Annotated in this window: 38 protein-coding genes, 1 tRNA gene and 1 pseudogene; 19 read left to right on the top strand and 21 right to left on the bottom strand. The window is 45.9% G+C overall.

The genetic code is table 11. The features are described 5' to 3' along the window. A partial coding sequence (locus QUB77_RS23285; RefSeq protein ID WP_333178607.1) for a transposase occupies nucleotides 1-365 on the top strand: 365 nt, incomplete at its 5' end. A gap of 102 nt (nucleotides 366-467) precedes the next feature. Further along, entirely contained in the window at nucleotides 468-2,816 is a 2,349-nt protein-coding gene (locus QUB77_RS23280) for a hypothetical protein (RefSeq protein ID WP_333177615.1), read from the top strand. Between the two features lie 313 nt (nucleotides 2,817-3,129). Here the strand turns inward: QUB77_RS23280 and QUB77_RS23275 are convergent, their stop codons facing one another. Both QUB77_RS23275 and QUB77_RS23270 read right to left on the bottom strand, forming a co-directional pair. Then, complete coding sequence (locus QUB77_RS23275) at nucleotides 3,130-3,327, bottom strand: DUF5615 family PIN-like protein (RefSeq protein WP_333177618.1); 198 nt, start codon at nucleotides 3,325-3,327, stop codon at nucleotides 3,130-3,132. After that, complete coding sequence (locus tag QUB77_RS23270) at nucleotides 3,324-3,557, bottom strand: DUF433 domain-containing protein (RefSeq protein ID WP_006632006.1); 234 nt, start codon at nucleotides 3,555-3,557, stop codon at nucleotides 3,324-3,326. Before QUB77_RS23270 ends, QUB77_RS23275 begins: the two co-directional genes overlap by 4 nt. 146 nt (nucleotides 3,558-3,703) lie before the next feature. On the opposite strand from QUB77_RS23270, the gene QUB77_RS23265 reads away from it, so the two are divergent. The 4 genes from QUB77_RS23265 (at nucleotide 3,704) to QUB77_RS23250 (ending at nucleotide 6,175) form a co-directional block, all read left to right on the top strand. Beyond that, on the top strand, nucleotides 3,704-3,964 hold the full coding sequence (locus tag QUB77_RS23265; protein ID WP_333177806.1) for a sulfiredoxin: 261 nt from the start codon (nucleotides 3,704-3,706) through the stop codon (nucleotides 3,962-3,964). A gap of 68 nt (nucleotides 3,965-4,032) precedes the next feature. After that, nucleotides 4,033-4,584 carry a DNA starvation/stationary phase protection protein Dps gene (gene dps, locus QUB77_RS23260; RefSeq protein ID WP_333177621.1) on the top strand — a complete coding sequence of 184 codons (552 nt, stop codon included), beginning with the start codon at nucleotides 4,033-4,035 and terminating at the stop codon, nucleotides 4,582-4,584. Between the two features lie 391 nt (nucleotides 4,585-4,975). After that, a complete protein-coding gene (locus tag QUB77_RS23255) occupies nucleotides 4,976-5,608 on the top strand; it encodes a helix-turn-helix domain-containing protein (RefSeq protein WP_333177624.1) in 633 nt (210 codons plus the stop codon). 240 nt (nucleotides 5,609-5,848) lie between these two features. After that, on the top strand, nucleotides 5,849-6,175 hold the full coding sequence (locus QUB77_RS23250; RefSeq protein WP_333177627.1) for an STAS domain-containing protein: 327 nt from the start codon (nucleotides 5,849-5,851) through the stop codon (nucleotides 6,173-6,175). A 56-nt stretch (nucleotides 6,176-6,231) separates the two neighbouring features. On the opposite strand, the gene QUB77_RS23245 is transcribed toward QUB77_RS23250, so the two are convergent. Further along, nucleotides 6,232-7,368, bottom strand: coding sequence for a PP2C family protein-serine/threonine phosphatase (locus QUB77_RS23245; RefSeq protein ID WP_006632014.1), 1,137 nt, complete (start codon nucleotides 7,366-7,368; stop codon nucleotides 6,232-6,234). Between the two features lie 417 nt (nucleotides 7,369-7,785). On the opposite strand from QUB77_RS23245, the gene QUB77_RS23240 reads away from it, so the two are divergent. Beyond that, nucleotides 7,786-8,265, top strand: coding sequence for an anti-sigma regulatory factor (locus QUB77_RS23240; RefSeq protein WP_333177630.1), 480 nt, complete (start codon nucleotides 7,786-7,788; stop codon nucleotides 8,263-8,265). Between the two features lie 342 nt (nucleotides 8,266-8,607). Here QUB77_RS23240 and QUB77_RS23235 read toward each other — a convergent pair whose 3' ends face one another. The 8 genes from QUB77_RS23235 to QUB77_RS23200 all read right to left on the bottom strand — a co-directional run bounded on the left by QUB77_RS23235 (nucleotide 8,608) and on the right by QUB77_RS23200 (nucleotide 17,897). Then, the gene (locus QUB77_RS23235; RefSeq protein ID WP_333177631.1) at nucleotides 8,608-11,316 is read right to left on the bottom strand and encodes a hypothetical protein; all 2,709 of its coding nucleotides are present in this window, start codon (nucleotides 11,314-11,316) and stop codon (nucleotides 8,608-8,610) included. 369 nt (nucleotides 11,317-11,685) lie between these two features. Next, nucleotides 11,686-12,399 carry a calcium-binding protein gene (locus QUB77_RS23230; protein WP_333177634.1) on the bottom strand — a complete coding sequence of 238 codons (714 nt, stop codon included), beginning with the start codon at nucleotides 12,397-12,399 and terminating at the stop codon, nucleotides 11,686-11,688. A gap of 103 nt (nucleotides 12,400-12,502) precedes the next feature. Then, nucleotides 12,503-13,042, bottom strand: coding sequence for a DUF4347 domain-containing protein (locus QUB77_RS23225; protein WP_333177637.1), 540 nt, complete (start codon nucleotides 13,040-13,042; stop codon nucleotides 12,503-12,505). A gap of 184 nt (nucleotides 13,043-13,226) precedes the next feature. Continuing rightward, a complete protein-coding gene (locus QUB77_RS23220; protein ID WP_333177639.1) occupies nucleotides 13,227-13,649 on the bottom strand; it encodes a hypothetical protein in 423 nt (140 codons plus the stop codon). Between the two features lie 333 nt (nucleotides 13,650-13,982). Continuing rightward, nucleotides 13,983-15,230 (bottom strand): sigma-70 family RNA polymerase sigma factor, encoded by a 1,248-nt coding sequence (locus QUB77_RS23215; RefSeq protein WP_333177642.1) that lies wholly within the window; start codon nucleotides 15,228-15,230, stop codon nucleotides 13,983-13,985. Nucleotides 15,231-15,610: 380 nt separating this feature from the next. Further along, complete coding sequence (locus QUB77_RS23210; protein ID WP_333177644.1) at nucleotides 15,611-16,387, bottom strand: DUF1350 family protein; 777 nt, start codon at nucleotides 16,385-16,387, stop codon at nucleotides 15,611-15,613. Nucleotides 16,388-16,541: 154 nt separating this feature from the next. After that, complete coding sequence (locus QUB77_RS23205) at nucleotides 16,542-16,853, bottom strand: hypothetical protein (RefSeq protein WP_333177646.1); 312 nt, start codon at nucleotides 16,851-16,853, stop codon at nucleotides 16,542-16,544. A gap of 12 nt (nucleotides 16,854-16,865) precedes the next feature. Further along, nucleotides 16,866-17,897 (bottom strand): glycosyltransferase family 2 protein, encoded by a 1,032-nt coding sequence (locus QUB77_RS23200; RefSeq protein ID WP_333177648.1) that lies wholly within the window; start codon nucleotides 17,895-17,897, stop codon nucleotides 16,866-16,868. 1,144 nt (nucleotides 17,898-19,041) lie between these two features. Here QUB77_RS23200 and ggt point away from each other — a divergent pair. Continuing rightward, nucleotides 19,042-20,772 (top strand): gamma-glutamyltransferase, encoded by a 1,731-nt coding sequence (gene ggt, locus QUB77_RS23195; protein ID WP_333177650.1) that lies wholly within the window; start codon nucleotides 19,042-19,044, stop codon nucleotides 20,770-20,772. A 527-nt stretch (nucleotides 20,773-21,299) separates the two neighbouring features. Further along, nucleotides 21,300-22,181 (top strand): choice-of-anchor L family PEP-CTERM protein, encoded by an 882-nt coding sequence (locus QUB77_RS23190; RefSeq protein WP_333177652.1) that lies wholly within the window; start codon nucleotides 21,300-21,302, stop codon nucleotides 22,179-22,181. A gap of 460 nt (nucleotides 22,182-22,641) precedes the next feature. On the opposite strand, the gene QUB77_RS23185 is transcribed toward QUB77_RS23190, so the two are convergent. The 4 genes from QUB77_RS23185 to QUB77_RS23170 form a co-directional block, all read right to left on the bottom strand. After that, nucleotides 22,642-23,853, bottom strand: a complete 1,212-nt coding sequence (locus tag QUB77_RS23185; RefSeq protein ID WP_333177655.1) for a pentapeptide repeat-containing protein — start codon at nucleotides 23,851-23,853, stop codon at nucleotides 22,642-22,644. A gap of 108 nt (nucleotides 23,854-23,961) precedes the next feature. Continuing rightward, entirely contained in the window at nucleotides 23,962-24,810 is an 849-nt protein-coding gene (locus QUB77_RS23180; RefSeq protein WP_333177658.1) for an alpha/beta hydrolase, read from the bottom strand. 195 nt (nucleotides 24,811-25,005) lie between these two features. Continuing rightward, complete coding sequence (locus tag QUB77_RS23175) at nucleotides 25,006-25,731, bottom strand: DUF3120 domain-containing protein (protein WP_333082351.1); 726 nt, start codon at nucleotides 25,729-25,731, stop codon at nucleotides 25,006-25,008. Beyond that, nucleotides 25,724-26,308, bottom strand: a complete 585-nt coding sequence (locus tag QUB77_RS23170) for a hypothetical protein (protein ID WP_333177660.1) — start codon at nucleotides 26,306-26,308, stop codon at nucleotides 25,724-25,726. The genes QUB77_RS23175 and QUB77_RS23170 overlap by 8 nt, the downstream gene beginning before the upstream one ends. 712 nt (nucleotides 26,309-27,020) lie before the next feature. Between QUB77_RS23170 and QUB77_RS23165 the strand changes: the two genes are divergently transcribed. The 3 genes from QUB77_RS23165 (at nucleotide 27,021) to mazF (ending at nucleotide 29,048) form a co-directional block, all read left to right on the top strand. After that, the gene (locus QUB77_RS23165) at nucleotides 27,021-28,280 is read left to right on the top strand and encodes a ferrochelatase (RefSeq protein ID WP_333177662.1); all 1,260 of its coding nucleotides are present in this window, start codon (nucleotides 27,021-27,023) and stop codon (nucleotides 28,278-28,280) included. 184 nt (nucleotides 28,281-28,464) lie between these two features. Further along, entirely contained in the window at nucleotides 28,465-28,707 is a 243-nt protein-coding gene (locus QUB77_RS23160; RefSeq protein ID WP_333177665.1) for an AbrB/MazE/SpoVT family DNA-binding domain-containing protein, read from the top strand. After that, nucleotides 28,704-29,048: an endoribonuclease MazF gene (mazF, locus tag QUB77_RS23155; RefSeq protein ID WP_333177666.1), complete on the top strand. Its 345-nt coding sequence runs from the start codon at nucleotides 28,704-28,706 to the stop codon at nucleotides 29,046-29,048. The genes QUB77_RS23160 and mazF overlap by 4 nt, the downstream gene beginning before the upstream one ends. A gap of 66 nt (nucleotides 29,049-29,114) precedes the next feature. Here the strand turns inward: mazF and QUB77_RS23150 are convergent, their stop codons facing one another. Continuing rightward, complete coding sequence (locus tag QUB77_RS23150) at nucleotides 29,115-30,272, bottom strand: aminotransferase class V-fold PLP-dependent enzyme (protein WP_333177669.1); 1,158 nt, start codon at nucleotides 30,270-30,272, stop codon at nucleotides 29,115-29,117. Between the two features lie 95 nt (nucleotides 30,273-30,367). Here QUB77_RS23150 and QUB77_RS23145 point away from each other — a divergent pair, with 95 nt between their 5' ends. The 4 genes from QUB77_RS23145 (at nucleotide 30,368) to QUB77_RS23130 (ending at nucleotide 35,153) form a co-directional block, all read left to right on the top strand. Beyond that, nucleotides 30,368-32,218, top strand: coding sequence for a TM0106 family RecB-like putative nuclease (locus QUB77_RS23145; RefSeq protein ID WP_333177672.1), 1,851 nt, complete (start codon nucleotides 30,368-30,370; stop codon nucleotides 32,216-32,218). An 85-nt stretch (nucleotides 32,219-32,303) separates the two neighbouring features. Continuing rightward, nucleotides 32,304-33,431 (top strand): esterase-like activity of phytase family protein, encoded by a 1,128-nt coding sequence (locus QUB77_RS23140; protein WP_333323546.1) that lies wholly within the window; start codon nucleotides 32,304-32,306, stop codon nucleotides 33,429-33,431. Between the two features lie 56 nt (nucleotides 33,432-33,487). After that, a tRNA-Asp gene (locus QUB77_RS23135) sits at nucleotides 33,488-33,561 on the top strand. Between the two features lie 446 nt (nucleotides 33,562-34,007). Further along, on the top strand, nucleotides 34,008-35,153 hold the full coding sequence (locus QUB77_RS23130) for a GTPase (RefSeq protein WP_333323544.1): 1,146 nt from the start codon (nucleotides 34,008-34,010) through the stop codon (nucleotides 35,151-35,153). A 148-nt stretch (nucleotides 35,154-35,301) separates the two neighbouring features. On the opposite strand, the gene QUB77_RS23125 is transcribed toward QUB77_RS23130, so the two are convergent. Together QUB77_RS23125 and QUB77_RS23120 are read right to left on the bottom strand one after the other, a co-directional pair. Beyond that, a complete protein-coding gene (locus tag QUB77_RS23125) occupies nucleotides 35,302-35,511 on the bottom strand; it encodes a hypothetical protein (protein ID WP_006632034.1) in 210 nt (69 codons plus the stop codon). Nucleotides 35,512-35,608: 97 nt separating this feature from the next. Then, complete coding sequence (locus QUB77_RS23120; RefSeq protein WP_333323543.1) at nucleotides 35,609-36,157, bottom strand: DUF393 domain-containing protein; 549 nt, start codon at nucleotides 36,155-36,157, stop codon at nucleotides 35,609-35,611. A 299-nt stretch (nucleotides 36,158-36,456) separates the two neighbouring features. Here QUB77_RS23120 and gltX point away from each other — a divergent pair. Together gltX and QUB77_RS23110 are read left to right on the top strand one after the other, a co-directional pair. After that, a pseudogene (gene gltX / locus QUB77_RS23115) lies at nucleotides 36,457-37,899 on the top strand (glutamate--tRNA ligase); the annotation flags it as partial. A gap of 402 nt (nucleotides 37,900-38,301) precedes the next feature. After that, nucleotides 38,302-38,736 (top strand): CAAD domain-containing protein, encoded by a 435-nt coding sequence (locus QUB77_RS23110; protein WP_333177808.1) that lies wholly within the window; start codon nucleotides 38,302-38,304, stop codon nucleotides 38,734-38,736. A gap of 127 nt (nucleotides 38,737-38,863) precedes the next feature. On the opposite strand, the gene QUB77_RS23105 is transcribed toward QUB77_RS23110, so the two are convergent. The 3 genes from QUB77_RS23105 to QUB77_RS23095 all read right to left on the bottom strand — a co-directional run bounded on the left by QUB77_RS23105 (nucleotide 38,864) and on the right by QUB77_RS23095 (nucleotide 45,647). Then, a complete protein-coding gene (locus tag QUB77_RS23105) occupies nucleotides 38,864-42,544 on the bottom strand; it encodes a CHAT domain-containing tetratricopeptide repeat protein (protein ID WP_333177684.1) in 3,681 nt (1,226 codons plus the stop codon). Nucleotides 42,545-42,574: 30 nt separating this feature from the next. After that, a complete protein-coding gene (locus QUB77_RS23100) occupies nucleotides 42,575-43,801 on the bottom strand; it encodes a transposase (RefSeq protein WP_333177687.1) in 1,227 nt (408 codons plus the stop codon). A 574-nt stretch (nucleotides 43,802-44,375) separates the two neighbouring features. Beyond that, nucleotides 44,376-45,647: an aspartate aminotransferase family protein gene (locus tag QUB77_RS23095; RefSeq protein ID WP_333177690.1), complete on the bottom strand. Its 1,272-nt coding sequence runs from the start codon at nucleotides 45,645-45,647 to the stop codon at nucleotides 44,376-44,378. A 128-nt stretch (nucleotides 45,648-45,775) separates the two neighbouring features. Between QUB77_RS23095 and QUB77_RS23090 the strand changes: the two genes are divergently transcribed. Further along, complete coding sequence (locus QUB77_RS23090; protein WP_333177693.1) at nucleotides 45,776-47,053, top strand: ribulose bisphosphate carboxylase small subunit; 1,278 nt, start codon at nucleotides 45,776-45,778, stop codon at nucleotides 47,051-47,053. Nucleotides 47,054-47,556 lie beyond the last annotated feature (503 nt).

Raw genomic sequence — 47,556 nt, 5'->3', positions numbered from 1 at the left:
CATCAGTCAATTTAATAGGTACAACCGATGCAATTACATTTGAGGCTTTTATCATCCGAAAGTTAGTACCAAAATTATGGAAAGGTGCTTGTGTAGTAATGGATAATTGTACTATTCATACCGGAGAAGAAATAGAAAAAGCCATCAAAAAGAAAGGTGCAAAATTAATATATTTGTCGCCCTATTCGCCCGATTTCTCACCAATTGAAAATTTATGGTCAAAACTTAAAAATATTCTCCGTTCTATCAAGACGCCTAATTATCAAGAGTTAGCAAAAGCCATAGACTTTGCATTTAATGAAGTTACATCAGACGATATTTGGAATTGGTTTACTCACTGCTGTTATTGTACCTCATCTTTTTGATAAAGGCTATATCAAAGTTATCTATCCGAGTTGAGTATTTTAATAAAGTCCTGCTATCATTGGGATCGAGAACGAAGTATCATCGTTTAGGTGAGTTTTACAGTGACCAAGAAGAAACGGAAGAAAGAGAAAACATCTGCCCAAGCAAATAATAAAAACCAGTCGAGAGGTTTTGGTACTCGTCGCGTCGAAAAAGAATTTACTGGATTCACTTATCACAAGATGTCATCACCGTTTGAGGGAATGAGTGAAGACGAAGTATTTGAAATAATTAAGAAATTAGGTGAAAAATTCGGTCAACAATTTGATACCTCTTTTGAAACATTGGAACAACAAATTTTTCAGGTTGAGCCTTGTTCTTTACTATCGCTTTTTGCCTACTACGGTTTAACTACTTCACCCGGCATAAATCGTGAGTGGACTGAAAAAAATCCACTCCTTCAACATCATGTAGAATTTATACAAGGTCTTCTTCTTCAGCATTCACAAAATTCATTTGATTGCCGACCAGCTCTACCACAAGACTTTGTTGAGTTTCGCCAACTGGTTCAGGATGTCACACGTGGATTTCAAATGAAGCCTTTATCCATAGCCGATCCATCTACAACTATAGAGCAGCGTCAGAAGTTTATCACAGTAGAAACGATCAGGATAGATACTCAAGCTGTACGTAACTGGGGATATCCACAACAAGTTAAGCGGATTGTTTCGGATTTATTTTCTAGTCTGGATGATACGATTGAGCAAAGAATTGGAGTTCGAGTTGTTTGTTTAGTTGAAATGTGGTTCAAAATACTCGATGTTGTTGAAAGCAGAATCAACCAGCATTGGAATTTGGTTATGCCTGCGCTCCGAGCCAAAAACACCGAAACAGCTATCAAAGAATATTATCAAGCTTTTCCCGCTCTTACTTCATCTCCAGAAGACCTCTCAGCCTATGTTCAGGAGGAAGGTTTAACTCTTGACGGCTTAAGAGCTATTATTTTCAGTCACAGTGATTTACGACTAAAACATATTTACACATTAACACTTGATACGTTTGTAGATGCTTACCCAAAAGCTGTTAATCCAGAAGCATTAAAAAATGTGCTGGATGCCTGGTCGCTATCTTTCGGAGATTTATCAGACTGGAATCCAGAACATTTATTTCTTGGCAATCCTGTTTGGCAGAAACCTCTCATCAAGCTTGAGGTTGGAACTTATTTCTGCCCAGTCATAACACTCTTCTTAAATTATTTCATAGATATTATGGAAGCTATTATTAAACCTCATGCTGAAATTTATAAAAAATATGAAGAGCGTAGGGGAAAATTTTTGGAGCAAGAGATTTATCAGCTTTTCCAGAAAGCTTTTCCATCTGCCAAGCTCTATCAAGGTAGCGAATGGTTCGATCCTACAACCAAGAAGACTTTTGAAACTGACCTTCTGGTTTTACTCGATTCCTATTTGCTAGTTGTGGAGGCTAAATCAGGTAGAGTGACTGAAGCGACAAAGCGTGGGGCATTTGAGAGCCTAAAGAAGATTGTCAAAAAATTACTGGTGGAACCATCAATTCAATCCAAGAGATTTTCAGATTACCTAAAAAACAATTTAGGTTTGCATCAGTTTAAGAATCGCAAAGGCGAATTAAATGAAGTTGACTGTTCAAAAGTACGTGAGGTGGTTCGCTTGAGTATTACTTTAGAGTCATTGGGTACTCTTTTTTGTCGCTCAACCGATCTGAAACAAGCGGGTTTAATTGCATCTGATATTGAAATGTCTCCAACTATGTCTCTTGCAGATCTCGAAATTATCTTTGAAATTTTGGAAGGAAGTTGTGAGAAAATACACTATTTAGTGCGGGGAGCTGAATTTGAGAAAAATGCTGATTATAATGGCGATGAGATTGATTTGCTTGCGTTCTATCTTGATACAGGGTTTAACATTGGGAATGCTGAGTTTACTCAACAGCCTCTTTCCTTACGTGGTATGTCTAACATTTTTGATCCATTTTTTATGAAGGAATTACCTAAAAGTGAAACTCCTAAACCGAAGCGTAAATTAACACGTTGGTGGAGAAGCATTATCCAGCATATTGAATCACGGCAGCCTGAGCGTTGGAGTGAAGTTGGTTGTGTACTTCTCAATTTTACTCATGATGAGCAAACAAAGTTTGAAGAAGGGTTCAAACGAATTAAAAAAATTGTCCATAAGTTTTGGGAACTACCCGATCGCAATGATACTTGTACCTTAATTAATAAAACAGTTCCAGAGCGCGGAGCAGTCGCTGGCTTCGCCTATAAGCGTATTGATAGAGAAAAAAGAAATCGAAGAATGAAAAATGCCGTGGATGAAGCTAGGAGCATTTCTCATGTCAGCCGAGTTGTGGTTATTGGGGTAGATGTTGAGCAAAATGATTATCCATACAGTGTAGCTGCCTGGGATCTCAGTGAAGATGACAATGCTTTTTAGTAAATGGACAATTGACAAGGGAAAATATAGTTTGAAAGCTCGAAAATTGAAAAGTGTAGACCGCAATCGAAGAATTCCGTCGCAACGAACGGTTGAGCGATTTTGGTGTGGATGCAGAGTTTAGTAGTCGCTGAACGCAATCATTATTCCGTTATCAGCAATATTGGCTTCAAGGGTTGTTGCTGATTTCGACGATCGCCTCTCCTTGACGCAATCGTTCTATTGCATGAGGTAAAGTGGCAGTTAACAATTGTCGCAGGTTACGGTTTGTTAAATTGCCACAGGTCAACCACAAAATTTGAGGGGGTGCTCCTCATCGACATACCAAATCGATGAAGTCGCTGTCTTTAGTCATAATCACAGCTTTTTCGGCTTGTGCTGATTCAAAAATTTCGGTATCTTGGGCATCTCGAAGTTGAATATCTCGCAACGCAACCGCTTCTAAATTAAAGTTATCTGTCAGCCAATTTGCCAGAGTTGGTGGCAGTTGAGCATCGATCCATATCTTCATGCTGTCAGTCTTGGGAAATCGGTACGTCGTGCAGCAAACAGCAAGCAAGCTTGAATATCTGCAAGCTCCAAGTCAGGGAAATCTTCTAAAATCTCAGTAACGCTGACGTTCTCAGCCAGCATTTCTAAGATGTCGGTGACTCGAATTCGCATTCCTCGAATGCAGGGACGACCACCACACTGACCGGGGGTTTGGGTAATGCGAGTTAACAAGCCAGTCGTTGAGTTCATCAGGGGTTGCCTGTAAGTTGCTTTGTTCGTCTCCATCTTACTGAGTAATCATCTCGAAAGCAGGTTTTTGCGTATGTCATCATTTTTATTGCCAAGTCGAAGTCATTACGAGTATGATTAACCAAGAAGAAAAACATACCAACGCCATGAGGATCGAAGAAATACCCCTCAACCAGATTCGCCGCCCCCTGCCGCGAGTCAACGACCAAACCAAAGTAGCCGCCCTCATGGATTCCATCCGCGAGGTAGGTTTAAACGAACCCATCGATGTGCTAGAAGTAGATGGTCAGTATTACGGATTCTCCGGCTGCCACAGGTACGAAGCTTGCCAGCGCCTGGGTTTAGAAACTATCCGCTGTAATGTACGCCGAGCTCCTCGTGCCGTGTTGCAGATGCACCTAGCCTGAGCCTCTCAACAGCAATTCACGACAGGTAAATATTCGATCGACAATCACTAATAACAAGCTAAAAACCTATGACTACCAACAATCACAAACAACATCTTTACCCCACCCGCATCGATATGTCAGCCGCCACCCGCTCTCAAGTAGTCGGGCTGCTCAACGCCACGCTGGCAACGACTCTGGACTTAAAAACTCAAGTCAAGCAAGCTCACTGGAACGTCAAAGGCATGGACTTCTACCAGTTGCACTTGCTATTTGACGAAATGGCAACAGAACTCGAAGAATACATCGATTTAGTTGCCGAACGGGTCACAGCTTTGGGCGGTTTGGCTGTAGGAACAGCCCGCACAGCGGCTGCTGATTCGATTTTGCCAGAATTTCCTTTCGACATTTTAGATGGGAAAGAATATGTGACGGCTTTGGCCGATCGCTACGCACCCTACGCCCAACACCTGCGAGTCGCCATCGACAAAGCAGACGAACTCGGCGACGCCGACACCGCTGACTTGTATACCGAAATCTCGCGGACAATTGACAAGCGTTTGTGGTTCCTAGAAGCACATTTGCAAGGTTCTGCGACAACTGCAACAGCCGCCGCCCCGGAAAAAGTAGGCGTCAGATAGCCACAAAAACAGTTGTGGGGCGGGCCGAACAGCCCGCCCCAAAAATGTATTTCGTTAAGGCTCGTGACAGTTTAGGATCGAGAATATGTCCATTTAGTGAACAAACCTGACGGTCAACTGAGTACAGTGAGACCGCAGGCTTCTTTTTCCTTTTTTTCAAAGGCTTTTTATAGTGAGGTAGTTCCACCCCCACTTGCTAATATAGTATCAGAGTATTTCCCGAGCATCTTGGGGTATAAAAGAATAATTGTCGGTTTCCGTACCTACACCCGACGAGCCTTTCATCCCAAGGAGTCATTCCCAACGGGGTACGGGGCGCAGCGCTCTGATTAATCCCCTCTAAATATACGCCCGGGACTTCCCGGCTAATAGTTAATTTGGATGAGTTTTCGTGACTGCCAATATTCCTGATTATGCTCCTCAACTGCAACGGCTGATGCAACAAGCGGGGCTTTCGAGCGATCGAGAACTCAGCCAAAAAGCAGGAGTTCCCGAAATTCAGGTCATCCGCCTGCGTCGCGGCTTAGCTTTGAAAACCCGAACCGACATCCTGCTCAAAATTAGTCAAGCTTTGCAAATTTCCTTAAATGAACTGCTCGCAACCTTGACGCCAGATTATGTAGAGTTAGAACAGGCACCACCGACAGCCCTAGAACAAGAATATCAGCGCCTGCAAGCTTCGATGGAACAGCAGCGAGAATCTTTGATGCAGGAATTCCAGCTATCTAGCGTGCAAATTTTAGAATCTTGGATGTTGCAGTGGCCGACTGCTGCGAGCAAAGCTCAGGAAAATCACAACTTGCGGGCTCAGAAACTACTGCCCTTGCTGCGCCCAGTCGAGCAGTTATTGGAGCATTGGGGAGTGGAGTCGATCGCCCCAGTCGGAGCCCAGATTCCCTACAACCCCCAACAGCACCAGCTCATGGAAGGAACAGCCGAGCCAGGAGAACCCGTCAAAGTCCGCTACACAGGCTACAGACAAGGCGACAAACTGCTCTACCGCGCCAAAGTTAGCCCAGTTTGACTAATACCCAGAAGGCATTCGGCAGAACAAAGATTGTCCCTATCTCAAAATTCACTCCTGGCGAAGCCCTACGACTCGGATCAGCGTTACGATCCGCGAAGATCACCCTCTTTTGCACTCAAAACTATTCTCTCGCTCTCAGGCTCTGGCGCTTTCCCCCTCTCTTATTTGGATCGGAGTCCATCTCGCAGCTATACTAGCCTAGTCTGGCTAGAAATTCTGACATTCCCACCGCAAAATATGAGTCCTGTAGTTAAAATTATTCAGCCCTCTGGCATTTTAGACGGCACCAAGGCAAGTCAATTCCGCCAAGAGATTAGCGACCTAGTGGAAGCGGGAGCCGATGTGGTATTGATAGACTTCACTGATGTGACATTTATGGATAGTTCTGGTTTAGGCGCTTTAGTCTTGGCGCTCAAAACAGTCCGGGCCGCTGGGAGTCAATTAGTTGTCTGTTCTATCAACGAGCAAATCCGCATCTTATTTGAACTCACCAGCATGGATCGAGTTTTCGAGATCTTTGCGACCCGCGATGCTTTTAATAGCAAAATTCTCTCAACTAATTAAATCTTTGGTGTGCTGCCTTCTTGCTATTTGGTCGCAGATGCAATGCAAGAAGTCAGCTAGCCAAAGTTTACCTTGAGTAAAGACCAATCATCATCAAAAACTGCTTTAGCGTTCAACTTTTGAATGTAGTTCAAAACCAGCTCTAACTGGTCGGCACTTGCACCGTTGTAAGCTGCTAACAAATCTACGAAAGGGTCAAGCCCCCAGATATTGCCGTCAGGTTGGTGGATCTCGTATACCCCGTCGCTAAAGATGTAGAGAGTGCTCAAATCCTCGACATCGCAGCAATTATCGACATAGGGGGCATCGGGGAACATTCCGACCGGCATTCCGGGGGTTTTTAATCGCTGGATTTTAGCAGTGCTTGCAGGCGACTGGGAAATCAACACGGCCGGTGGATGGCCAGCGCTGGCATAAACTAGCTGCCGAGAAATGCGGTTGTAAACGCCATACCAGATGGTGAAATACTTGTCATTTTGGTAGCTCATCTGGAAGGTGGTGTTCAGGGCGCGCAAAACGTCGCTGGGTTTGTAGTAGTCTATGTTGGGGAGCGTGCGCGATCGCAACAAATTCAGCACGGCCACAGAAGGCAGGGCCGCCCGCAAACCGTGACCGGCTACGTCGAGCAAGTAAATCGCCAAATAATCGGCATCTAGCCAGTTGTAGTCGAAGCAATCTCCCCCCAACTGCCGCGAGGGAATGAATTTTGCTTCGATGCTAAAAGGTTCCGTCATCGGATCTGGCAGCAGCGATTGCACGTACTCGGCGGCCTCGGCTAACTCTGCTTCCAGACTTTGCTTGGCTATTTTCAAATCTCGGCTGAGTTGGTGCAGCCTCAATCCCGCGCGTACTCTCGCCTGTAATTCGTTGAGTTCGATCGGCTTCGAGATAAAATCGTCGGCACCGGCGTCGAGCCCTTTGACTCGATCGGCGATCGAACCCAAAGAAGTCAACAAAAAGAATTGTGTAGTTGACAGATCCGGATCTGCCTTGACTCGACGGCAGACATCGATGCCGGTCAAGCGCGGCATGATCCAATCGCAAATTATCAAGGCCGGACGCAATTTTTGCGCCTGGGCTACACCGTCTTCGCCATTGCTTGCTACTGTTACTTCGTAACCCTGTTTTTTCAGGGTTCTTCTCAGCAGTTCTTGAACAGCCGTATCGTCGTCTATAACCAGAATTTGAAACATGGGCACTTAGGTACTACAAGTTTTTCAAGGTCTGGGGGTCATTTAAAATATATCCTGTCAGCGCCCTTGTCTGAGATTGAGTATAGTTGATTGACATCGCTTTCGAGGTAATTGCTTTTGAGGGCGGGTCGTTGAGTTCAATTTACGTTAAAATTTGATAGAAATTTGGCGCGATCGAACTTCACTCAGTTTATACTCAGAATATAAATTTTTATAGACTTTTATTTGCTACCGCCGCTGGTTGACATGAAAATGCTATTTATGGTATAGTGGCTAACCGATTAGTGGATTAGACATCGATCGACGGCCCACCAAAGCTAGTATCCTCAAACAACCATTCAATTTTTCCGCCGTTATACTGTGTCTGGTTGTATTTTGTCTCGTTGTATTTTGCCCACCGGCCGATGAAGAACTTCTGTGGTGAGCGTGATTGAATTAAAGGGTTCCGAAAAGTTGCCGATGCTAAAAAAAGCGGATCTTCAAGTCAATACAGGTCTGAATGGATTAAGCTGGGTTTTGTCGTGGTTTGCACAATTGTACGACTCGCGAATTCCTACAAGTGTGTGGATACGGTGTCAGTTGGCTTTGGCTGAGGGCTTTACGAATGCGGTGCGTCACGCCCACAAGGGCAAACCACCGGATTTGCGTGTTGACATTCAGGTGGCGGTGTTCGTTGAATCTTTAGAGATTAAAATTTGGGACTCTGGCGATCCGTTTGATTTAGAGAAAAAAATCAAAGATATTTCGGAAACAGTCGATATTCACTCTCCGGGCGGGCGGGGGCTAAAATTAATCAAAGACATCGCAGACAGTATTAGTTACGAGAGAACGGCTGATGGACGGAACTGTTTGTCGATCGTGAAAAATTATTCGCCCTGTATCGACGATCGAAAATAACACTAATATTTTTAGCGGGTAAGGGTTGACGGTAGCCGTTCTTCCCTCTACCCTAAGAACCGTGCGCGACTCTTAAGCCGCTACGCAGCTTATGATATTTTGATTTGACTGTACCGCCCTAGATAATGGCAATTCCCATAGCATCGGTATTCCCGGTTCTTCCGTACTTAGTACCCTAAAATATTATGGCACTGCAGTCCGAAGCCGGTTAACTCGCAAAGGAGGTAATCTCGGTGAGAGTCCCTATTGGCTTAGATTTTCTCAAACCGTTCACAGGCTGGGATGAGCCAGAAGTCGGATTTTTTATTTGAGCAGATTAGTTGGCTTCTAATCTGAGTAAGATTAACGAGAGAGCGGATTAGCTGGAGAACCAATGCGAAAGAGGATTGTAAAAACATTATCATTCAATAATAAACGATTCCCAAAAACATCATCACCATAATCATATTGCTTATTTTGCCAATTGAGGGATAGGGTAGGACTGTTGTAGTTATTTTCCAGTTGCCAACTTACACTAGCACCGTAGAGAGAGCGAGTGGAGTTTTTATCGATGGGGGCGATATAACCAGACAGAGTGAGAGTGCTTAGAGGACGGATGGTTAACTCAGCGAGTAAGCGATTGTCGTAGGAATTGGGTAGGATATCACCAAAATAGTTGGTCAAACCCAGAGAAAAAATTCCCCAATTCAGGCGAGCGCTAACGGCTACTTCACTAGCGGGAGAAATACTAAGTACATCACCAATTTTTGTTTCTCGATCGAGAGCATAATTGAAGCCACTTGATAAGGTTAAATTGGCCCGCCTACTGAAGCGAAAGGTTTTGGCTACACTCCCCCAAAGTTGGCTGTAATAATCCCGATCGGGGTTGAGATAACCAATCGCACCGCCGCGAAAACTCCAATTGTTTAGCGTGTTTCTCGTGTAATCAGCACCGAGGTAGAGTTTGGGCTTTTCTGAAGCAATCACACCCGTATAGTATCGCAGGATATCTTCACCTCCCGTCCAGTTTCCGGTAAAGCTGAGATGAGGATAGTAACCGGTTTCTTCCCGATAGATACTTTCTCTCACAAAGTTGACATCTTGCTGTAAAAAGCTTAAATAAACTTGGGCATAAAAATTCTGCAAATTGGCAGTAGAATACTGATTTTGGTTAACCGCAGAGAATAACTGTACATTGGTATTTGCTCCACCTTCTGCACCAGCATCCACAAGGGTGACTTGTGGCCCTGTTGGATCGTAAAAGATTCGACCATCTTCAAGAGCGCGATCGATCACGGGAGAAAGACCGAGCCAAAGGCTGTTATAATTCGCTCTAGGAACTTGACTTAAGCTGGTGACATTAGGCGTTAAACTTTCTGCCCGTCCGAGTCCGGCGGAATATATCGTAAAACTACTGCTGGGTAAACGAGTATTATTAGCCGCTAAAAATAAGTTGCGGTTGATATTAGTATTGACGGGATTTTTACTGCCTTGTAGGTCAGGAATGACATCGGGTAAAATTTGCGCCCCCGCTTGAATTGCCGTATTTAGCCAGCGATTTTCATCATCAACAAAGAGAGTAAATCCTCGAATCGTCCGTCCTAAAACGGCTTCTCGATCATTGGCTTTTACAACTTGACGAACTCGGGAAACAGTACCTGCAATGGTATAGTCAACTTCTTCTTTTCTCTCAATTTTTGTTTTTTGGGATTGGCTGTTTCCCGGATAAGCACCAGAATTGGGAAAATAAAAATCGACGCCAATCGGTTGACTGCTGGTTCCGCCTTGAAAGCCTGGAAGCTGCATAAAAGCCAAAGTTTCTGGTTTGAGAACCTCCCCAACTTGAGACGTTTGAAAGACGCGGGTAGGTACGAAAAACTCTGGATCTATACTATTGCGATCGATAACTAAACCTGGGGTATAAGTACATTGTTGGTCACTGGGAGTGTTGGGAAAAATACAAGCCGCCGTTAAACTCATTTGAATTTCTAACCCCGTCATGGTTTGGGGTGCGGTAGTTGTGGTTGTAATTGTTCGTTCTAGGGGAACAGTCCGCAGTTGCAAATAAGTGCCTTTTTGGTCTACTCTATAAATATTATTTCGGCTTAAGCTTTCAATAACTCGACTGTTAAGTTTGAGAGTGCCATTAAAAAAAAGATCGCTGTCTGTGGTGTCAGCAAAAGTATGGAAACCACTAAACTCCCATTCAGTTAGATGGGTGATGGGAATGTCATTGAGAGGTAAAGTAGTCGTGAAGGGGCTAAGTTTTTCGTCGGGCGCGATTCGAGGTGGAATAATGTAATCGGGGTCAGTAGATGGCGCTGAAGGTTGGGGTAATCCGTTAAGATTATTAGGTGATGGCGGTTTTGTGGGTTCAGGTTCAGAGGCTAAATTTGGGGATGAGGGTTCCAGGTTTGTAGCAGAAGTAGACCAGTTTGGTGTTTCTGATAAAGGGGTGGCTTGTGGAAGGTCGGAAACGCTTGGAACGCTTCGAGGTGGAATAATGTAATCGGGGTCAGTAGATGGCGCAGAAGGTTGGGGCAATCCGTTAGGATTATTAGTTGATTGGGGTTTTGTGGGTTGAGGTTCAGAGGCTAAATTTGGGGATGACGGTTCCTGGTTTGTAGCAGAAGTAGACCTCTTGGGTGTTTCTGATAAAGGGGTGGCTTGTGGAAGGTCGGAAACACTTGGAACGCTTCGAGAGGGAATAATGTAATCGGGGTCAGTAGATGGCGCAGAAGGTTGGGGCAATCCGTTAGAATTATTAGTTGATTGGGGTTTTGTGGGTTGAGGTTCAGAGGCTAAATTTGGGGATGATGGTTCCTGGTTTGTAGCAGAAGTAAACCAGTTGGGTATTTCTGATAAAGGGCTCGTTTCTGGAAGGTCGGAAACACTCGCAGCAGAGGAATCCAGTTGATTGGATGTGTCGAGTAAATTGGAGCGATTTTCTGCTAGGGCTGGGGTTGAGTAAGCGATGCTAAGGAGCGTCAAACCGACGAGAATACTACCATTGTATGCTGTTGAAAGGATCGCAGTAGGGTTAGCGATAAATTTGTGGATTTTAATCATCATTAAAAGCGCGGCAATTAGGGATTCAATATATTAGTTAATACAGTGATTCAACCCTGATATCCTGATGATTTAATAACAATTAAATTTCTGGCTTTAATATTGTTATCTATAGCGCGTCTAAATCATTGGTACAAATATGTAGGGGTAGTGCCAAGAGTTCCTACCCCCACGGTTCGGGGCAACCACGGGGGGTTTGCCGCTACAAGAATGACACAATTTATTTAGACTCGCTATAGCTGCAATAAAAACATATTTATTGTGATGAATATTTAAGAATTATAAAATCCGAATCAATGGTGCGCTAACGGAAGTTAACGCACCTGATAATTTCAGAATTTAGACAATTAGACAGGCGCGATAGCGCTAAAATCATTCGTACCAGCCGGATTTTGGGATAAAATTCCTCTCCCCAATCCCGGCGGAATTTGTGTTAACTAAAGAAGCGAGGGTTTCTCCGGTTGATGCAATTTTAATTAAGGTGGAACTACCACTTTGGGCAATCTGTAAATCGCCGAAAGTTAAACCTCCATTTAATCGGATTATGTCTTCGCTACCTTGGAAGCCATAGATCAGATCCTGACCCATTCCTGGTGCAAGGACAAAGGTATCAAATCCTGCATCCCCGTAGAGCCGATCGCTCCCTGCACCGCCATTGAGGATATCGTCACCATCACCCCCATAGAGGATGTCATCACCGTCACCACCGAGGAGTTCGTCGTTACCGGCATCACCGTAAAGGCGATCGCTGCCATTGCCTCCCCGCAACCAATCGTTATCATTGCCACCATAGACAATATCGTTGCCGCCACCGCCATTGATGGTATCGTTTCCGGCATCACCGTAAAGGCGATCGCTCCCTGCTAAACCGTCGATTTGCTCACCAGCGGCTGTACCCCGAAGAATGTCGTTATTGCGTGTACCGTAGATCGTCTTGTTGATCGTCTCATCGATAGGATTAATATTAACCACCAAGTCCTTCGGGTCAGGCCACCCTCCCTGATAGGTAGTAGTGTCGGGGTTTGTGGTTGAGAGTTCCCAATTATTGATGATTTGGGATAGTGACTGGTCAGACTCGCTCGCCATGAAATACTTTCTCCTGAAAAATAGTGAATTTGCGTCAAAGTAGCGAAGAGATAATTTACCTCCATACACACCTGAAAACTTGGCGGTGAAATAGTTACAGAGGTCAGCGTGCAAAAAAGTCGCAGAAGTTGCCGCCGTGGCCGCCAATTGCCGAATTGTTACTGAAGCTAATACCGTTCGTCCTCACCACACCGCTATTGAGCAACAGCCCACCACCGAGTCCTGCGACACTGCCAATGGGTAGGGCAGAGGCAGCGATTTGAGCGCCTGTTAGTTTGTGGAGTCGTGCGATGAACTCTTGGCCAGCATCTCCGGCTGCAACGTTACAACCATAGAAGACGAGGTTGGCAAGATTCCACTGTTGCAGTTGAGTCGCATAGCCGTTGAGGGTATCTAAACTCAGTTGGCTATTTCCCAGATACAAGCAACCGGGGGAACCGTGGGAAATAATATGAACGGCATCAATATTCTGACGGTGTTGTAAAACCAGGCTAATTTGTTCGATGCCATCGGCCGTCCCATCTAAGACAAAAACTTCAGTAGTGCGAATGACCCCCTCAATGAGTAGATCGGCGTTTTCTACTCCAGCATCGAGAAAAACAATTGTGGTGGCTGGATTGATAGTTTTTGAAGTATTGAGCATGGGTTTTCTCTGGGGAATGTCCTGTTATTCATCCGAAGGTATTGCGGATAAAAACACCCTATTAATAAGGATCTCGGCTGACTGGTTGGTTCGAGGGAAGCGGAGATCCTGATCTGATATTTGAACGGAGATAAAATTGATTGACCGGTGAGGTTAGCTGGGTAGCTAACCTTTCACAACCGTTCTAGGGAGTCGGAGACTTAACAACAGCATTGCCAGTACCGGTACCAATCTGCACGGTGACAGTTCCAGCACTAAAGGTATTGTTTTGTCCGTTAGCTTTGTCGGCGTCAGCAACGGGCGTAACGTCGAAACCAGTCGGACTGCCGACAGTAGTAAAAGCCTGTATCCCTGCACTACCCAGAGCCCAAGCTGAGTTCTGTAAAGCATTGCCCCCTCCAGCAGCACTGTAGTTGAAAGCAGCAGCAGAAGCATTTTCTTTACCCACAGCAGCCGAGACAGCCACACCTGTAACCCCCCCATCGCCGTTAACCGTGAAAGCCGCGGAACCTGCTATACCACCTTCACCGGCACGGGCTACGGTAGCGAAACCAAAAGCATTGAGAATAACGAGACCACTAACGAAAGCAATACGACGAATCATCATTTTTCAACTCCAGGGTTGGTTTTTTGTGTTCTATTAGTTAGACGTTTCCCGAAGGCGATTTGTGAATAATTCAGTCTTTAGATAGATGACATATATAACCTTTGGAGGATGAAACGGTTCGAGGGAAGATTTGACAAACTCCTGCTACGCAGTCCATCTCTTCCTGAAAATCTAGATTGGCGAAACCAGGGATGCCGAATTTTTCCATGCCAAATTCCGCCTAGCGCCATATCGCGCCCAGCGCCAGTGATAGAGAAAGCGGGAATATGGGGGATTGCAGCGCGACAGCATTACTGTCGCCTGCACGCCAATAGATTTTGGCTTTCCCAAGACTCAGAAAGCAATCCGCTGTAAAAACTGATTTAAAGCGATTTTCTGCCTGCCTATTTTTCCGATGGAAGAAAGCCAGCCGCCGCCACTGTCTGCCCACATCCTCCTGTACAGTAGAAAAGGCGATACAGAAGACGCACCGTTGCGCGATATGCCTCCGGCACCCTGGCGCGATCGCATTTCTGGCGATCGAACATCGGTCAAGTATTGTTTTTCTCTGTGGAGAAACTGGGAATACAGCGGATTGCAGTCGCTGATGGTACAACCGCCCTGTGCGGGCTGGATTAATGCAGCCGGCACACCCAGAGCTTTTTGGCTTTCCCCAGACTCAGAAAGCACTCTGCTGTAGGCGTTAGGCGCGATCGCTTTTTCGCTGTCATCCCCCAGACTATTAGCCAATATCCGTAGGGGCGAATAATCGTTCGCGCCTCGATGCAAAACACACACCGCCGCTTCTTGAACTTCCCCACCGGCAACAATTTCTCTTTCTCCTATCTCCCCATCAGATTTAGCATTCACTAAAACCGATTCTTGAATTTCCCCACCGGCAACAATTTCTCTTTCTTCAATCTCCTCTGTAATCGTTTTTTTTTCAACAATGTTCTGAAACTTTTTCCCTTTTGCAGACTGAGGAGAAACCCTCGACTTAGGATTAGACAAATCAGAGTCCGTCCCATCTTCCCCGAAATTTTCATTGAACCGCTGACGCAAAATTGCCCGCGCCTGGGAAATCCGCTTGCGGACGTTAGCGTAAGATATACCAAGCTGTTCGGCAATATTTTGATAAGATAGCCCGGATTCAAAATGGAGAATAAAAGTCTCGCGCAATCTATCTGGCAACTCATCTATTGCGGCGCGAAAAAATAATTCGACTTCTCCCCGCATAGCAGCGCCAACTGGTGTTTCTTCTTGGCTGATTAATTCGGTTTCGTTTCCTAAAGCAATGGTGTCTAAACTGTCAACTCCTACTGCACTTCTGTTGCGAGCTCGATGGATATCGGCGCAGAGGTTATAAGTCAGTTTGGTTAACCAAGCCTTAAAGTTTTTGATATCATCCGTACCATCTCTTGCTTTCTCCCAAGCTTTCAGCATCGCGCGACTGAGGGCATCTTCAGCATCGGTTGGGTTGCCCATCCACTTGCGACAGCAACGGTAAAGGTAATCTTGATTATCTTGCCATAATTTCCAAAAAGCTGAATCTATATCTGGAGTGCATGAGGAAGGGACTGATGCAGAACTAGAAATTAACATCTGTGGGTGCCGAAACTCTAAGTGGACAAACAACTTGCGATTAATTTAGGCAGTAATTTACCTAGCCTCAGATGCACCTATCGCTATGTTGACTCACCACTCAGGCTCAAGTCAGTCGGAAAAGTCGGATCTTTAAAGTCGGAAAAGTCGGAAAAGTAGGATCATCACCACTAGGAGTGCATAGCTGAGACATCCCTTTGGCAGTTTTAGGACTTACGCAAACGGCTTTTTAACACTATTGGTAGCGTAAGGTGCGCCATAACCACCCTACAGATAGAGTTTATGCGTAATTCCTAAGTAGTGTGTGCGCCGTAAGCACGCTACAGATAGAGTTTATGCGTAATTTTTCAATTTAATGTCACCAAGCTAAAATCTGAACTTTAAGATTTAAAATCCTTGGACAGAGGATTGAGCCACAGCAGAATTGTCCGTTTTAATTGATTTAATTCCCGATACACTTCTTGTTTGACCCATTGCCCGATCGCATCGAAGGGTGTAAAAATTTGACCCACAGGCCAGCTAACATCTTGACCCAATGGTGTTTGATGGTTGCCGGCTAGAGTCTGAACTGTAATCATGTCGGGAAATCGTGCTTTTAGCAGTTTGGTCAAAAGCAGGGTTTGGTCGATGTTGTCGCCGTTAAATTTGACTAAAAGATTGCGCCGGATTTGATAGCTATCTTGGACGAGGCGATTAGTCTCTTGCGGGGAAGGGGTAAACTCGACGTTAAAGACGGGGGAAATTTGCTCGACGATCGGGATTGCTTCTGATGCGGCATAATTGTTGAAAGAAATCAGAATATTGCCGGCTCGTTCTACCTCAAACACAGAACCGATGAGGAGGTGGAGTTTGCATCCCATGCTGTGTCCCATACCGTAGATGGGGAGATAGGAAGATTTGAGCAATTTAGTGGCGCGCAGGCGATCGAGGGCATTTTCAAATTTGTTGAGGACATCGCGGGCGATCGCAATATGATCCAAAGTATTGACAAACGGCGTTGCGACTACAACATATCCTTGGTTCCCCAAAGCTTCTAACAGCCAGCGATAGGTGAGTTGCGGTGCTGTCGCCACAAATGCACCGCCGAGAAAATGTACGATCGCGATCGGTCTTGAAGGAATTAATACCCAGTTGCCCGAAATTTCTTGCCAGTCCATAAATTCAATCTAATTCAAAGTAAAAAGGCGATCGTCCTCTGAAGGTAAAAGGCAGAATGTTTTATAAATTTTTGCTTTTATTTTCTGCATCAAAAAGGGGTTTGCTACCCATTTTTTCATTCAAAAAACTTTGCTCTTTACTTATATATGATATTTAGTGTAACTGTTTTGGCAGCAAATAGCACTGCGGGCGAGCGCTGCTATTTGCGTCCTGTGTAGGGTTGAAGTTGGCGATCGAATAAATCAAGGTTGACATCGGCTGGGGGCTTTCAAAGATTTGTATATCGTGTCCCCTCGCACGGCTGCAAGCCGCTGTAGCTGGTATTGCGGGTAATTGACCCGACAGGATATTAACAGTCAAATACGGCTCAAAACCCCAATATCGCGTATTAACCAGTCTCTGGGCGATCGGCTTCGATTCGGCTTTATTGGCAGCACCTAATTTCTTGACTAAACCCGCATACAACTATAACATCCTTTAGGACAGTCCCCCGATTTCAGACGATCGCTGGGGGTTTAATTCTGCCGAAGGATCAATACCTTCTGCCGTTTGATGACTCAACTTTTCCTTAGCCTTCATCCATTTCCACTTGTGCACAGTAGCTTGAGGGTTGAGCACTGTGGTAGCGAGGCCGTAAACAATAGTAGGTAAAACCTCCCGATTTAAAAAACTTTGTCCCAGCTTTCTCATGTAGTGCAGTGCCAAAACTTCTCGGAATTTGTTGAGCCTTTTCAAAAGAGGCAAATTCTTAAAACATAACTCTTCGTACTCGTGGAGTGATAACTCTTTTTCTCCCCGCAAGCGCCGCAGTTGGTTTTCCTTGACACAATCAGAAGCTATGCGCTTTTTGAGCCAGTGCTTATCTGTGAGAGAGTTCCCTCTAATTCGATAATTTCCCAAAGGTTCTGTCGCCGCTAGCAAGCCATACTTTTGAGCAACTTTGGTAAATAACTCTGTATCTTCTCCTACCTGCCAATCTTCTGCAAACCCGCCTTCTTGCAGTAGAATAGAGCGATCGACTACAACAGAAGACGGGAAAACCCAAGGACTTTCACCTGTCTCCTTAATCGCCTGCATTTCTGCTTTAGTTGTAGGATAGGTGGGAATGTAACTCAACTTGTTGCCGCGCTTGTCTAAATACCGCAAAGCGTGAGCCACAGCTTTGACTTCGGGATTGTCTGCGAGCATCTTCAAACAAACTTCTAACTTATTGGGTTCCCAGGTATCGTCGCTGTCGATAAACGCTACATACTCACATGTGGCGCGATATATCATTAAATTTCTCGACTTAGAAACCCCGTAATTTTGGGAATTCCTGAAGTATTGAATTCTCGAATCTTGCTCGACCAGCTTAGCAGCAACTTTGTCAGTAGCGTCAGTAGAGCAGTCATCAACAATTAAAATTTCTAGATTTTTGTGGGTACCATTGAGTACGGAGGCAACTGTCTCGGCCAGAGTGTCGGCAGCATTGAATGCAGGAATGATTACACTGACTTTTTGGCTGTTCATAACTTGCATTAAGGTGTGGTTGGGTAGTTGTTCACCGAAGTATAGTATCGAAGCCGACACTCTGACTCATTTACGTGCAAGTACCTGTAGTCAGGAAACTTGCCTACATACTGCCAATATAACAGGTTTACCGACATCAGTGCGATCTACCATAAGGAGGGGACAGCCCTTAGCAGGCGGAGTGCAGACTATTATTTGGCGGGCAATTTTTCTGACACCAAGGCTACGGGTGGGAGGGATTGAGGGTTTTTTCCGGGGGCTGGAGTTGTCATAAATTCGATCGCATCTTTTTGCTTTAATACGGCTTACCCAGAAAAATCCGGCATCATGCAGAAGGATTGTTTTGATAACTATACAGCTAAAAAAAAACGCTTTTCTGACCGAAAGCTTCCAGGATACAAGCCCCCGCATTTATCCGTGGGGTCAATGCTTCAATTCTTTAATCTAAAATCCTTCGACTGAGCGTCTGGGCCCTGAGCCTGTCGAAGGGTCACGCCGAAGTCTCAAATCTCAAATCGATTCACTCAGTTCGATCCCGGTTAATCGCTAATCATAAATTTGTTTTTCGTCCCCCAGGGGCGGGCGAGTGAGGACGTTATATTTCTCACTAAAAACCTAATTATAATTATTAAATCCAAGTTTAGAGCAAGATTGGGTAAATCCTGTTTTATTGATTTACTCACGCGTCGAAAAACTCCCCAAAAACTGCTATGCTAAGTCTGCTACATGTTGCATTGCCATAGCAATTACCTAAAATACTGATTGTTTTGCTGGCCATTGCTTAATGAGGCTCGGTAAAAAAATCAATTGAAACTTCCGAATTTTTGTGAATAATTTTATATGATTGGTCTTTTTAGTTTTTCCTAAAGTAAATTAGCAACGCCGTTTTTCTTCGTTCATCATTTTTTTGAGTTCAGTATTTTCTGAAAAAAGATGCTTTTTCTAACTTGTTTAATTATTAAATTGCCATAAGCTGTCCCTGATTTTTCTCTTCCTCTTGTACCGCGACAGGTTCCCAGGGTCAAATCGTTTCCCCATCTGCCATCACAGGTAATTTATTTGCGGTTGAACTCAGGACCGCTAGGTTTTAGGGAAGATGCTTCTAAAAGTATACTATAAAAAATCCTCGCCTCATCTGTAAAAAATGTTGCCAAAGTTCTTGAGCAAAGTGCAAATTTATACTTGTTGCCTAACAGTCTTGGTGTTGGGCGGCTGCCAGCAGCAGCTACAGACCACCTTGCAGCAACAGCGCAGCAAACAGGGAATGGCAGTTTCGGCTCACCCTCTGGCGAGCGCTGCGGGGCTGGCCCTGCTGCAACAGGGAGGCAATGCAGTGGATGCGGCGGCTGCTACCGCTTTGGCGATTTCGGTGGTGGAGCCATTTTCGGCGGGTATCGGCGGCGGGGGTTTTTTGCTCCTGCGGCGGGCCGAAACGGGGACTGTGCAAGCGCTGGATTTCCGGGAACGAGCTCCGAAACGGGCGGCGCGGGATATGTACCTCGACAAGCAAGGTAAGGTGCGCCCAAGGGCAAGTCGGGACGGGCATTTGGCGGCGGGTATTCCGGGTACTGTTGCTGGACTTTATACGGTGCACCGCGAGTATGGTAAGTTGCCTTGGGCCCAGGTGGTGGCCCCGGCGATCGCCCTGGCTGAAAAAGGCTTTCCGGTAAGTTCGCGCTTTACCACGGCTACCGAGCGACGACAGGATGTGCTCAAAAAAAACCGGGCGGCGCGTGAGGTTTTTACTCGCGGTGGCATTTTATACCAGCCGGGTGAGCTTTTGGTGCAGCGCGATTTGGCGCGGACTTTGCGACAGATTGCACAAAATCCGCAAAGTTTTTATACCGGAGACATTGCGCGGGCGATCGCCGCCGACATGGCTAAAAATGGCGGCCTTATCACTCTGGAAGATTTGAAAAACTATACGCCGATTTGGCGGAATCCGGTTTGCGGCAACTTTCGCACTTACGAAATTTGCGCGATGTCGCCTCCTTCTTCCGGCGGCGTTCATTTGTTGCAAATCTTAAATATTCTGGGAGATACCGATCTCAAGAGGTTGGGGAGGCAAAGTCCAGATACTTTGCACTTGCTCGCCGAGAGCATGAGGATTGCTTATGCCGATCGGGCTGAGTATTTGGGCGACCCGGATTTTGTAAGTGTACCGGTCAAAGCTCTGACTAGCAGCAATTATGGCAAATTGAGACGATCGCAAATCCAAATGTCAAAAGCCAGACCCTCCAGCGAGGTAAAGGCTGTTGACGCTGAAACTTTGAACCGTCTGCTGTGGGAGTCTCCCGAAACTACCCACCTGACGGTAGTTGACAAAGAGCGCAACGTAGTAAGCTTAACGTTTACCGTCAATGGGGGTTTTGGGGCTGGAGCCGTGGCCGCGGGTACGGGAATTTTGCTCAACAACGAGATGGATGATTTTGCAGCCGCGCCGGGAGTGCCGAATTTGTCCTCTGGTTTGGTGGGCGGGGAGGCAAATTCGATCGTCCCGGGCAAAACTCCTTTATCTAGCATGACGCCGGTCATCGTGACAGAAAATGGCAAATTTCGCCTCGCTGCGGGGGCTCCTGGAGGCAGCACGATTATTACCACAGTGCTGCAAATTGTGCTTAATGTGTTGGTTTACGACATGAATGTCGGCGATGCTGTGTCTGCACCTCGCGTACACCACCAGTGGCAACCGGATCGCCTGATGGTGGAACGGGGAAGTTTTGAGACTGCGACGCTTTCGGAGTTGCGGCGGCGGGGACACCTGATTCTCGAACGTGACGGCTGGGGCAATGCCAATGCGATCGTCCTGACTGCAGACGGTTGGTTGGAAGGGGCTGCCGATCGGCGCGGGGAAGGAGAAGCAAGGGGGTTTTAGTCATCAGTCAGTCGATTAGAGATTTTAGATTTTAGACGGAGGTGAGACTTCGGCGACTCAACGATTTTAGATTTACTCCACAGATGAATCTGCGAGGTTGAACTAGGGTCAAAAATTTTGATTTCTATACGACAGGAATACGTGGCACGGTATAGGTTTTTTGGGGGAGGTCATCTTTCATGAGTCATGAGTCATTAGCTATTAGTCATGACTCATGAGTCATTAGCTATTAGTCATTAGTCATTAGTCATTTTGAAGAGCGCCAACGGTATCAAAACCGGGTTTTTTGGGTTTACCGTGCGTAAGCCATGAAATTATTAGTCTGTGTACGTGTATTTTTGCATCCGTATTTTTGCGCTGAGGTTTATAAGCTGACTAATTGCCAAGAACTACCAAAAAGAATAAGCACAGAAAGCGTATATACACTTATGTGTAAAGTTATTGTAAAGGCACTAGACATTGATACTTATATAATGTAAAAATTAAGTTGTGCAGAGAATCAGGTTTGTATCTTCCAGGAAAAATTTATGATAATTACTCACAAAATTGCTGCATTAACAGCTACATTAACTACTGCTCTGAGTTTGTTGGCAGCGCCAGCAATGGCATTTTCGGTAGGGGCAACTAATAACACTGAGACTTTAAAAAATAATTTATTGGGGGCTAATACAGCCGGGTTGAGTAATTTCTCTGTTTCAATTAGGGGTAATTCGGCTGCTTTTGGTACTTTCACTAATGACCCCTTCGGTTTGACATCAGGTGTGGTTCTCAGCACTGGTAGAGTCGCCGATATACCGGGTCAGAATCGGCAAGATAACTTCACGACACTGGACAGCGATTTAAGCACGGACTTTGGTGCTAAGGGTGAACAGGGAGATGTGACTCAGCTAAACCTCAGCTTTTTTGCTGATACCACGGTTCAAAAGTTGTTCTTTGAATACGTATTTGCTTCTGAGGAGTTTCCTGAGTTCGGCGCTTATAAAGAATATAATGACGATTTTGAACTGCTGCTGAACGGCATTAATTTGGCAAAATTGAGCGACGGAAAAACAGTTACGATTAATAATCTTGTTCCAGAGCCATATAATCGCTCTAAAGATCACCCCGACTATATTGACAACCCAAGTTTCACAGGTATTGCTGCTAACATTGTTAAGCTCGACGGTTTTACTAAAGTTTTAGGTTTTGAGGGTTTGCTCAAGCAAAATCAGACGAATGTTCTCAGTATCCGCATTAAAGATGTGGGCGATGGCAAGTTAGATTCTGCTGTATTTATTAAAGGCGGTTCTGTGGGGACGGTTCAACCTGAGCCGGTTCCCGAACCGATGACTGTGGGGGGTTTGATGGCGGGAGGCGCTATGCTGGCTGCTGGACGAAAGTTACGCAATCGCCGTGCCGGAAGTAATTAATAACGGAAGGAAGTTCGGCAACGGATTATGTAACGGATGTAACGGATGTCCGTCGGAAGAAGGAAGAAGGAAAAAATAGAACAGGAAGCATTTTGGCGGTTGCTGTAATATGAATCTCGATTGGCCGTGTTGGATACGGAAACGGGGTTTGATGAACGAAAAGACCTCGTTGCAGTTCTTGAACCGGGTAAAAAAAGTTGGTTTGTGCGATCGCGATCGCGTAATATCATGTCAAGTAATTTAACCATTATGGGTACGCAGCGAGGAATGCAAGTCCTCATAAAACTCTGAGGACTAATTCCCTCACTACGAACCAATTTTATTGCGGTTGTTTTAGCGGACATAATATAAGTTTTTATCCAAAATTCGCGGCGAAGGGCGAATTTTTTTGTATTTGGAGTTGCAGCAAATATTGCGGGTAAAACCCGCGTCTACCACCACTGACTAAAAACTAAATAATTTAGCTATGAACAGTACCGTCGGGTAAGATTGTACCTGTTAATGTAGTCCGGGTAAGTTTGACCATAACTCGATCGCCATAACCGATTTTCGCTCCTGTTAAGTCAGCACCGCTCAAGTCAGCACCGCTCAAATCGGCTCCGATTAAGTTGCTTTCTCTCAAGTTGGCATTGATCAAACAAGCTCCTAACAAATTGGCCCTGAACAAGTTTGCTTGGTGCAAATTCGCGCCTGTGAGATTGACGTTGTGTAGAAAAGCATCACTTAAGTCGGCTTCACTCAGGTTTGCATTGCTCAAGTTTCTTCCTGAAAAATCCTTTTCTTTTAAGGAAGCTCCTTGGAAGTTGGAACCGCTCAAATCGGGAGCTTGTGGCCCAGCTTGGCGGTAAGACTGAGATGACTGAGATGGCGGCGGCTGCGATTGGTAGCGGGACGCCTCTGAATAGGGCCCTGCAGGGTTTCCCCCATAGTTTCCCCCATAATTTCCAGCATATTTTCCTGAAGAGGGTTCAGAAGAGTAGCGGGGTTCTTTTGGGTTGGTCGGTGGTGGCTGGGTGTTTTGGTGCTGGGTGTTTGGATACTGAGTATTTCTGTACGGATTGTTTTGGTACGGATTGTTTTGGTACTGAGTATTGGGTTGCTGAGTATTGGGTTGCTGAGTATTGGGTTGCTGAGTATTGGGTTGCTGAGTATTGGGTTGCTGGGTGTTTCTGTACTGAGTATTTTGTTGCTGAGTATTGGGTTGTTGGGTGTTTCTGTACTGAGTATTTTGTTGCTGGGTATTTTGTTGCTGAGTATTTCTGTACTGGGTATTTTGTTGCTGGGTAGTTTGTTGCTGAGTATTTCTGTACTGAGTATTTTGTTGCTGAGTGTTTTGTTGCTGAGTGTTTCTGTACTGAGCGTTTTGTTGCTGGGTGTTTTGGTGCTGGGTGTTTCTGTACTGGGTGTTTTGGTGCTGGGTGTGTTTGTGCTGAGTATGTTTTTGCTGAACGTTCTGATTCTGACCTCTTGGTTGAATCGATCGCAATTGTTCGCGAGCTTGATTAATTTCCTTAATCTTCTCTTCAGCTTTCTGTAGTAGTCTGGGATTGTCTTTAGGGATGCGATCGGGGTGCCAAATGAACGCTAAATCCTTGTAGGCTTGGCTAATTTCTTCTCTGGAAGCTCCCGGCAACAGTCCCAGCACTTTATAGTATTGGTCGAGGTCGTTCATTGTACCACCTTTCGCTTTAAGAAATTAGGAATTAAAAATTAAGATCGGAGCAAAAGCCGTTCTCAAAGCTTGCTTGTCCGATCGTACATTAGATGAACAATAACTCAGCTAAGCCGCTGCTGGCAAAAATTCTCGAATTCGCTGCAAGTATGTTGCGGCATCCTCCAGCATCGGAAAGTGAGCCGTATTCGGAATTATAACAAATTCTACTTTTTTGCTGAGGGAGGCCGCTTGCTCTCCCATGACGGCGGGGATAATTTGGTCGAATTCTCCGGCCACAAGCAGTGTGGGAACACTCAGCCGTGCAAATTCTTGGGGCATTTCCTCGGCTGCTCTTTTGCTGACGGCCGTCACCATTGTACCTATAGCAGCTTGCTCGTCTGCCATTAAAAAATCCTTGAGAAACGCCAGACTGTCCTCTCTGGGCAGGGAACGGCGCAAAAACCGGGCCATAAATAGCCGATCGGCAAACGGGATGGATGCCAACCAAGAGGGTCTAAATTTTACCACATAGCCACCGAATTTGTGAAAAGTTGTAAAGGCTTTTTCATCGTATTCAAAAATCCCGCTGCAAGTGAGAATTGCTTTTTCTACTTTTTCGGGGTAAAGGTTGAGAAATAAAGTAGCAATTGAGGCACCTGTGGAGTGAGCATTGAGAAAGACGCGGCTTAAATTCAGAGATTCTAATAATTCCGCTAAGTCGCGGGCGTAGGTTTCGAGTTCGTAGCTGGACTCAGGAGGCTCTTTTGGCAAGGGCGATCGACCAAAACCTCTCATATCATAAAGCAAACAATCAAAATCATCAGCAATAGCCCGGGCCGTGCTTTCCCAGTAGCGCGCTGATCCCGCCCAGCCGTGGAGAAATACCATCACTGGTTTCCCGCTAGGTTGGGCCGTGTTATCTGCCGTTATCCACTCGTAATAATGTTCTACACCGCGAATTGAAATGAAAGACATGATATTGATTTGGGATTCTTAGATTTTAGATTTTAGATTTTAACTCATAATTGTTCCGTAAATACCCAAATTCCCGACTTCTTAAAAAAGTCAGGAATCTCAAGACTACATCCCTCAAAAAAATCTGCGTTAATCTGCGTCAATCTGCCCACATCTGCGGTCAAAAATCACCCACATAAAAACTAATCATAGATATTAAGCAGCAGAAGCAGCCAGCCAAAATAAACCATCTACCAAAAGCGTGCTTAACACAGCGCCGCTGAAAGCGCGCCAGTGCAGTTCTCGATCGCGCAAACTCAGCAAACCGACTGTTAGCAGCACAGCGATTAAAACTAGAGCACAGCCTATGCCCCAAGGAGTTTCAATTTGACCGATCGCACTTTGAAAAATCGGCATTGCTAATTCCGGTTCCGCGTGCATCACTTGCCGCCAGTAGGGCATCAACCCAGTTAAATAAAAATATAAATCAGTAATGGCAGTGCCCAAGAGCGAACCTAAATAAAAATAGCCGCCCACTTTTCCCCAAGATTTGCCCAAGCACCAAATAGCAAAAGGTAAGCCAATTGCTTCTATAGGTAGATGTAAAATTGGTTCCCATCTAAACCACCCCCAATAGATAGAACCTGCCAGCCAACATCCGGCAAATCCTAATAATAAATCTCCCCAAAGTTGTGTTTTGGGGCGGAAAATTAGAATTAAACTCAGAACGAACCAGGGGATAGTTGACAGCAAACTGATAGTTGGATATAAGCGCACTAAGGGTGCTTGCACGAAGACTGGAATTGAGACTAAAAATGCTGAGGCACTAAATATCAACCACTGTTTGATGGTGTTTGTTGTGCCTGAAGTGACAGAATTGTCGAGGCGGGCGATGGTGGCAATAGGTGCGATCGCGGATGATACTAAATTAAGATTAAACAACTGATTGGACTCCGTATTGTTTCAATAGGTGGACTAAAAATTTTGCTGCGGTTGTGGGTGCGACAGTCTCAATGCCGGCGGCGGTTTGGCTGACGTGCCAGCCTTTTGCCGTTTGGGGATCTCGCCATAAATCCAAATGTTCGATCGCGGGATCTGCATAAAAGCTTTCTCCACCGCCACCGAGAATTGCCGAACTCCAGTGCGTAAAGCGATCGTGGCTGATTCGGTGGATGGGAAAATTGCCCCCCAGGGGTACTCCCCAACCGTCTAAGGCAAAAAAAGCCCCGACTTTGCCGCCGAGTTGCTGCCACATCCAAGCGGCCCCGATCGCCCCGGCTACTCCTGCCGAAAAGCTGACAAATACTAGACTTTCTCCTGCTAACTCTTCGCTGCACAAAAAGTGCAATATGTCAAGAGATGAAAAAGGCGGATATTTATGAGCGGGAAAAATCTTGACACGATCGACTATTTGCTGGTTTTGGCGATCGGCTGCCAGTCCCCAAAGCCCCGAAAGTCCCGCCAGGAAACAGTCGGTTAGCTTTGGTTCGTGGACTCCGGGGCAAATTACCAGTCTCATAGTTCGTCAAGAAAGTTAATATAGTTCGCAACATAACTTTATCATATACCAACTATATCATATACTACCCCAGGGGATAGGGTGTTAAACTGATAATAGAGTCAAGTTTGAAGAGTATCCCCCCAAGTTAAAAGCTGGGAACGCTCCAAACAGCTTTAATCTGACGCAAGGTGAGGGAGTCTTAAGAAAACATAAAACTTATCCCCCCCGACCCCATTCCCTGTCAAGCTTAGCAAAGCCTGATTCTAGTTTTAAGCAGTTCTGTATTTAGATTTAACTTTTCTGGCGGCGTCGAAGCCGACCCCACAAAAGCTTAAAGAAACAGGATTGTGAAAATTAGAGGCCTGCCAGCTTAGCTGCCCTACGAATTTCGGGTCAGGGTCAATCGATTTTAGATTTTAGATTTTAGATTTTAGATTGACCCCACGGATAAATGCGGGGGCTTGAGGATTTTCGATTTGGGATTGATTCCACGGATAAATCACGTGGCGGGTACCACCTTTGAAATTCTTGGTCAAAAAACCTACTTAGGACTGATGCTCATCAATCCGCTTTCTAGGATAAATAAGAGGTTTAACCGGGAAGTATGGGCCAAGAAACCGGGAATCAGCCCCGCGCACGTCAGTCGTGCGATCGCAAAAAATGAAAAATCTCAGATTCACCCTTCATCCTGCCTGGATCTCTTAGAATAAATAAAATTGAGGAATACAAAGTGGTTGCTTCTCCAGAAAAAATCGAGTACAAAACATCTGCAGCACCCGCAAGTAACGATCGGGTTGCTGTATTGCTGATGGGTTACGGCGAAGTCGAAAGCTACGACGATTTTGCCAACTACAACGAACAAGCTTTAAATTTGCTTACGGCAAAGTTTGCGCCAGTACCGCTTTGGATTTATCCGCCGCTGGCGAAGATTTTAGCAATCTTTGACTTGCACGAGTGGAGTCACCAACACGGTCAATTTGTTTCGCCGCACAATGCAATTTTTGAACAGCAGCGCGCTGGGATTGAAAAGAATTTACAGGAGAAATGGGGCGATAAAGTAAAAGTGTTCAAAGCTTTTAACTTTTGCGCGCCGTTTTTGCCGGAACAAGTAATTCCGCAAATTAAAGCAGAAGGATTTGACAAAATTCTGATTTATCCGCTGTTGGTTGTTGATTCTGTTTTCACCAGCGGCATTGCAGTCGAACAGGTGAATAAAGCTTTAGCACAAACCTTTGATGGTAAGGAACATTGGGTAAAAGGACAGCGCTACATTCCTTCTTTTTACGATGAACCTGCTTACATCCAGCTAATGGCGAATTTGGTTGAAGAGGAAATTAAGAACGATTTAGCTGTAGCGCATTTGCCTTCTCAGATTGGGATTGTGCTGATGAATCACGGTTGTCCGCACAAGGCGAAGGGCTTTACTTCGGGTATTGTGGAAAGTCAAGCTTTGTACGATCGCGTGCGGGAACGTTTGATGTATCGCTATCCTTTGATTTCGGTGGGTTGGCTGAATCACGACACACCGCTGATTGAATGGACGCAGCCGGATGCGACGTTGGCTGCGAAGAATTTGATTGATTTGGGTGCAACTGCGATCGTGTTTATGCCGATCGGATTTGCGACAGAAAATCACGAAACTTTGTTAGATGTAGACCACATTATTGAGTCTTTGCAGAAACAGCGTCAAGGAGTTACTTACCGCAAATTGCCTTGCGTAAATGACCATCCAGAGTTTCTGAAAATGGCGGCTGAGTGGGCAAATCCGCAGATTGAAGCGTTGTTGAGTGAGACTGCGGTTGCTGTTAATCCGAGTTTGGCTTCGGCGCACCGCGAACACAGCCATTCTCACGGCGATCATGGTCATTCTCATGGCGATCACGGACACAATCACGGTGGACATTCTCACGGTGGGCATTCTCACGGTGATCACGGACATTCTCATGGTGATCACGGGCATTCTCATGGCGGGCACGGGCACAGTCATTAATTAGTTGAGTTAAAAAGTCGATCGCCCTTTGCTTGTTTTAGAGAAAGGGCGATTTCCTTTTTTATCAAATTTTCTGTGCTTGTCAAACATCCGCTTAGTCGCTACACTGTAGATACTCTGTATATACATTCTCTTATAAAGGGTAAATTCCTCAGAGTGATATCACTAACTAGAGGTTCAAGCTATGGTTGCGACGATCACAAAATGGGGAAACAGTCTAGCTATTCGGATTCCACAGAATTTAGCTAAAGAGATTAACTTGGCTGAGGGTTCCGAAGTGAAGCTTGTCTTGATAGATGGCAAACTGACGATCGAGCCGATAACTCGTCGGCGGTATTCCCTTGAGGAGTTAGTTGAGGCAATGACGCCAGACAATGTTCATAATGAGATTGATACTGGAGTTGCTGTAGGGAAAGAAGTTTGGTGACACAATCAAGTCCCTACATTCCGAGTCGAGGCGATGTCGTTTATTTAGACTTTGACCCAACTAAAGGACACGAGCAAAAGGGACTTAGACCTGCTTTTGTCCTGTCGCCTCGTGCTTACAATGAGAAAAGCTCCTTAGCTTTATTTATGCCTATTACAAAACAACAAAAAGGCTATCCTTTTGAAGTTCCCCTACCCCCCGGATTGAAAGTTCAGGGAGTAATTCTTGCCGATCAAATCAAGTGTCTAGACTGGAAAGCTCGCGGTATTCGATTGGTTGAGTCGGTATCTCAAGATGTAATTGAAGAGGTGCAAACCAAAATAGAGCCATTGTTACTGTAAAACTCTGGTATAAAGCACTTGAGCTGAAATCTAGTTTTAATTTTAGCATAATTCTCAAGCTAGAGACTATACTAATTGATTTGCGATCGCCCCAACCAACTTATCAATTTCCGCCTCAGTTGTAAAATAGTGAACGCAAGCCCGCACGCAATCGGGATTCAGAATTGTCCGCACCATAATTCCCTGTTTTTCCAACAAATCCACGAGCTGTTTGTGCGGCATCCCGTTAGTCAATCGAAACGAAACCAAACCCGCTTCCGGTGCATATTTCCGCAAACATTCTACATGACTGATTTCCGACAAACGCTGCCAGAGATACTTACTCAAACGGCAAATTTCTGCATACCTTTCCTCGATCGTACCCCATTCATGTTGCAGGGCGATCGCACTTCGCAAACCCGCATACAAAGGATAAGCCGAAGTCGCAATCTCGTAGCGCTGAGATCCAGCCTTCCATCCCAGCACTTTAGCATTAGCATCGGTCACAATTCCCCGCCAACCGATAAACACCGGATGCAAATCTACCAAAGCTTCCGCACTCACATAAAGTCCCCCCAAACCTTCCGGGCCGCACCACCATTTGTGACCAGTAAAAGCATAAAAGTCAACCCCCGACTCAATCAAATCCAAAGGCAAAACCCCCACCGATTGAGCCGCATCAACTAACACTTTGACTCCTGTTTTGTGACATACTTTTACAATCTCAGCCAGAGGCAAAACTTGGCCAGTATTCCACAAAATGTGACTGATAACCAACAATCGAGTATTTGGCTGCAAACTATCAGCAATCACCGCCACCGGATCACCTTCATTCAAAGTAGCCGCCAACGGACAAATCGAAACCTCAATGTTGAAACGGCGCTGAAGTTCCATTACACTAGCTACAATGCCGGGGTGTTCGCAATCAGAAAGCAGCAAATGGTCGCCTGCTTTCCAGTCAATGCCCCACAGCGCAATATTGCAGCCGACGGTGACATCTTCAGTCAGGGCGATGGTTTCAGGAGGGACAGCCAACTCAGATGCGATCGCACGTCGCGTCAGCATCGCCTCCTGAACCACCCAAGCCCCCACCTCCCCCGAAAACGGCCCCCCAAGCTGCACCCGTTTGTAAGCCTCATAAATCGCCCCTAAAGCAGGCTCAGGCAGCGGCCCTTGTCCGCCGTAGTTAAAATAAGCTTTATTGGCCAAAGCTGGGAATTGTTGCCGGTGATTGTCCTTTGTCATTTTTTTTGGGGAATTATTGATAGCGTTAATATTGAATAACTAATGCTGTGAATTTTATACCTTTTGCCTGATACTCTATGCCTTGCGAATACTAAATGTTAATAACTGACAAACTGCTACTTTCCTATCAGCGATGCCATCTCCGAGCATTTTTAGACACCTGCGGAGACTGGAAACAACTAGATCCCCCCAGCGACTTTTTGCTGAAACTGATGCGCGACAGCGCGGCATACCAGCAGCAAGTTTTGGAAAACGAGACTTACCAACAACCATATTATCCTAGAGGGGATTGGGAAGCTGGTGCGGCCGCTACATTGAGTTTAATGCAGCAAGGGGTCGATCGTATTTACCGAGGAGTTCTGATCCGGGGCGAATTTGGCAAAACCAACGCCGCAACAACTTCTCTGGTAGGAATTGACAGTCAGTATTTCCCCGAATTTGGCGAAATCCACGACACTCCCGTTCATTTTTCATCCTGCAATCTTCCCTCTTCAAACATTACCCTAATCAGCCGCCCCCATTTATTAATCAAACAGCCCGGACAATCTAAATTTGGCGATTGGAGTTATATTACTGCGGATATTTGGCTTAGCAAGCGACCAAAACAAGAGTATCAAATTATCGCAGCTTTTCACGCCCAAGTTTTAGCTTCTGTGCAGGAAACAATGCCCGATACTGCGTGGCTGATGCTGCGAAAAAAAGGGCTGTGGGCGGTGAATCTCGACCAGCGAACTCCTCAGATGTTCGAGATTTTAGACAACTGCATTCAGATGATAGAAAATCGGGATAAACCAGAGGTTTTCATTTCCCGGCAAAAGTGCAATCTTTGCGGTTGGTATACTATCTGTCACGCAGAAGCCGAATCTATTAAACATCTTTCCTTATTGCCGGGAGTTACTGCCAGCCGCTATTCTAGACTAAAAAATCTCGAAATTACTGATGTAGAATCTCTCGCTAATGCTAGTTCCGAACTGCTAGCTGAGTATCCAGAATTCCCCGACAGAGTTGCCTTTGATGTAGTGCAGCAAGCTAAATCGCACTTGCTAAATCAACCGCTGTTGCGGGAAGAAGCAAGTTCGGCAACGGATTTTGTAACGGATGTAACGGATAGAAGTTCGGCAACGGATTTTGTAACGGATGTAACGGATAGAAGTTCGGCAGCGAACGCTGTAGGGGATTTAACGGATGGAGGTGTGAGGAAAGAAGGAAGAAGGGAAGAGGCAGAAGTTAATCAATTTATAATTATACCAGAAGTGGTTGAGAAGAGTTTAGCAAAAGTTAATCTTGTTCTGGAAAAGACTACAGAAAATAAACCTGCGACATCTTCTATACCTGCGCCAATTCTCCGCAAGAAACCAATTCCCTATTCCCAATCTGTCTTTTTGCCGATCGCCCCCATCGAACTCTACTTTGATATTGAAGCGGAACCTGAGTTAAACTTGGATTACCTCCACGGAGTCTTAGTTGTGGACAGGTACAACAATACTCAAAAATTTCACGGTTTTTTAGCAGAATCACCCGCAGAAGAAGGTGTCATCTGGCAGCAATTCTTAGAATTAATGTGGGCTTATCCCATTGCTCCGATTTTCCATTTTTGCGACTACGAAGTCAAGACTTTTAAGCGGCTGGCCAAACTTTACAATACTCCTGCTTATTTGTGGAAACCCGTGCTGAAACGGTTTGTAGATATTCACAAACAAGTGACGCAAAAAGCGATTATGCCGGTGGAAAGTTACGCACTCAAACCAATTGCCCGCTGGCTGGGTTTTGACTGGCGAGATGCTAAGGCTAATGGTGCTCAGTGCGTCTGCTGGTACGACGATTGGCTTAAAACCGGCGATCGATCGCTCTTGGAGGCGATCGTCCGCTACAATGAGGACGACTGTCGTGCTACTTATGTGGTTAAAGATTGGTTGACCAATTTTTTGCTAAATCATGAGCCGTGATTTTCTGATTTAATGAACCGCTTTCGTCGCGGCGCGAAGGAAGAAAGGGAACAGGAAGATAGGTAATAATGTATTGATTGGTAAAATGCGAAAGCTAGCAAAAGCAACTATATTTATTGTGTGTTTTTTGATAGCAGCAAGTGTTGCTATTTGGGTAAACCAGTCAGCCAAATCTTTCGCCGTTACGAAAATAGATTTTATCGGCAGAGCAATATTTCCTACAGGTTCTCCGTTTCAGGGGACGGAAATTGGCGGAATTTCGGGCATTAGTTATGATGCCGAGAAACAAGTTTATTATGCCATTTCTGATGACCGCAGCAGCAAGGCTCCGGCGCGCTTCTATACTCTCAAAATCAATTTGCAATCTGGGAAACTGGAAAAAGAGAAAATTACTTTTACGGGAGTCACTACTTTATTAGATGAAAACGGCAAAGGTTTTCCTGAATTAAGTTTAGATCCCGAAGGGATAGCTTTTACTGGCAATAGCGTGTTTGTTTCTTCTGAGGGAGATGTCGATCGCCAAATAAATCCTTTTATCAAAGAGTTCTCCCTCGATGGTAAACTGCTGAAAACGCTGGCAATTCCTGAACTATTTTTGCCTGACGACAAGGGCAGTAAAGGCATCCGCAACAATCTATCATTTGAAAGTTTAACTTTAACGCCCGATCGCAAATACCTATTTACAGCTACCGAAAACGCCTTGGTACAAGATGGCGCTGTACCTTCCCTGGAAACCGGGAGCCCGTGCCGGATTTTGCGCTACGATGCGGTGAGTGGCAATCCAGAAGCATCGTTTCTCTACATCACCGAACCCCTACCCCCTGGTGCAAATCCTGTGGGAAAATTAACTACCAACGGTTTAGCGGATTTGGTGGCGATCGACGATAACCGCTTGCTGAGTTTAGAGCGTGCTTTCTCCCTGGAAACCGGCACAACTATCAGAATTTTTGAGATTTCTCTGGAAAAGGGCGATCGTATTGAAGCACTCAAAAGCCTCAAAAGCCGTCTCAGCGAGGTTTCTCCCGTTCAAAAACGGCTGCTACTGGATTTGGAAACGCTGAAAATTCCCCTAGACAACATTGAGGGGTTGACATTTGGCCCCGCCCTAGCGGATGCTAGCAGAGGTCTGATTTTAGTGAGCGACAACAACTTCAGTCCCCTGCAAGAGACTCAAATTTTGGGCTTCCAAATAAAAGTTCAAAAAAGCTCTTGACAAAAGGTGAAGTGATAGGCATAATAAAAATTGTGCCTGAAAAAACGGCAAAACGAGGGACAGTAGTTCAATTGGTTAGAGCACCGCCCTGTCACGGCGGAAGTTGCGGGTTCGAGCCCCGTCTGTCCCGTTCAAAATAGAAAATGTTCAAATTGCTGAAAAAAGCTATCGCAATTTTTTATTGATTAGAAATCAATGGGTAGTTGAACATTTCACTACTCAATAAATGGGTAGAGATACGGAAGTCTCTGGATATCATCTCTAATCAGGTGACATCTGGAGACTTTCCGTATGTCATCCGCTTACAGAAACAGCCTTGGACGCTTCAAAACCAAAGCAACGGGATTTTTGGCCGTTGAGGCGGGCTGTAACGAATTATTCTCGCAAAAAAACCCGGTTTCTTGCCGCCCGGGAGTCCACTACTAAGAAAGAGTTGCGGAAACTTGATGTTATATTTTAGTTGTTGGTATATGAATTATCTAAATTTTAGCTACATAACGGGTTGATTAGGAGAATGCTTACCAAAACCCCTTTATAGCAATTATTTGCGTAAACCATATTAGAGGAAGAGGGAAAATGCGTGACTCAGCCTTCGACGGGTTAGACGAAAAGAGCTTTTTTGACCGGGTACAAGCGAAATTTGTTGAACAAGCACCTGATTTATCCCAATCCCTCAACATTGCGATTATCGGCAAGGTAAGTTCGGGTAAAAGTTCACTCATTAATGCTTTGTTGAAACTGAGCCGAAGAAAAGCTTTAGAAATTGCCAGGGTAGGAGCAGTTTCGGGCGTTACTAAAGATTTAACAATTCTAAAACTTGATGAAAAGGTTTATTTAATTGACTCACCAGGTCTTGACGATGTGCGTGCAGAGAATAGTGAAGTCACCAAGAATTTTTTGAGGCATATTGATGTTGGCATATTTGTAGTAACTGGTTCATCAGATGCTTCACAAAAGAAAAGCCTAGATGACTTGAGGCAGCATTGTGATTCATTTTTTGTCGTTCTTAACAAAATTGATGAGTGGGATGATCTCGATCCAACGGTTGTAGACGATGTAGTCAATCAGTGGAAAAACGATTTAAAGGTAGACAAGATTTATCCAACTTGTACGAAGGGTTACGATCCTAAAAGCCGTAATCCCAACATGGATATTAGAGGAGTTTTTCCGCTACGCAGTGACATTGAGGAATTTCTCGAAAAAAAGGGAAAAGACCTGCTGCTAGCAAGACACATGGCTGAAAAGCAGTCTTATGCAGTCAAAATAATTGCGGTAGCTTTGATAGCAGTGGCAGGTCAAGCATTTATTCCGGGCAGCGCAGCATTTATTACCGCAACACAGGCAGTTGCCATAGGGTCTTTGTATTACTTATACACTGGCAAAGTTTTGTCTTCTCAAGCTGCGCTCGCTATCCTGCCAACATTTTTAGCTGAAACAGCGGGTTCCAGCCTCTTTTTGTTTGTTAAATCATTTCTTCCACCTACAGGTATTTTTGATGTGGCGGCGGCTGGGGTCGCAGTTGTTATCACTCTTGCACTATTGGCAACCGTTAATTCGATCCTTTCTAGTGATGCTAAGCTTGAGCAGGAAGAGCTTCTACGTTCAAAATTTACAAGCTACCATAAACAAGCTAAAGATGTGTTGAGGGATTTAGCATTGACTGACATACGCGATCTGCCTGAATGGAAAGTGCTTGTTAGCAAATTTTTGGATGGTATCTAGTTTCTGCCTAGTCCAGCGCGAAGTTGTGGCACCCACTCCACCCCCATCAACGACTCCTAATATTCATTGCCCTTTCCTAGAAATCTCCTCACAAGTTCTGCAAAGTATTTGCCTATAATTAAATTTAAAGATCGACTCCCAGCAGCCCTCAAAGGTGCGAGGAAATAAAGGGCCTGGCGATTTGATATGTCAAAACCAGGACGATGGGGACGAGAATCGGAATAGCAACTAGCAATCCCCATTTGCCAAACCTAAGTTTTTGACCGTCGGATTTGAACAGGAAAATCACAGCGGCAATTCCCATAAGTATCCAGAGACCACCGAAGCCCATGAAGACTGTATAGCCTGCATCTTGCATTTTTTTTAACCTTTAATAGTAGTCCATCTTTAATGTTAGTAGCAGTCTGTTTCTGCACACATCTTCTGATAAGCCGATCGAACTTATTAAATATGACTCATTTTGAGTTGGGTTGGCAGCGGCCCTGACTTTCGCACTCGATCCGCTGACTTCGATCGCTCATAATTGTTGCTAAATCCGGCCTTCCCGTCAGCTTCAGCCGCCAGTCTGCCCAAATTCCGTACAGCCAGTTGGCGATCGCCCCGATCACTGGTAACTTAGTCACAGCATAAATCCATCCCATCCCTAAAATCTCGTAGGTGCGGCGAAAAACCTCCACATTTTTAACCGTCGTACCGTCGGGTAATATGGCGTGAATCCGCCCCATCGCCGTTTCGTAGTCGATTCCGCCGTGGGCCTCCGGGTTGTAGCCATCATCCGCGATATCCACAAACGACACTAAACCTCGCCCCGCGTCCTGTTTTTTCAAGAAATTAACTTCCCGCACGCACAGAGGACATTCACCGTCGTACAGCAACTCAATCTGCCAAGCAGGCGCAACAGAGTCGGGTGAGGGCGCAACAGATTCGGAAAACTCAGTTTTAGCAGCAGACATAGGGAAATATATTTTAATGTCGTCGATCGCACACAAACATTTTACAAGCATCAAGAGTTATCAGATGGGCCTTGGGTACTCCTAAAGCAGTTATTTGTGGTGTGAAAAATAGTCCCAAAGGTGAATCCAGTCTTGGCCACCCGCAAGCTAATATCATCAAGATGCCCTCTGCTGCGTTGCCGGAGACTGTAGCCCGATCGCCCGATAGTCGAATATCAAACAAATCGAGGCAAAGCACCTGCCAAGCACAACTGTTAATTCGGCAACAAAATATAATAAAATCTAAAGTCTTAAACATCAGCTATTCCCCCAACCAGCAAATCGCCCCCAATCTAAAAGCAAAAATCTACATGAATGTCAGAGTCCGTCTAGCCCCCAGTCCCACCGGAAACCTACACATCGGTACCGCCAGAACCGCCGTATTTAACTGGCTGTTTGCCCGCAACCAAGGCGGAAAATTCATCCTGCGGGTAGAAGACACAGACGTAGAACGTTCTAAAAGCGAATACACCGATAACATCCTCGAAGGACTCACCTGGCTGGGTATGGAGTGGGACGAAGGCCCGAGTTTTCAGTCACAGCGTCTGGAAATATACCGCCGAGCAGTCCAAACCCTTCTAGACAAGGGACTCGCCTACCGCTGCTACACCACGTCGGAAGAACTCGACGAAATGCGGGAAGCACAAAAAGCCAACAAACAAGCCCCCCGCTACGACAACCGGCACCGCAACTTGACAAGCAAAGAGCGCGCAGCTTTTGAAGGCGAAGGGCGACAAGCTGTGATTCGGTTTATCATCGACGACGATCGCACCATCTCTTGGAACGACATGGTACGCGACACCGTAACCTGGAAAGGTAGCGACCTCGGCGGCGATATGGTAATTGCCCGTGCATCCAGCGGCGGCGTCATCGGCCAACCCCTCTACAACCTCGCAGTAGTTGTCGATGACATCGACATGGGCATCACCCACGTCATCCGCGGGGAAGATCACATCGGCAATACTCCGAAACAAATATTGCTCTACGAAGCTTTGGGCGCGACAATCCCAGAATTTGGCCACACGCCACTGATTTTAAACTCGCAAGGGCAAAAACTTTCTAAACGCGACGGCGTAACCTCGATTTCTGACTTCAAAGATATGGGCTACCTGCCCGAAGCTTTAGTTAATTACATGACTTTGCTCGGTTGGACTCCGCCGGATTCAACGCAGGAAATATTTACACTGTCGGAAGCAGCAGAATTATTTACATTCTATCGAGTCAACAAAGCTGGTGCAAAATTTGATTGGGATAAACTCAATTGGCTAAACAGTCAATACCTGCACAAAATGCCAGTGCCGCAATTGACAGATTTGCTGATACCTTATTGGTGGCAGAAAGGCGGTTATGAGTTTGACTTGCAGGCAGACCGGCCCTGGCTCGAACAAATAGCTGCTTTAATCGGCCCGAGTCTCGTTCGCTTAACCGATGCTGTGGATATGTGTAAGGTATTCTTCTCCACCACGGTGGAATACGAAGAAGAAGCACTCGCACAGTTGCAGCAAAAAGGGGCGGCACAGGCTTTACAAGCAGTTGTAGAAGCTATGGAAAGTCATTCATCCCTGACATCAGCCGAAGCTCAGAAAATCACTAAAAAGCTCAGTAAAGAGAAAAATCTTAACAAAGGGCTAATTATGCGATCGCTCAGAGCTGCTCTGACAGGTGCAATGCACGGCCCCGACCTGATAGAATCTTGGGTAATCCTTCACCAGCGAGGAACGGCTAAAACCCGTTTGCTTGATGCCATTAGCAACTTGAATGGGCCTGCTGTTGGTGTCGCGGACGAAACTCCTACCCCAGAACAACCACACGCAGAAACAGTCGCCGAAAGTTCTGCTACAGAACAGTCAGCAGTGGAGGCTTCAAAAGTCGAAACACCGACTCTTGAAACAATCGAAACCCCAGTTGTTGAACCATCAGCAGCAGAGGTTTCAGAAGCCGAAAAACTTGCGCTCGAAACAGTCGAAACGCCGACTGTCGAACCAGCAGTGGAAGTTACAGCAGTCGAAATACCGACTTCAGAAACAGGCGAAGTGTCGGCTCTTGAACCAACCGACGGGGAGGTTGCAGCAGTCGAAATACCGGCTCTTGAAACAGTCGCAGCAGCAGTTGAAATACCTGCAGCCAACCAGCAAAAAACTATTGCGAGTGGAGAAATGACTTCATCAAACGAACCAGAAACAACCGTTATCATTACCGAAATTCCTGCCGGAAGTGAAGCAGACAGTTCCAGCGATACCACAAAAGTCATAATTACCGACGAAACACCAAGTCAGACCCAGCAGATCAAAGAACAAATTCTCGCAATTTTGTCTGAGTTTCCCGCTTACATCGGCAGCTTTTACGAACAGTACAAAAGTCCCCTGACTGTTATCGGTGTAATTTTAGCCTCGATTGTCTCTTTGAAAGTGCTTTTGGGCGTAATAGACGAACTCAACGACATCCCCCTGCTAGCACCCACATTTGAGCTAATTGGTATCGGATACACCGTGTGGTTTGTCTACCGCTATTTGCTGCGATCGTCCAATCGGCAACAATTAGGTCAAGAAATTCAAGCCTTGAAAGAACAAATTTTCGGCAAAAAATCCTAAACTTTTGCTGTAATTTGTTGAATTTGTACCCGAAACTGACAATTTTAAATAAGTTGTCAGTTTCGGGTTTTTAAATGACTAAGGACTGTTGACTGTTGACTGTTGACTGTTGACTAATAACAATTAACTAAACCCCAGCCGCAGTAAAAGCCGCCCAATAATAAGGATTAGCAAAAGGATAGGGTTTGCGGTTGCGAATTTGCTGCAAAGAAGCCTCCGCAATCAGGCGAGAACTTTGAGAAAGCCGATCGAACATTTGCGAAATTTGAGGTTGAAAATCCGCCAGCAGCACCTCCAATTCCTCGCCAGTCAAATCCCGCAGCCACCTTTGAGCGTCCCCCAGCGCGATCGCCACATCTCCCACCTGCAACCGAGAAAACCGTCCCAGATTTTCATAAAACTTGCTCGTCAGCAGCAGCGTAGAAACATCGTTCACCTTCCAAAGACTGCTAACCACACTAGAGGTGCCAGCATACAACAAACCCGCCGACAAACCCACAAAATCCCCTCCAGCACCGCTAACTCCGCCAGCGGCAATTTCGCAACCCGATAAAGTAACTAAAAAATATTGCCGAAAATCCAGATTAAAAATTTCCTCCAAACTCAGAGAATCATTCCTCAAAAACACTGCCGATTTCAGAGGCCAAGCCAAATTCAGCAAACTCAAACAAGCAAAATGAGCGCATTTTTTCGGCTGCAACTGCCCTATTTGCTGGGGCAAATTCCCATTATTAGCAGACATTTCTTGGGAAAAAGCCTCTTTAATTGCCGGCTTATGGCGCACAACTTGTGTATTGGCAAAATACTGGGAAATCTTGCCGATTTCAATGTTGCTGTAGAACGCATCTCTGGTGAAAGTTGGAATTGCCAAAAGGTGCTGCAAACCGGGTCCGTACCGACCAATAGCCACTCCGTGTGCACTTTGTCTCAACAGCAATAGCTGACAGCTAGGAGCATAGCGAATTCCTCCGGCAAATCGATCGCTCAAATAACCAGCAGGCGCTGCAACGTCGCCAAAAGCCGAACCTTGAGAAAAATCCGAAAGGCTGTAGGTTTCCACATCAAAACCGCTGCGATCGCTCCACCCAGACCTAAAAATTCCCCCACCGTCCTCAAACCCGTCTCTCCCCGCCAAAGGCAAAGCGTGGAGTGGCAAAGCGTGCAAAAATCGGTGCGGCACAAAAATCAGCCGATCGCAATTATCGGGAATCAGCGCCACCACTCGATCGATTTCCAGCATCGCAGCCAAGCGTTTGAGGCGAGTCGGGAGATGATTGATCCAGCGACCTTTTTGTTCAGAATAAGCGGTGAGGTACTCCTGGCCCCAACTTTCGGCAGCCAAAGCATTTTCCGGCGAACACAGGTGAACGGCGGGATATTGTGCACTCTTTACCACCACAAAAGCAACCAACAATTCCCCCAAACTCGCCCACACCACAGCAGCGCAATTGTCATCAGGCAACAATTGGCGAATTTGCTCGAAAGCGATCGGTTCAACTTTGTGAGCTAGGCTGAAAAAAGGATCGTTTGCCTGCACCTCCCGCGCAATCAACCTATCAAACTGCTTCCACAATTGATTTAAGTGCATGAAGTCCGAGTTCGGCAGTAGAGAACCGCTGTTCAAACCTTGGCTATCGCCCTCAGAAATCAAGCTCGTGTTCGGCTCAGGTTCTTCCTGTTCTTGGTGCCGCTGTTCCCCCGCTATTTCCAGTCGCAGCGACTCCAACTCGCTTCGCACCGCTGCAGGAATTTCGGCTTTCGGAGTCAAATGGCATTTAACCAGCAGTTCTACCAAATTCCGATTCTTGTGGCGTTCGGCGTATTCCAGAGCCTTAGCGTAATATTCAGGTTGCCTAGCGCCGAGTTCCAAGCAAACTTGCACCAGGCATTTATAGAGTCCCGCCCAAGTGCGGGTTAATTTGAGTTTTTCGGTACTCGTCCGTGAAGCGTAGCTATCCCGTAGGGAATCGCCAAAATCGACTGTATCAACCCCAACTTCGCAACGCAAGAATTCCACAGTATCGACAGCCGCAGTAAAAACCCCGTAGGCGCGAAGCAAGTCGCCTCGAACTCGGTAAGCTTGACCCAAATAAAATAAAATTTCAGCCCAGCGGTGGGGATAGGTTTCGCGAGTGTAGACTTGACAGGCGCTGTGATAGCAACTGATCGCACTTTCCATGTGCGACAAATCTTCCGCCTCCGTCAGTTGCGAATAAGCCCTGCCGAGATAAATTTGCAGCATTGCCCAGCGGTTGGGATAGGCTTGCCTGGTGTAGACTTCGGCCGCATTTTGATAGCAGGCGATCGCGCTTTTGAGGTTGCGGTTTTTTTCCCCTTTGACGTGTTCGCAGAAAGCGCGGCCGAGGTAGGCACACAGCATTGCCCAGCGTTCGGGAGATTTTTGGCGGTTGCAAAACAGCAAAGCATTTTGATAGCAGACGATCGCCATTTCCATATTTTCGGCTTTTTCCCCTTTCACCCGCCGACTGTAGATCCTACCGAGGTAAGTTTGGATCGAAGCCCAGGCTTCGGGAAACTTGATGCGGGTGTAGACTTGTAAAGCATTTTGATAGCAGGCGATCGCCATTTCCAAATTTTCCACCGGATCGCCTTTGATGCGATCGACAAACACCCGGCCCAAATTCCTTTGAGTAGTCGCCCACTGCTGCGGAAAAGCTTCCCGAGTCCGCACCTGCAAAGCTCTCTGATAGCACGTAACCGCGTATTCGAGATTTTCAGCTCGGTTGCCCCGCGGCAACTCGCAGTAAGCATTTGCCAAATTATTTTGAGTTGTAGCCCAACGCCGGGGAAACACCTTGCGGTTGTAGACTTGCAAAGCATTCTGGTAGCAAGCGACTGCCAGTTCCAGATTTTGGGCTTTGTCGCCCCGCAGCCGGCGGCTGTAAGCACGGCCGAGATTGTTTTGAGTGCTCGCCCACTCTTCCCCGAAAGTTTCGCGGGTGCGAACTCGCAGCGCGTTTTGATAGCAGGCGATCGCCTGTTCTAGATTGTCTGCGGGATCTCCCCTGAGACGCTCGCTGTAAGCGTTGCCTAGATTGTTTTGCAGCGTCGCCCACTGTTCCGGGTACTGTTCGGGCGTGCGTACTTGTAGGGCATTTTCAAAGCAAGCGATGGCCTGTTCGATATTTTGAGCCTTATCACCTTTGGGACGATCGCTGTAAGCGTTGCCCAGATTGTTTTGCATCACCGCCCATTCTTGGGGAAAGTCTTTGCGGGTAAACACCTTAGCAACTGTTTCGTAACCGGCAATTTCGATTTCCAAGTTATGAGCCTTGCTGCCTAGGGGAAACCGCCCAATTTTGTTGCTCAGATTGCCGATTAACGCTGCAATGCGCCTAGTCTCCGATTCTTTGGCAGCAGGGAGCACCAAAGTGGCCCAGTGACGCAGCAGTTGTGCGAAATTCTGGTCGAGTTTGTCTAAATTGTTTCTCAGCAGCGAGTACAGGTGCTGCGAATCAGCGCTGCGCGCGACTGCCTGCAATACTTCTGCTAAAAAAGCCAGATAGGCTGCCCCGGTTGCGGGCAATTTATAATTCCCTTTTGCAGATTCTAAGGGTGCGATCGCCCTTTGGAAAAATTTTGCAGCTTTCAGCAAGCTTTCTCGCGTCAGTGCCACTTCTTCCAAATAAAGCGTTTGCACGAACCCAAAGTCGATCGACTTTGGGTTCGTCCTCAAAATCAAATCTATTCCTGAGTCGCCAGGATTTTCCAGCAGCGCTTGGAGCATATTAACATCAGTTTTGCGACGCTGTTCGTCCATCGTGCATTCCGCCAAACTATTAACCATAGGAGCGCTGCTTCCGTGCAACCAAGTGAACTACCCACCCCTAAATCGTAGTACGAATATAGTAGGGGCTTCTGTACTCATAGGCGAGTGCCTTAGCTGAGACTTTCGTCCAACCTTTGGTCTTACCTCGCCTCCTAAAGCCGAAACGGCTGAACCTTCCGCCTTTAGTATTTTGATACCTTCTGCTTTTATCTTTATCGCTGCGTTCCCCTCCCGATCGCGGGTAGCACAGTGAGGACAAGTCCCTTCCCTCATATCTAATGGCATCTCGGTCATTTGATGGAAACAATTAGAACAGAGTTTAGAACTGGAAACCCCTCTATCAATCTCGACTAAGTTCCCGCCTTTGCGTTCCCACTTGTAGACTAAGAAGTTGGTAAAACTTCCCAAAACCTCATCCGATCTTGCTTTCGCCAAATTTTGATTGCGAATCCTGTTCCAGAAATGAAAGTTTTCTAGTATGACCGCGAGGCGATCGCTGACCAACTTATAACTAAGTTTATGTAGAAAATCTTGCCACCCATTCCTCAACCCTTCGCCTACCTGGGCAACAGCTTTTTTATATTTGTCTTCAGAATTACTTCTTTTCTGCTGGCCTGTAAACTTTGGCTGCTTGCGCTTCAAGTTCTTCTGGTGCTTGGCAAAATGCTTGGCATTGTCATATTTAGATACTTTTTTATCATCGGGGACAATAGCAAAGTATTTCAATACTAAATCGCCAGCCATCCTACCTTTTTTTGTTGTCTGGTTCTCAGCCTTCTTGATTTCAGTCTGTATAGATGCCAGATTTTTCCCTGAATATTTTTTACTAATAATTGAAATTTGAATTTTACCTTCATCTAATCTATCTCTCTTTATTTTTGTTTTAGTTCTTATCCTATTATCTAAAATTACATGACACACAAATTTGACGTTTTTTGGCTGAAATAACAGTTTTTTAGTTTGACATGGGAACTTATAAAAGCCAGCAACTTCCTCAAAAAATTTTTTGTATGCCGTCGTTAAGTTGAGCGTAGTAGCTTGCCAAAATTGGCTGAAATACTGACCTAACCCTACACTCCCCTGGGATTTTTTGAGAGGAGGTAAAAGTGTATTGAGGCTGGAGTAAACACGTCCTTTACCAGTTTTTTGATAAACTTCAATTGATTTATTTAGAGCATAATTAGACCACCAACGCGCACCCCCAAAAGTTGAAGCTACTTGTATTTGTTGATTTTGGGTAGGATACAAACGAACTTGGATAGCCTTGTGTAGCAATCAACATCACCTCCTTGATTCTTCTATTCTCTCACAATATACAGTTGATTATCAAAGCATTACAAAAAAATTTTGTGACGAGGATTACATATTTTCTCTCTTGAAAGCGATCGCCAAAATTACTTGAGGATGCAATCGCCGTCACCAGCCCTTCCCACTATAACGGTACTCAGTTGAGTTGGAAGGGCGCGAAACAGTTAAACCAGGATTCACAAGTCCCAACAGACACGCAGATAGCGAAACTAGCACCTACAATCGCTAATAGTATAATTTTGCGCGTTGCTCTTGAGTAAAATCCCGGTTAAAAGCGCCGTCACCCTGTGGGGGCAGGTTTCACAGACAGTTCTAAAATTGACAAACCCGCCCCGACAGACTTGCAGCGGGACGGGTTTACTTTTACCCCGATCGGACTTAGGCTAAGAAACCGGGTTTCTGGGAAACTATTGGGTTTAGTAACGAGAAATCTCGAAAGAAACCCGGTTTCTGAGGAAGAGTGTGTCCTGGACTAAGTGAGTTATCTAGGATATGGCGCGAACTTCGGCGCTACAGCTAACAAAAAGCAACTCAGTAGATTTTACTGTACCGCTTGAGAAGGCAAGGCTGACTCCACTGCCTGCAGAGCTCGATCGACTTCAGCGGCGGTGACAATCAGCGGCGGGACAAACCTCAGCACTTTCGGCCCTGCAGGAACCAACAAAACTCCTGCGGCGATGGCAGATTTGACGATATCCGCCGATGTAAGTTCGATGTCAGCTTGCAATTCCATCCCGACAATCAAACCCCAGCCGCGCACTTCGGCAATTAAATGCGGATATGCCGCCGCCAACTTGTTGAGCCCTGCTTTCAACTGTTCCCCGCGCTGCTGCACGTTTTCCAGAAGGTTTTCCCGTTCCAAAGTTTGGCAAACGCACAAAGCTACAGCGCAAGCAAAAGGATTGCCGCCGAAAGTGCTGGCGTGACTTCCCGGTTCAAATACATCGCAGGAAGATTTGCACAGCATAGCGCCGATCGGGATACCGCCGCCCAATCCTTTGGCAGATGTAAAGATATCGGGTTCAATGCCAAGGTTTTCGTAGCCCCAGTATTTGCCGCTGCGTCCCATCCCGACTTGCACTTCGTCGAGAATCAGCAAAATGCCTTTTTCGTCGCAAATTTCCCGAATGCGCTGGAAGTAGGCGATATCTCCGGGGCGAACTCCGCCTTCGCCTTGCAGCGCTTCCAGCATAATTGCTGCTACTTGGCGTTCGTCTTTGTCGAGTTGCTCGATCGCACTTTCGATCGCACTAATATCGTTGTAAGGCACGTAGTGAAATCCGGCAACCAAAGGGCTAAAACCCTTCTGATATTTAGGCTGTCCCGTTGCCGTAATTGTCGCCAAAGTCCGCCCGTGAAAACTCGCAACGGCGGTAATGATTGTCGGATTCGAGATATTTAATTTTTCGTGGGCGTACTTGCGGGCGAGTTTAATTGCCGCTTCATTAGCTTCTGCGCCGGAGTTGCAAAAGAAGGCTCTGTCAGCGCAAGAATGGTCTACAAGCCACTTCGCCAACTCGCCCTGTACGGGGATGTAATAAAGGTTAGAAACGTGGTGCAGGGTCTGAATTTGCTGAGTTACCGCTGCAATCATTGCCGGGTGCGCGTGTCCCAGAGTGCAGGTAGCAATACCCGCCACAAAATCGAGATATTCGCGGCCCTCGGTATCCCAAACGCGGCAGCCGAGGCCCCGTTCTAGGGCGATCGCAAAACGCCCGTAAGTCGTCATTACATAGCTGTCGAAGCTCTCAGAACTGAAGGGACTGGCTTCGGCTTGCACGCTTGGTTCTTTTAGTAAGGTTTCTGGACTCACGAATCGCTCCTTAACACATAATATACAGACCTCGATTGTACGGTAAAAATCCAGGTTAGCGGTGCAGGCTGTTAGTTTTGTCATAAAATCATAACAGTAATCTCAATTAATCCCTCACAAATCTACTGATGAGTTATTACATTTCTCCTAACTTTCTCGATAAAGTTGCGGTGCACGTCACTAAGAACTTTTTAAATTTGCCCGGGGTAAGAGTACCCCTAATTTTGGGAATTCACGGCCGCAAAGGAGAAGGCAAAACTTTTCAAACCGAACTGGTTTTTCGGCGGATGGGCTTTGAACCGGTGATGATATCTGGCGGCGAATTAGAAAGCCCGGATGCAGGAGATCCGGCGCGTTTAATTCGCTTGCGCTACCGGGAAGCTGCGGAGCAAATTCGGGTGCGCGGCGAGATGTGCGCCATCTTTATTAATGATTTGGATGCCGGTGCTGGCAGGTTCGATACTACTACTCAATATACTGTCAATACTCAGATGGTGAATGCCACTCTGATGAATATTGCTGACAATCCAACTAATGTGCAGTTACCGGGAAGTTATGACAGCACGCCGCTGCACCGAGTGCCGATTATTGTCACCGGAAATGATTTTTCTACGCTGTACGCGCCGCTGATTCGCGACGGGCGGATGGAAAAGTTTTATTGGGAACCCAGCCGCGATGATAAAATTGGCATTGTTGGGGGAATTTTTGAGTCTGACAAATTGTCAAAAAGCGATATTGTGGGGTTAGTGGATAATTTTGCCGATCAGTCGATCGACTTTTTTAGTGCTTTGCGATCGCGCATTTATGACGAACAAATCCGCGAATTCATTCACAAAGTAGGAATCGAGCGAGTTTCCAAGCGTTTGGTAAACACTTTGGAAGCAGCGCCAGATTTCCAGAACCCCAATTTCAGCCTCGCTCACTTATTAGAAATGGGCAGTTTGATGGTGGGTCAACAAAAGCGGATTCAGGAAATGCGCTTAGTAGATGAATACAACCAATCGCGGCTGTTTAACGTTCAAGGAACCGCCAATGTTCCTGCTGCTGTGCCAACGCAAAGTCAATTAAACGACCCATCATCCAAATATTATAAGGCTTACGTTGAGCCAAGTTCTGAAGGTGGTAACGGTCATGCGGCGCGGCTGAGTTCTGAGGTATTGGAACAAGTAAAACAGTTATTAGCAAGAGGCTGCAAAATAGGCATGGAATATGCAGATAATCGCCGATTTAAGACTGGTTCTTGGCAAAGTTGCGCGACGATTCAAACTGCACAGGAAAAAGATGTGGTTGCATCTTTAGAAACTTGTTTGGCGGAACACGGCGGCGAATACGTGCGGCTGATTGGTATCGATCCAAAAGTCAAGCGACGGGTAGTTGAAACAATCATTCAGCGGCCAGAAAAGTAGACAAGTAGGGTGCGCAATGCGCACCTTACTACAAATTACAAATTCAACTAATGCGCGCTTTACAAGTCAAAGTAGGGTGCGCATTGCGCACCTGACAAATTCAACTAACTGCGCACCTTACTAGAAGTTAAAGTAGGGTGCGCATTGCGCACCTGACAAATTCAACTAACTGCGCACCTTACTAAAGTAGGGTGCTACAAATTCAACTAACTGCGCACCTTACTAAAGTAGGGTGCGCATTGCGCACCTTACACATTCAACTAACGCGCACTTTACTAAAGTAGGGTGCTACAAATTCAACTAACTGCGCACCTTACTAGAAGTTAAAGTAGGGTGCGCATTGCGCACCTGACAAATTCAACTAACGCGCACCTTACTAAAGTAGGGTGCGCATTGCGCACCTGACAAATTCAACTAACGCGCACCTTACTAAAGTAGGGTGCTACAAATTCAACTAACTGCGCACCTTACTAGAAGTTAAAGTAGGGTGCGCATTGCGCACC

It is taken from the genome of Microcoleus sp. AT9b-C3, from assembly GCF_036705485.1.
In the GTDB taxonomy this organism is placed as follows: Bacteria; Cyanobacteriota; Cyanobacteriia; order Cyanobacteriales; family Microcoleaceae; genus Microcoleus.
The sequence above is the reverse complement of the archived record's forward strand: the minus strand, read 5'-3'. Positions and strand labels throughout refer to the sequence as shown.

What these genes read in the sequence shown, in the direction of transcription:
- QUB77_RS23140 (WP_333323546.1), top strand. Translation starts at nt 32,304, where the DNA reads ATGCGAAAGCTAGCAAAAGCAACTATATTTATTGTGTGTTTTTTGATA.
- QUB77_RS23180 (WP_333177658.1), bottom strand. Translation starts at nt 24,810, where the DNA reads ATGTCTTTCATTTCAATTCGCGGTGTAGAACATTATTACGAGTGGATA.
- QUB77_RS23110 (WP_333177808.1), top strand. Translation starts at nt 38,302, where the DNA reads ATGACTTCATCAAACGAACCAGAAACAACCGTTATCATTACCGAAATT.
- QUB77_RS23225 (WP_333177637.1), bottom strand. Translation starts at nt 13,042, where the DNA reads ATGCTCAATACTTCAAAAACTATCAATCCAGCCACCACAATTGTTTTT.
- QUB77_RS23250 (WP_333177627.1), top strand. Translation starts at nt 5,849, where the DNA reads ATGAGTCCTGTAGTTAAAATTATTCAGCCCTCTGGCATTTTAGACGGC.
- QUB77_RS23270 (WP_006632006.1), bottom strand. Translation starts at nt 3,557, where the DNA reads ATGAACTCAACGACTGGCTTGTTAACTCGCATTACCCAAACCCCCGGT.
- QUB77_RS23230 (WP_333177634.1), bottom strand. Translation starts at nt 12,399, where the DNA reads ATGGCGAGCGAGTCTGACCAGTCACTATCCCAAATCATCAATAATTGG.
- QUB77_RS23105 (WP_333177684.1), bottom strand. Translation starts at nt 42,544, where the DNA reads ATGGTTAATAGTTTGGCGGAATGCACGATGGACGAACAGCGTCGCAAA.
- QUB77_RS23200 (WP_333177648.1), bottom strand. Translation starts at nt 17,897, where the DNA reads ATGAACAGCCAAAAAGTCAGTGTAATCATTCCTGCATTCAATGCTGCC.
- QUB77_RS23220 (WP_333177639.1), bottom strand. Translation starts at nt 13,649, where the DNA reads ATGATGATTCGTCGTATTGCTTTCGTTAGTGGTCTCGTTATTCTCAAT.
- QUB77_RS23090 (WP_333177693.1), top strand. Translation starts at nt 45,776, where the DNA reads ATGAGTTATTACATTTCTCCTAACTTTCTCGATAAAGTTGCGGTGCAC.
- QUB77_RS23245 (WP_006632014.1), bottom strand. Translation starts at nt 7,368, where the DNA reads ATGTTTCAAATTCTGGTTATAGACGACGATACGGCTGTTCAAGAACTG.
- ggt (WP_333177650.1), top strand. Translation starts at nt 19,042, where the DNA reads ATGTTGCCAAAGTTCTTGAGCAAAGTGCAAATTTATACTTGTTGCCTA.
- QUB77_RS23145 (WP_333177672.1), top strand. Translation starts at nt 30,368, where the DNA reads ATGTTAATAACTGACAAACTGCTACTTTCCTATCAGCGATGCCATCTC.
- QUB77_RS23150 (WP_333177669.1), bottom strand. Translation starts at nt 30,272, where the DNA reads ATGACAAAGGACAATCACCGGCAACAATTCCCAGCTTTGGCCAATAAA.
- QUB77_RS23170 (WP_333177660.1), bottom strand. Translation starts at nt 26,308, where the DNA reads ATGAGACTGGTAATTTGCCCCGGAGTCCACGAACCAAAGCTAACCGAC.
- QUB77_RS23215 (WP_333177642.1), bottom strand. Translation starts at nt 15,230, where the DNA reads ATGTTAATTTCTAGTTCTGCATCAGTCCCTTCCTCATGCACTCCAGAT.
- QUB77_RS23125 (WP_006632034.1), bottom strand. Translation starts at nt 35,511, where the DNA reads ATGCAAGATGCAGGCTATACAGTCTTCATGGGCTTCGGTGGTCTCTGG.
- QUB77_RS23210 (WP_333177644.1), bottom strand. Translation starts at nt 16,387, where the DNA reads ATGGACTGGCAAGAAATTTCGGGCAACTGGGTATTAATTCCTTCAAGA.
- QUB77_RS23185 (WP_333177655.1), bottom strand. Translation starts at nt 23,853, where the DNA reads ATGAACGACCTCGACCAATACTATAAAGTGCTGGGACTGTTGCCGGGA.
- QUB77_RS23235 (WP_333177631.1), bottom strand. Translation starts at nt 11,316, where the DNA reads ATGATGATTAAAATCCACAAATTTATCGCTAACCCTACTGCGATCCTT.
- QUB77_RS23120 (WP_333323543.1), bottom strand. Translation starts at nt 36,157, where the DNA reads ATGCTTGTAAAATGTTTGTGTGCGATCGACGACATTAAAATATATTTC.
- QUB77_RS23160 (WP_333177665.1), top strand. Translation starts at nt 28,465, where the DNA reads ATGGTTGCGACGATCACAAAATGGGGAAACAGTCTAGCTATTCGGATT.
- QUB77_RS23130 (WP_333323544.1), top strand. Translation starts at nt 34,008, where the DNA reads ATGCGTGACTCAGCCTTCGACGGGTTAGACGAAAAGAGCTTTTTTGAC.
- dps (WP_333177621.1), top strand. Translation starts at nt 4,033, where the DNA reads ATGACTACCAACAATCACAAACAACATCTTTACCCCACCCGCATCGAT.
- QUB77_RS23275 (WP_333177618.1), bottom strand. Translation starts at nt 3,327, where the DNA reads ATGAAGATATGGATCGATGCTCAACTGCCACCAACTCTGGCAAATTGG.
- QUB77_RS23190 (WP_333177652.1), top strand. Translation starts at nt 21,300, where the DNA reads ATGATAATTACTCACAAAATTGCTGCATTAACAGCTACATTAACTACT.
- QUB77_RS23265 (WP_333177806.1), top strand. Translation starts at nt 3,704, where the DNA reads ATGAGGATCGAAGAAATACCCCTCAACCAGATTCGCCGCCCCCTGCCG.